The following is a 45,035-nucleotide window of genomic DNA, read 5'->3' on the forward strand; positions in this document are numbered from 1 at the left end:
GCGGTGGCGGGCGTGCCGCCGGTGCGGGTGGCCAGGTCGCAGACGAAGTCGAAGCCGGTGAGCGGTTCGGTGCGGGGGATCTGGGCGGTGAGCTCGAGCGCGGCCTCGACAGGAAGCCGGGCGGCCAGGGCGACGCGTTCTTCGCCGATCAGCTGCTGACCGAGTCCGGCCAGCACATCACGGACGGCCTGCTCGGCCCGTTCGCGGGTTGGGTAGGCACCCTCGTAGCGTACGTGCTCGACCATCGCGTCGAACGTCATCGCCGTTGTAGGGAGGTCCGCTGGGCAGCACTGGGGAGGAGCGGGTGAAGGCCACACGCGACCGCCGCGCCGCCGACCGCACCGTCACTGCCTGGGCCCGCGACAACGCCGCCGACGTGCGCCGCCTGGCCGCTCTCGTCACGGGACTGGCCGACCTTCCTCCCGCGGCCCACTCCGCCGTTGCCGCTATCGACAGGGCCCTCGCCCACGACGACGCGGCTCGATTGATGGCCCCCCTTGCGGCCGCCCGCATCCATCTGCAGCCGCGGCATCCGGAGGTGGCTGCGCGCGTGGACGCTCTCATTCGGCACGCCGACCAGCTGCGCCAGGACAGCAACGACCAGCGACGCGACGCTTGACCCAGCGGAAAGGAATCGCAGCGGCCCAGCGACCCCGGGGCAGGGCCACACGGCAGGTCGGCGATCGATACAAACTACGGGTGTGGATCTGGGGAAGCCTTCCGTTTGACCAGGCCAACCGCCATCCAGAGAAGAGCCGCAGCCCCAAGGCCCTTCCTCGCCGGGCGGCGCTGCGCGCCCGTCACCAAAGATCAGGGCCGCCCCCGCCATTCGACCAGCTCCCCTTCCCAGAAGTCTCGGACCTGAGGCCTGAGACCAGCCCGCCGCAGCAAGACGCGGATTTCCCTGGGCCGTGGGCCGGGCCGAGGATGCGCACCGATGAAATGGCTGTCCACCCATTCGGCAGCACACCGCGCCTGCGGGCCGGGGCGCCCCTAGCATGCTGACTGTGCGACTCATCCTCCCGAAGGTCGAGGGCGGCGGCCGGGTACAGGGCCTCCTACAGCTCATCGAGGACGGCATCCACCTCGTCGTCGCGGCGCTCCTCGTACTGCTCGCGGGGCTCCTGACCGTCGGGGTCGTCCACGACGTCATCAAGTCGATCCAGGGGCCGTACCGCGAGGACACGGTCGTTCTCTCCACCCTGGACAACGGCCTTGTGCTGTTCATCGTGGCCGAGCTGCTCCACACCGTCCGCCTCACCATCAGGAACCAGACCCTCGACGCGGAGCCGTTCCTCGTCGTCGGCCTGATTGCCGGCATTCGTAAGGTGCTCATCGTGACGGCCGAGGCGGAGAAGTCCTTCCGGTGGAACGTCGAGGGGATCGAACTGCTCATCCTGGCGGGGCTAATCCTCGTGATGGCGACAGCGGGGTACGTGTGGCGGCGCTCGACGCGGCCGGGAGACTACTTCCCGCTTCAGGAGGCGCGGCGCTACCCGTCGCCGACGCCGTCACCGGCCCCGGTGAGCGGGTCCTGATCCGTCACCTTCCGCCGCCACAGCCGCCCGCACCCGCCGCTCCTCGCGTGCAGAGCCGACGTCCCGTTCCAGGGGTGTGCGGCTGACGGCCGTCGTGAGGTCCTCCAAGGCCCGTTTCTGCAGTTCCGCCCCGCGGCGCACCACCGTGCTCCGGTCCCCGGCGGCGGCGTCCTCCCACGCCTGGAGCGCCTCCTCCACGCGACCCCAGTCCGGAATCCGGTGCTCGCGCACGTCGTCTGCCGCCTGCGCGGTGTCCGCCTCCAAAGCCTCGGCGAACCGCTCCGCCTCGGGGATGAAACGGCTGTCGGCCCGCGGGACGTGGCTCTCCATGAGCATCGCCGCCCGGCCGAAACCCTTGAGCGCCTCCTGCGCCTCCTCCGCCTCGCGTGACGTCAGACCCCTGGGGCGGACCGGTTCCTGCCTTGCCCGGTCGTAGGCCTCCTGCCAGGCGGCTCGTGCCTCCCTGCTCGCCAGCAGTGCCCTGCGCATGTCGGCCCGATGTTCCCGAGTCGGTTCGGCGTAGCTGCGCAGCACCGCGGCCGCGTAGCGGCCGTTCGCAGCGAGCCAGTCCGCAAGCCGGCCCGGCAGCCGGGGCGTCTCCCATGCGGGGAACACCACGTACGCCAGCATGGCCAGGGCCCCGCCGAGCAGGGTGAGCACCACCCGCTCCGGGACTGTCTGCTCCCATGCCTGGCCGCCCATGCCGAGCAGGAAGACGACGTACGCGGCAGTGAAGCACTGGGAGTATGCGTAGCCGGTACGGATCAGCGCGTACGACAGGCCCGCCGAGACCACCGCCAGCGCGCCGAGCACCTTGGCGTCCGGGCCGATGGTCTGCACCATCCCGGTGGCGAGCGCGACCCCGGCCAGGGTCCCGGCAAGACGGGCCACCGCACGCGCGTACGTCCGGTGGAAGTCCGGCCGCATCACCATCACCGAGGCGATGGGTGCCCAGTAGCCGTGGTGCAGGGGTAGCCAGGCGGCGATCAGATAGCCGAGCGTGGCCACCGCCGCCAGGCGGATGGCGTGCCGCAACACGGGCGAGTCCCGGCGGAGCTCACGGCGGACCGCCCGGACGACGACCGGGAGCAGCCGGAACATTGTCGGACGCACCAGAAACTGGGCGCTCGCGGTGCCGGGCGGCGTGGGCGTCTTCCCGCGCGCGCCGCTCCCGGCGATCTCCAACGCCTCGCCGAGTAGTTCCACGAGCCGCTCGGCGGCCTGCCGGGCGGGCCCCTCCAGCACCTCGTGCTCGTCGTCGACACGCAGGACGTCCGAGCTCCCGGGCGGCACCTCGGCGGGAGTGCCGCGGCGGATCGACCGGGCGGCCGCGTCAAGGACGTCGGCGGCCGCATTGAGCAACTCCCGCGCGCGGTCCCGCCCGGGTCCCTCCGTGGGGGCGCCGACGTCCGGGTCGGCGAGGGCGGCGACGACCGGCCGAACGCGCTCGGCCAGGCCCCGGGGGCCGTGGAGGGCTGGGGGACGGGTGCGTGCCTGTGATGGCGTCACGGCGGCCGCGTCCCGGGCCGTCATCAACGGCTCCGGGTCGAACGGGGCGGTCGGGTCGTGCCGCAGCCGGCGGGCGTAGTCCGCCACGGCGGCCAGGGCGTCGGCGAGCGCGTCACGATGCGCCCCCCACCGGCGGATCGGGAACAGCAAGATCAGCACGGCCTGTGCCACGCCTCCGAGCGCGATGATCCCGGCGTGCTCCAGGGCTCGCCCAACGCTCGTGGGCAGGGTGATGGTCACCAGCATGCTGCCGACGGTCGTGGCTGCGACGATCCCAGCGGTCGATCCGACGGCCCACGCCATCCCCGCGAGAAAGGCCCATACGGCCAGCAGTGGGAGGAACGTCACGAGTCGCCCCGCTGCCAGGTAGCCCACGAAGGTACTGAGCGCCAAGCCCGCGCCCGCGCCGAGCGCGATCACCTTGCGTGGACGCCAGGTGCGCTGGAAGGTGGCCCCACCCGCGGAGTAGGCACCGAGGGCGGCGGACGCGGCGTACGCAGGGGAAACCAGCCACAGCGCCGGCCCGACGACGATCGCAACCCCGGCAGCCGTGCGCAGCGCGAGCAGGGGCTCCAGCCGCGTCTCCTCGATCGTGAGCCCGGATCGCACGACCTCCCCGAAGGCCCGCAGCCACGTCACGGGTGTGAGCCTAGCCGGAACGCCCTGCCGGGTCGCGTCGGCCTGGTTGAGCAGCGGCCGCCGTCAGGCAAGGAAGCCTCCCGCACGGGCCCAGGAACAGGGCGGCCGCAGCCGCTGGGACGGGGTGCTGCCACTGCGGACACTGCTGGACGTCCACCGTCCGTCCCACCGGGCCGGAGAGCGGGCGATCGCTGCTGGCTCAGAGCGCAGGCGATCGTCGCCCGTCCAGCCCCGGCCGGAGCCAGGGCGATCGCCACCCGACGGCCGGACCGGCCCGGGGGAAGGGCTGGGACGGCGGCCCCGGGTCCCTTACCCCTTGTGGCCGTTGCCGTGTCCGTTCGGATGCAGGACCACCTTGGTCCAGCCCTCGTCACGGGCGTCGAAGTGCTCATAGGCGGTGGATGCCTCGTCCAGGCTGAGCTCGTGGGAGACGACGAAGCTCGGCTTTGCCTTCCCGCCGGCGATCAGATCCCGCAGCGCCCGGTTGTACTTCTTCACCGGCGCTTGCCCCGTGCCCATGTGCTGGCCCTTGAACCACATCATGCCGAAGTCGATCGGGACCTTGCCCTGCGCCTCCAACTCCCCCTGGGCCTTGGCACCGCCGGGGTCCTGGGGTAGGAACACGCCCACCACGCCGATGTCGCCCGTGAACCTGACCGAGTCGATCAGTCCGTTGAGCGTGAGGCTGGCGTCCTCGTGTCCCTTGGGATCGTGTGCCTGGTAGCCGACCCGGCGCTCCGGCGGCGTATCGTCCGAGTCCCCGTCGGCCCACGACGCGAAATAGCCACCGCACCGATCGACCGGCGGAATCTTCAGATCCAGACGACCACCAGCAAACGACGCATCTCCAATTCAGGTTACCAGCTAGTCACCACGGTCGTCCTGGAGCATGTGGCGACGTTCCTGTTCGCGCTTGGAGTAGGCGGCTGCCCGGATCGCCTCGTCGCTCTCCAAACCTGATCCGAGCGCGCCGCCCACGGTGGCGACCGAAGCGACGAACCATGACAACGTCAAGTATTCCGCGGCGTGCAGCGGGGTTCGTGTCACGGAAGCGAACACTTGGCCGTTGATGATGAACAGAGCCCACACCAGGTTGATGACGATCAAACCGACGTAGCAGACGAGCACCCCGATACCCACGGTCATGACCGTCGAGGCGTTGTAGAGCCTCGCCCTCTGCCTCGCCTCCGGCGACACCTCTGTTGATCGATGCCACAGCTGTGCGTCGATGATCAGCCAGCCGATCATGAGCCCGACAGACCCGACCATGGCGATCACGAGGCGTGGCGCGCCCAGGTACTCAGCCAGGCTCCAGATGGTGGAGTTCACGGTGGCGGCTGCGCCCGTGGCGAGTGCGGCCGCCAGGGCTTTCGATAAGCCCGGCACCAACCGCCACGGCCGGTTGGCGCGGACCATACCGAGCAGCACCCTCAGGTAACCGCGCGGCCCGCTGACGACGTACCGAAGATCAGCGGTCTCCTCCTCTTCTACCGCGCCCAGGTGAATAGGCGCGAGACGACTGACGAAGGGCCCGAGCAGCGGCTGACTTTGCGGAGGTCCTCCAGCCCCGGTGGCCCACGGACCAGCCAAGCCAAGCACGGCTTCTTCCACAGCCCGCAGGGCCCTCGTCTGCAGACGCAAACCCCCCAACGGAGGAAGAGACAGCAGCGCCAAGCCGTGTTCGTGACTCAGATCCACAACGAGCTTGCGCCCGTGTGAGTGGAGCGGAAGGTCGGTGAGGGCCACGACGATGTCCCAATTCTCCGCTCTTCCGCGGTCCATGATCCGGCGCATCAAGGTGGGCGGGTCCTCGGTCCCTGCAGTGAAGGGCTCACTGACCACCTCGACGTCGAAACGTCGGCCCTGGCCCGACTTGTCGGCGAGCCGAGTGGGAAGTACCTGGGCCATGCGCTGCGCGATCTCCGTCGGCGCATCCGGATCCGCCAGGAGAGCCACGACCGTAACGCCCTGAGGCGACACCCGCATGACTGGGCCCTTCTCGTCGGCTGCCCCGCGATCGCAAGTGCCCACAGGATGCCCCCGAGGTAACGTCGACGCCGCGTGACACGCTGGCCCCCACCAGCAGGTGCAGGAGGTACGGCCAGATCTCCTCCACCTTGCTCATCGGCATCACCTGCCTCCCCGCCACGCTGTTCGTGCTCGTTGAGTCACCGCGGCGTTCCTGCTCACACCGGAGTCGTTGCGCCCGCTCGCCGGGCACCAGCCCGATGTCGGGTTCTACCTCTCCCTCGCCCGGTTCATCCCGCCCATGGGAACCGTCGGCGCTGGACGCAGGCTGGCAAGACGCCCGGGGGGGGTGCGCGGGGCCGCCTACGGGTCGTGGGGGAGAGAGCCAGCCCCAGGACACGGACCGGCCCGCCTCCGCCCGACGCCCCTAAGGGCCAGCGGAGCGGACCAGATTTCCCGTCTTTCCCCGGTGCTCGTGCACGAGGCGGATCGCCATGGCACCCTCACCGGTCGCCGAGGCCACCCGCTTGACCGAGCCGCTCCTGACGTCGCCGGCGGCGAAGACCCCGGGAAGGGTGGTCTCCAGCAGCAACGGACCCCGGCCGAGCGAGTCCCACCGGGTCGGGTCGGCCGCCGCCTGGGCGTCGGCGCCGGTGAGGACGAAGCCCTTCTCGTCCAGGGCCAGCACGCCCTTGAGCCACTCCGTGTGCGGCCGGGCCCCGATGAACACGAACAGCGCCGCGACCCGCAGCTCCCGGCCCTCACCACTTGCGTTGTCCTCCACCATCAGCGACTCCAGCTTCTCCTCCCCAGAGGCACGCCGGACTTCGGTGTGGAGCAGCACCTCGATCTTCGGGTGCCGTTCCACCTGGTCCACCAGGTAGCGCGACATGTCCGCGTTGAGGTCACCGCCCCGGACGAGGAGGTGGACCTTGGACGCGTGGTTCGCGAGGAACAGCGCCGCCTGCCCGGCGGAGTTCCCGCCGCCGACCACGGCGACCGGATCCGCCTGGCAGAGGCTGGCCTCGTGGACCGTCGCGGCGTAGTAGACGCTGATGCCCTCCAGGCGGTCGATGCCGGGCACCTCGAGCCGGCGGTACCAGACGCCCGAGGCGAGCACCACGGCGCCTGCCCGGGCCCGGGACCCGTCTGTGAAGGTGACGACGTACTCGTCGTCCTGCGGGGTGAGCCCGCTGACCTGGGCCGGCACCATAAGGCGGGCACCGAACTTGTGGGCCTGGAGCACCGCGCGTTCGATGAGTTCGCCCCCGGAGATGCCCGACGGGAAGCCAAGGTAGTTCTCGATGCGAGACGAGGTACCGGCCTGGCCTCCGGTGGCCACGGCATCGACTGTGACCGTGGTGAGACCGTCGGAGGCACCGTACACGGCGGCGGCGAGTCCCGCGGGGCCCGCACCGACCACCATCACGTCACACCGCCCGGCCTCCGGCAAGGGGGCGGGAAGCCCGATGAGCCGGGCGAGTTCGGCGTTGCTCGGATTGCGCAGCACCCGCTCGCCCTTCCAGATGACCACCGGAGTCTCCTCGGGGCGGATGGAGAACCGGCGCAGCAGCGCCTCCGCCTCCTTGTCCTTCTCCAGATCCACCCAACGGTGGGGCAGCCGGTTGCGGGCGGCGAACTCACGCAGCCGCAGCGTGTCCGGTGAATAGCACGACCCCAGAATCCGGAAGCCGGCGCCGAGGCCGATGAGCAGATACCGGCGGCCCAGGTAAGCGCGGAGGATCAGGTCGCCGAGGACGGGGTCGCGGCCGACCAGGGATCGTTGCCGCTCCACCGGCACGGCCAGGACCTCGCCCGCCTCGCGCACCACGGCGGTGTTGAACGCCGTCTGGCCCTCCAGCAACCCGAGTTCACCCAGGAATCTGCCGGGTCCGTGTACGGCCACCGTGCGCTCGTCGGGCCCGCCGAGGTCGTGGAGTATCTCGACGGTCCCGCTGAGGATCGCGAGGAACTCCCGGAAAGGCTCGCCCTCGCGGTACAGCACTTGGCCTTCGGCGGTCCTTCGGCGCTCACCGTGCCCCGCCAAATCCTCGAGCTGCTCCGGTGTCAGGCGCGGGAACGCCCCGTATCGGTCTGGTGTCTCGTGGACCGCACTCTGCTTGTGCTCGGCCGCGCTCATCAGACCAGGGCCTCGTGGACGTAGCACCAGCGCCAGTCCTCTCCCGGCTGGAAGGACTGCACGATAGGGTGACCGGCGCTGCCAGCGTGCCGCCTGGCGTGCTTGAGGGGCGAGGAGTCGCAGCAGCCGACGTGTCCGCAGGTGAGGCAGAGCCGCAGGTGCACCCACGGGGAACGCTCCTTGAGGCACTCCTCGCAGCCCTCCGGCGTACGTGGCATCACTGGGCGCACCATCGCCAGGTGCGGGTCGGGAATCGTGGCCATCAGGGTTCTCCTTCCGTGGGTGGGACTGCTCAGCCGCGGCCCGCGATGCTCTCCTTCACCCAGCGGGGCAGCGCCGGGGCGGCGGCACCAGCCCGGCGGGCATCGCCGCTCCTGTGTCGAGCAGGACCAGGGCGGGTCGATGCTGCTCTCCACTTGTCGGCGGGGGTGCCGTCCGGCGCCGGTCGAAGCCCTTGCCGCAGGGGGGTGGTACGGCTGCCCGCGGAGTCGGGGTTGACCGCGGCCTCCCCGCCCTGCCACGCGGCGACCGCGGAATTGGTCGTGCCGAGGTCGATTCCGACTGCCTTGGCCATAGGAGTCTTCATTCCTCGACGCTCCTGGAATGTTGGGGTGGGCCCGCAGAGCCGTGTGCGGCAGCAAGAGCCAACCGGGCACCAGTCCGAAGCAGGACGCGTCGAGACGCGCTTCCCGGGCCTTTGGGCGCTCCAACCGGTCCAGCCTCGCGGCGCCAGGGCTTTGTGCGCTAAGCGCACCCATCCAGGCTGCGGACTCTCGCCTCGCAGGGGCGCCCATCGCCGACGAGATCAGGGCAGGCCGACGCAAGCGGTCTCGTGGATGAGTTCGACGTGGACACGGCGCTGCAGCGGGCTCAGGACCGACTGTGCTTCCGGCGGGGTCGCAGACCGCTCTTGGCGCACCCTGGACGTGGATGAGGCGATCGCCACTCACAGCAGGAGGTCGAAGACTGCTCGGGCCTCGTCCCAGTGCTGGGTCTGGGGGTTCTTCAGGTCGGGGTGGAGGATCTTGAAGCTCTGGGCAAGGGCCAGGCTGAGTCCGCCGACGATGTCCGGGTAAGCCGCCTCGGTCTCCTCGTCGGGCGTCCGGTCCAGCGCGGGGTGGGTGGCGAGCTGTTCTAGAATCGGCTTGATTTCTACTTCCTGGTCGATCTTCTGGAAGTGGTGAATGCTCTCCTGCAGGCCTTTCGTGATCGGCAGGTCACAGGTCCGGATGATGTCGCGCCCGTTGGCCTTGGCAGTGGCCTGGGCAACAGTCAGCAGATCGTAGAGCTTGGCGTCGACGAAGTCGCTGTAACGCTTGAGATCGTTCTTGTCGACGTCCAGCCCCGCGGCTGCGCGGAAGAACCTTTCGAACCTGGCGATGGACATCACGGTCATGACGGCAACCTCCGGCTGCGGGCGCCGGGGTAGCTCCCGGCCCCTGGGCTTCCCCCGCCAGCCTGGCCGACGGGGCACGTGAACGCATGCGCTTGTCGGGACCAATCAGCCTCCCTGAATCGCCCTGCCAGGCCCAGGCGTCCGACTGCCCGAGTGCGGGCGAGCGTGCGAGTCGATCCAGACGTACCTGCGGGGGGCCCCATTTTTGCTACGGGAATACGCTCCGTACAATCCGGAGTCCCGGGGACCGCGGTTCCGTCGGGCTTCCGCGGTGGTCGGCCCATCGTGTTCACTTTCCTGCAGTGGTCTGCCGTCCCTTCATTGCCTGCTCGACCCACGAGCGCAGGACGTGCGCGGGTGCCGCGCCGGCCTGCCGGGCGACCGTCTCGCCCTGATCCAGGACGAGCAGGGTCGGCACCGCCTGTACCTCGAACCGCTGGCTGAGCTGCGGGTTCTTGTCGACGTCGACCTTGACGAGCTTGATCCGTCCGGCGAGGTCGCGGGCGACCTGTTCGAGGGCGGGGCTGACCATGCGGCAGGGGCCGCACCAGGTGGCCCAGAGGTCGACGAGGACGGGCTGGGCGGCGTTGTCGGCGACCTCGGCGAAGTCGTCGTCGCCCGCGTCGACGATCCAGGGCAGGGGCTGCTTGCAGTGGCCGCAGTTGGGGCGTCCCTCGGCGGCTACAGGAATCCGGTTGTCGCGCCCGCAGTTCGGGCAGGTCACGGTCGTCGTCCGGGTGGTGTTCACGCCGCCCTCGTTTCCCGCTCCGCCTGCTGCTCGTAGGTGACCACCAGTTCGCCGTGCTCGGCGTCTACGCGGACCGTCGCGCCGTCCTGGACGTCGCCGCGCAGCAGGGCGCGCCCGACCAGTGTCTCGACCTCGTGGGAAATGTAACGCCGCAGCGGCCGGGCCCCGTACACCGGGTCGTAGCCCTGGTGGGCGATGACCTCCCGAGCCGCGTCGGTGAGTTCGACGGTGATGCGGCGTTCGGCCAGCCGCTTCCGCAGCTCGTCGAACTGCAGCTCGACGATCCGCTCGATCTGCCGCTCGCCGAGCGGCTTGAACAGCACGATGTCGTCGACGCGGTTGAGGAACTCCGGGCGGAACTGCCCGCGCAGCTCACCCATCACCAGGGCGCGGGCGTCAGGCTTGATCTCACCCTCGGCCGTGGCGCCGTCGAGGAGGTGCTCGGAGCCGATGTTGGACGTCATGATGATCACGGTGTTGCGGAAGTCGACGGTGCGGCCCTGCGCATCGGTGATGCGGCCGTCATCGAGGATCTGCAGCAGGGTGTTGAAGACATCAGTGTGCGCCTTCTCGATCTCGTCGAACAGCACTACCGAGTACGGCTTGCGGCGTACGGCCTCGGTGAGCTGGCCGCCTTCCTCGTAGCCAATGTATCCGGGCGGTGCGCCCATGAGCCGGCTGACGGTGTGCCGCTCCTGGTACTCACTCATGTCCAGGCGGACCATGTTCTCCTCGGAGTCGAACAGGGTCCGGGCGAGGGTCTTGGCCAGCTCGGTCTTCCCGACACCGGTGGGGCCGAGGAAGATGAACGAGCCGATAGGGCGGCGAGGGTCGCGGATGCCGGAGCGGGCACGGATGATGGCGTCGGCGACGAGCTTGACGGCCTCGTCCTGGCCGATGACGCGCTCGCGCAGGATCTCGTCGAGGCGCAGCAGTTTCTCGCGTTCGCCCTCCTGGAGGCGGGCCACGGGGATGCCGGTCCAGGCGGCGACGATCTCGGCGATTTCCTCCTCGGTGACGACCTCGCGCAGCAGCCGGTTCTGCCCCTGTTTGGCGGCCAGTTGCTCCTCCTCTGCGGCGAGTCGGCGCTCCAGGTCCTGGAGGCGGCCGTAGCGGAGTTCGGCGGCGCGGTTGAGGTCATAGGCGCGTTCGGCCTCCTCCGCCTCGTGGCGGACCTGTTCCAGTTCCTGGCGCAGTTCCTGCACGCGGCGGATCGCCTGCCGTTCGGCCTCCCACTGGGCGTGTTTGGCGTCGGCCTCACCGCGCAGGTTGGCCAGTTCACTGCGCAGCTCCTCCAGGCGGGCTTTGCTGGCAGAGTCGGTCTCCTTGGACAGGGCCGCCTCCTCGATCTCCAGGCGGGTGACGCGGCGTGTGATCTCGTCGAGCTCGGCAGGCATCGAGTCGATCTCGGTACGCAGCCGGGCGCACGCCTCGTCGACGAGGTCGATGGCCTTGTCGGGCAGGAACCGGTCCGTGATGTAGCGGTGGCTGAGGGTGGCCGCAGAGACCAGCGCGGAGTCCTGGATCTTCACGCCGTGAAAAACCTCCAGGCGTTCGCGCAGTCCGCGCAGGATGGAGATGGTGTCCTCCACGCTCGGCTCGTCAACCAGGACCTGCTGGAAGCGGCGTTCGAGGGCGGCATCCTTCTCGATGTGCTTGCGGTACTCGTCCAGGGTGGTGGCGCCGATCATGTGGAGTTCGCCACGGGCGAGCATCGGCTTGAGCATGTTGCCCGCGTCCATGGCCCCTTCGGCAGCGCCCGCGCCGACGACGGTGTGCAGTTCGTCGACGAAGAGCAAGATGCGCCCCTGGGCGGCCTTGACCTCGCTGAGCACAGCCTTGAGGCGTTCCTCGAACTCACCGCGGTACTTGGCTCCGGCGACCAGCGAACCCATGTCGAGGGCGAACACGATCTTGTCGCGGAGCCCTTCGGGCACGTCGCCGCGGACGATGCGCTGGGCGAGGCCCTCGACGATCGCGGTCTTGCCGACGCCGGGGTCGCCGATGAGGACGGGGTTGTTCTTGGATTTGCGGCTGAGGATCTGGGTGACGCGGCGGATCTCCGCGTCCCGGCCGATGACCGGGTCGAGCCTGCCGTCCCTGGCCTCGGCGACGAGATCACGGCCATATTTCTCCAGAGCCTCGTAGGCCACTTCGGGGTTGGCGGAGGTGACGCGCTGGTTGCCGCGGACCTGGGTGAGCGCGTTCAGGAACGAGTCCCTTGTAATGCCGGCCTGCTTGAGCAGTCGCCCGGCGGCGGTCGAAGAGCCCTCCTCAACAAGGGCGAGCATGAGGTGCTCCACGGACACGTATTCGTCCTTGAGGCGTTTGGCTTCCCGTTCGGCGGCATCTAGGAGGCGGGCGAGGCGCTGAGTGACGAAGACCTGGCCGGGTGCCGCGCCGGGGCCAGTGACCTTCGGGCGGCGGGAGAGGTCCCCGCTCACGGCCGCGTGCAGTTCCTTCGGGTCGGTGCCGGCCCGTTGCAGCAACCGCGGGATCAGACCGTCCTCCTGATCGAGAAGTGCGAGCAGCAGGTGTTCCCCGTCGACCTCGGTCTGGCCCATGCGGACGGCCGCGGTCTGGGCCTCCTGAAGGGCATCCTGGGACTTCTGGGTGAGACGGTTCATGTCCATGGGGGTGTTTCACTCCTCGTGCCGCGGCCGCGCAGGGCGGCTTCGAGCAGGCTGATGCGGTCGAGCAGGTCGAGCACCAGGCCGATGGATGCGTAGTTGAGGCAGAGTCCGGAGCGCAGCCGCTGGATACGGGCGAGGACCGCCGGGGCCGTGGAGTCGAACACCAGGTGCCCCGCCGCGTCGCGCTCGGCGTCGACCAGGCCGAGGGCGACGAACCGGCGGATCAGATCGGGGTGGAGGCCCGAGCGACTGGCCACGACGTTCAAGGAGAGCCTGGGGGCGGGCACGAGCGCGTACCGGACAGCCGTCGAGGCTGTGATGTCGGCGCCCGTTCGTACCGGAGGATGGCCCACACCGGCCCGGCCGATGCCTGCTGCTCCCGCGGGTCGGTCCTTCATCGTGTCCTCCTGGGGTCGAACGACGAGGTGGCGGCGAGCTCCTCGAACAGTTCACGCTCCCGATCGCCGAGGGTGGGCGGCACCACGACGCGGAGTTCGGCAAACAGGTCGCCGTTCGCGCCGCGCGGGTTGGGCATGCCTTCGCCGCGCAGCCGCAGCCGCCGACCGCTGGACGAGCCCGCAGGCACCGTGACCTTGGCCGTGCCGCCGCCGGGGGTGGGCACCGGCACGGTCGCACCCAGGGCCGCCTCCCAGGGGGCGACCGGGATCTGAATGTGCACGTCCCGGCCGTCCAGCCGAAACTGAGGGTGGGGCTGGATACGCACCCGCAGGTACAGGTCGCCCGCGGGGGCGTCACCACTGCCCTGGCCGCCCTCGCCCACCAGCCGGATGCGCTGCCCGTCGGTGACGCCCGGCGGTACGTCGACCTCGTACCGCCGCGGCTGCCCGGTGGGACCGGCGAGCGTGACGGTGCGACGGCCTCCCTTGTACGCCTCTTCGACGGTGAGGGGCAGTTCGGCCTCCTGGTCCGCTCCGGGGACGCCGCCTCTGGCGGCGCCGGCCCCGAACATGGAGCCGAGCAGGTCCTCGATGTCGATGCCCTCCGCTCCGAAGCCGCTGGCGTACCGGACGCGTGGACCGCCCGCGCCCGCGGTCCTCGCGTCCCGGAAGCCGGCGCCCGCTCCGGCCGCGACCCGTTCGTCGAAGTCTTCGGGGATCTTGCGGAAGTCCTCGCCGAAGCGGTCATAACGGGCCCGGGTCTTCGGGTCCGACAGGACGCTGTAGGCCTCGTTGAGTTCCTTGAAGCGTTCCTCCGCCGCGGGGTCCTTGTTGACGTCGGGGTGGTACCTGCGGGCGAGCTTGCGATATGCCTGCTGGATCTCGTCCTGGCTCGCGGTCCGTGACACGCCCAGCACCTCGTAATAGTCCCGTGCCATCGCCGGTCACTCCCGCTTTGCGACGGTCACCGCAGCTGGTCTGAGCTGCCGCTCGCCGTCCCCGTAGCCGGGGCGCAGCACCTGAACGACCGTGCCCGGCTCCACGTCGGGGTCCTGGACGACGCCGACCACCTCGTGCCGGGCCGGGTCGAAGGCGACGCCGGTCTCCGCGTGTCGCGGGTAGCCGAGCAGTTCGATGACGTTTACTGCCTGGTCGCGAACAGCCCGGATGCCCTCCACGAGCGCGCCCGAATCGGCGCCCGCGTGGTTAAGAGCGAGTTCGAGGTTGTCGATGATGGGCAGGAAGGCGGCCGCCGTGCGGGACCGCTCGACCGCCCGCTCCCGCTCCAGTTCCCTGGCGTGACGCTTGCGCAGGTTGTCGAGGTCGGCGAGCGCGCGCCGCCAGCGGTCCTCCAGTTCCTGGATCGCGGTCGTGTACTCGTCTTCGGCACGCGCGGGGCCGGCGGCGTCGGGTCCCGGTTCGCCGTTCGCCGCTTCCGGCCGGGGCGGCGGGCCCGGTTGCGGCAAGTCCCCGCGAGGAGGGCGTACGGCGCCTTCCGGGACCGGTTCGACCGGATCCGACGCAGCCTGGTGGGGTTCCTGGGAGCGGCTGGGCATGGCGCGCCTCAGTCCTTGTCGAACTCGGCGTCGATGACATCGTCGCCACCGCCGCTCGTGGGACCACCGGTGGCGGTGTCTTGGTCGGGACCGCCTGTGGTAGCCGCGTCCTGATGGGCTGCCAGCCCGGCGAGCACCTGCTGGAGTTCGGAGGTCAGGGGCCTCACCCGCTCCACGCCCGCCACTTCCTTGACCGCCGCCCGGGCGTCGGACACGAGCATCTCGGCGCGCGCCTTCTCGTGCGCCGGCGCTGCGTCGCCCAGTTCGGCGAGGCGCTTCTCGACCTGGTACGCGACGGCGTCGAGCTCATTGCGGGCGTCGACGGCCTCGCGGAGTGCTTGGTCCTGGCCCCGGTTGCGCTCGGCCTCCTGGACCATGCGTTCGACCTCACTGCGGTCGAGGTTGGAGCTCTCGCTGATGGTGATGCCCTGTTCCTTGCCGGTGTCCCGGTCGCGGGCCTTGACGTTGAGGATGCCGTTGGCGTCGATGTCGAAGGTGACCTCGATCTGTGGTTCGCCCCGCGGTGCCGGTCGGATGTCGGTGAGCTGGAAGCGGCCGAGCACCCGGTTGTCGGCGGCCAGCTCGCGCTCGCCCTGGAGGACCACCACATCGACGGCCGGCTGGTTGTCCTCGGCGGTGGAGAACGTCTCGCTGCGGCGCACCGGGATGGTGGTGTTCCGCTCGATGATCTTCGTCATGACTCCGCCGCGCGTCTCTACGCCTAGCGACAACGGTGTGACGTCGAGTAGCAGGACGTCCTTGACCTCGCCCTTCAGTACCCCGGCCTGGATCGCGGCGCCCAGGGCCACGACCTCGTCGGGGTTGACGCTCATGTTGGGTTCCTTGCCGCCGGTCAGCCGGCGCACCAGGGCCTGGACTGCCGGGATACGCGTGGAGCCGCCGACGAGGATGACCTCGTCGATGTCGCTCTCGCCGACTTTGGCGTCGGCCATTGCCTGCTGGACCGGTCCCAGGCAACGCTCCACCAGGTCGCCGGTGATCTGCTCGAACGTGGACCGCATGATCGAGTCGGTGAGGTGCTTGGGTCCCGAGGCGTCGGCGGTGATGAACGGCAGGCTGACCTGCGTCTGAGTCACCGAACTGAGTTCGGTCTTGGCCTTCTCCGCGGCCTCGAAAAGTCGTTGCAGCGCCTGCGGGTCCTTGCGCAGGTCGATGCCGTTCTCCTTCTGGAAGTCGTCCGCGAGGTAATCCACCAGACGCCGGTCGAAGTCGTCGCCGCCCAGGTGGCTGTCGCCGGCGGTGGAGCGCACCTCCACCACGCCGTCGCCGACGTCGAGGATGCTCACGTCGAAGGTGCCGCCGCCCAGGTCGAAGACGAGGACGGTCTCGTGCTGCTTCTTGTCCATGCCGTACGCGAGGGCAGCCGCCGTCGGCTCGTTGATGATCCGCAGCACCTCCAGTCCCGCGATCCGTCCGGCGTCCTTGGTGGCGGTGCGCTGAGCGTCATTGAAGTAGGCGGGCACCGTGATGACCGCCTCCGTGACCCGCTCCCCGAGCTGCTTGGAGGCGTCGTCGGCGAGTTTGCGCAGCACCTGTGCGCTGATCTCCTCAGGCGCGTAAAGCTTGTCGCGCACCCTGAAGCGGGCCGCCCCGCCGTCACCCTCGACGACGTCGTACGCCACCGCCCTGGCCTCGTCGGAGATCTCGTCGAAATGCCGGCCGATGAACCGCTTGGCCGAGTAGATGGTGCCCTTGGGATTGAGGATCGCCTGGCGCCGGGCCAGCTGGCCCACCAGGCGTTCGCCGGTGTCAGTGAAGGCCACCACCGACGGTGTCGTGCGGTTGCCCTCGCTATTGGGCACGACGGACGGCTCACCGCCCTCCCACACGGCGATGACCGAGTTCGTGGTGCCCAGGTCGATGCCCACTGCCTTGGCCATGAGGAACTCCTCCCGGTGCGGCGGCATGCGCCGGCACTGCGGATCTGATCGTTCAGGTATGGGTCACGACCGCTCCAAAAATCAGGCCGTAGAGAGCGTCGAGCAGGGCGGCGACGAGGTGGGCCACCCGGTCGCCGAGGCCGCAAAGCCAGCTGATCAGCGCACGGGGAAGGGCCCCGCTCGCCGCTCCATGTCAGACGGCCCTGCCGTAGTCCATACGGCCGATGACATGCTCGACGAGGCGGACGTCATGACCGATGATGACCACCCTCTCTACGAAAAACCCCTGGTCCGAGACGTGGTCGAGGGCGCGTTCGGCTTTCTGGTACGCCTCGTACGTGACAATCGGTCTACGTGGGTGCTCGGTCATCGCCCAGTCCTTCCTGCCGGGGCGTACGGCAGCCCCCGACAGACCCAGACTCGCGAACCGAGCAGCTCCACGCCTGCACCCGGCAAGTCAAAGAACAGCAGAGTCCGTCACCCCGTGAGCACAGGCCGAGGACTCCGGACATCTCGGGTAAGTTGGGTTGGGGGGCGTACGGGAAGGGTCGGTCGCCGTCATTTCTCGGCAGGCTCGGGGGAAGGGAGTAATCCCATGGCCGGCTGCTGGGCCCGGAACGTGTACCGCCCGCTCGGGAGAACGGAGTGATCCCATGGCCGGCAGCCGGGCGCACAACCTGCGCCGCCACTCCGACCGGGAGAGCAGCCCCACGCGATGTAGCGGGCGGTACCCCACGACCGCGCGGAGAGGATCTCGCCCACGCGTTCCAACCCCAGCTGAGCATGCCCCCCACGAACTGATGGCGCTCTCCCGCGCCCTATTCGACACTCGGGACGAAGGCGAGATCCTGCGCTTGGCCATGGACCGCATAGCCGCCGCAGGGCCGTATAGCGCCGAGGCCGGATACCTCAGGGTGGACGGTGACCTAGTCCCCAGCCCGAGGGGCGGGCAGATCCATGCCTTGGCCGTGGACGGGAAGGTGCGGGAGCTGGCCGGGCAAGACGGCCCTGTGGCTGTACCCGGCTGGCCCTGGGGCCGGGCGCTGGGGCTGCGCGGACTTGAGGGACTCCTCGGTTATCTCGTGGTGACGTCCCGCTCCCGGCCCACCGAGGCCGAGCGGTGCCTGCTCGCCACGCTCGTCCGGCACACCGCTGCCGCTTTGTCCATCGCCTTCGCACACCGCTGCCACCGCGAGGACGCGCTGGAGCTTCACCGACTGAGGGATGAACGGACGGCCCTCCAGCAGCAGCTGACTTCCGTCGTGGCTGAGCTGGGGTGGCAGCGGGCCGTTCACGCGATCATGGCCGAGGTCGCTGCCTCGGGTGGCGGCGAGGAAGCCATCACCCGCGCACTTCACGGGCTCACTGGACTTCCCGCGCTGGTCGAGGACCGCTTCGGTCGGCTGAGGTCGTGGACCGGCCCCAGCCGCCCCGATCCCTATCCGGAACCGGACCCCGTGCGCCAAGACGAAATGCTGCACGCCGTCGCCCGGGAGGCCGGGCCGGTGCGGATCAAGGACCGGCTGATCACCCTGGTCCGCCAGCACGGAGAGATCCTGGGCGTGCTGGCGCTGGTCGATGCCCGGGACGAGGCAGATGAGCACATCGTGCTCGCGCTGGAACACGCTGCCACGTCGCTCGCCCTGGAGCTGGCGCACCTGCGTCATCTGGCCGAAGTGGAGCTGAGGCTGCACCGCGAGCTGGCCGATGACCTCCTGGCCGGCACAGACGAGGCGAGCGCCTACGCCCGGTCCGAGGCAGTAGGGCACGACCTGCACCGCAGCCAGTACATCGTCGTGGTGCAGTGGTCGAACCGGACTGCGGACGATTCCTTCGCGCAGACCGTAGGCCGGGCGGCCTCTGCCGCGGGCATGCGCTCGCTGCTGACCCGACGTTCCGACCACGTGGTCCTAGTCGCCGACGACAGACCGCACGCCCACGCTTTGTACGAGGCGCTCGCCCGGGAGACCGGGACACGCTCGGGGACGATCGGGGTGAGTTCCCCTTGCAACGCCCCGGACGGCATCCCCCACCGCTACCAGGAGGCGCAGCGCGCCCTGGAAGTGCGCCGTCACTCCCGCGAGCGTTACGGCACGACGTTCTTCGACGAGCTTGGCCTCTACCGCATCCTGGGACCTGGCAACGATTACCAGGAGCTAGAGACGTTCGTCCACGAGTGGCTCGGGCAGCTCATCGACTACGACTCCCAGCACCACGCAGCCATGGTGGAGACCCTGACCCGATACTTCGACTGCGGGGGCAACTACGACGAGACCGCCGAATCCCTCGCGATCCACCGCAGCACGCTACGCTATCGGCTCCAGCGCATCCACGACATTAGCGGCAACAACCTCGCGAACGTCGAGGACCGCCTCAACCTCCAGGTGGCGACCCGAGTGTGGAAGATCGTGCTAGGCGGAGTCGAGCGGTCCCACTAGCACTGATGTGTCGATGTCAGCGGCAGTTTGTCGGGCTGCGGTGTACAGCCCGTCCGGTTACGTGGTGAGTGCAGGGCGGGCGTCCTATGCCGCCCCGCCGGCCACACAGCCTCGCGTACGGTGGGGCCGCTCGGCTCCGGTGGCGGGCGAGCCGGCTACTCGCCGGCGTAGTCGTCGCCGTACGCCGCCTTCCGGATATCCCTGCCCAGCTCATACGAGCTGTGGTCCGCCTCAAGGCCGGATTCCTCGATCGCGGCCCGGAACTCCGCCGCGACCTGCACCCACTTCGCCTGCAACGCGGCACTCTCCGCCCGCTGCTCCTCCGACCACTCCAGTGCCGGAGTCTTCGTAGCTCGGTGGTGAGCTTCGATCGCCTTTCGGGCTGCGTCGTACTGCCGCCGCAGGTCAGCGAGTGATTCAGGTACGTCCATGGCGCGGATGCTAACCCCGGGCACTGACAGCGCCCGGGGTTACGGCGCGGGGACGCGGTCAGGGCGCGGGCCAAACGCTCTCGTGCATCGCGGGTGGGAGATGGGCCACGCCGCGGCCTCCTCGACCGTGCGGAGCGTGCCTGTGGCCTTGTCGGGGTCCTTGTGGCTGGTCCAGCCACACCCGGCGCCGTCGAAGACCTGCATCCACTGCACGCCTCCCTCACGCGCCCGGTTGAGGGTTCCCGCGTTGTAGGCCACGGCGCTCTTGGCGAGCGTCGCCGCCTCCGCCCACGCCTGCACCGGCATCCGCGCCCCGTTGCGGTAGATCACGGTCGTCAGCTGGTGCTCGGCGGCCAGGCGGTCAGCCAGGGCCTTCGCGGCCTGGAGGGCCGTGGTGTGTCCGGCGGCGAGCAGGGGCACCTCGCGGCGTGCGGCGTCCCGTACAGCCCGGTAGAACGCGCCGGCCATGCGCTGCTCCTCCTGGGAGCGGCGCAGGAAGTCGACGTAGGAGTCGGAGGCCAGCGACTGCAGGGCTTCGCGGTGGATGAGCGTCCACGAGAAGTGCCCGCCGACCGCCCGGGCCGCGGCCCGTGCCCCCTCCTCGTACAGGTGCGGTAGCTGCACGGACACGAACGCCCGTGCTTCGCTGTCGACGCGCTGCTGGAAGTCGGTGATGGCGGCCTGGAACTGGGCGAGCCGGGCGGCGACCTCCCGGGACCGTTCGTTGTTGCCGATCGCCGCGATAACGGCGGCCTGTTGGTCGGCGAGGCGCTGCCAGGCGTCCTGCAGCACTGCGGCGACCCTGGCAGCCACGGTGTCGGCGTCGCCGGGTGTCAGCGGCGGGAAGTCGTACGCCACTACCGGCACCAGGGGTCGATGTACCGGCGGCGGGCGGGCTGCAGTGGGGCAATAACCAGGGTGTCGCCGCCGGCCGGGTCGTCGGGAGCGGCAGCGTCTTGCAGGGCTTCGATCTGCCGCTCCAGGCCGGTGAGGTTGCCGGACTGGTCGACGGTGGCGACACCGTTCACGGTGAGCTGCAGCGGCTCGGCCAGCAGCTTCGCACGCCGCTCGGCCAGCACTTCCAGAGCGACCGCCCTTGCGCTGCCCAAGCGGCCGTAGCGGGTCTGCAGGTCGCTCTGCTCGGTGGCGGGGCCGAGCTGCGACAGGAGCCAGGCCAGAACGGCGGGGTCCACGGGCGGTCCTTCCGGGTAGAGACGCGGCCCGGCACCCCGCAGTGGGTGCCGGGCCGGGCCTGGCTGGGTTACTTCTCGTCGGCTGGCTTGCGCGTCCGGGTCCGGGGCTTCGCCTCGGGCGCGGGCTCCGCCTGCGGCGTGGGTTCGGGTACAGGCTCGGGCTCCGGGGCCGGTTCCGGCTCGGGCTCGGGCTCGGGCTCGAGGGCGGGGTCGGGCTTCGCGGTCCTGTCGGGGTCGTCGAACGTGGGCGCGGCCGGCTCGTCGCCGATCAGCTCCGGGTCGTCGATCGTCGGCGCCTCCGGCAGCCACGCGTCCGGGTTGGTGATGGCCTCGGCCACCACCTGGTCGATGTCTTCCCCGGGCAGCAGGATCAGCAGCTCGTGTGTCTCGGGGTGCTCCACGTGCACCGCCGCGGCCAGGCGCCGCATCACAGCACCTTCGCCACGATGTGGCAGTCCGGCGTGAACAGCACCGGCATGGCCACGGCCGCGCCCTTGGACCACACCTGCGGCGGGTCGTCCTGCGTGCCCTTGGTGATGATCAGGCCCGGCGCGTCCTCGCGGGCGATCTCCGGGTTGGAGCCGCGGGACAGCACCAGGGACTCTGCCGTGGTGCCGTACATGGTCTGGCCCCACTTCGAGCGGTCCGGCGGCACCATCACCCACCGGTCGTCGGGCAGCGGCCGCACGTTCGCGCCGTCGACCCGCACCTGCCCCTTGTACAGCTGGATCGGCGGCAGGTTGTAGTTGCCGCGCACCACGTTGACTTGCTGCGGGGTGAGCGTCGCCGTCGGCGTGTTCGACGGGTTCACCGACCCGTAGTAGGCGGCCCGGTAGGCGTTGTTCTTCCCCAGGTACGAGGTCGCGCGGCGGCTGGTCAGGACCAGCTCGGGGTACGGGGCGCTGATCGAGTCGAGGTAGTCCAGCCACCCCAGCTCGTCCTTGATCGGGTCCGACGTCGGGTCGGACCACGCGACCGGCGCGGTCGGCATGTTCGCCGCCGGCACCTGGAAGTCGACGTCCATGGTGAGCTGGTTCTCCGCCGACAGGGAGAACTTGCCGTCGGTGAGGACGTCACCGGCCGCGAGTTCCAGGCGGGAGTTGACGGCCTCGACGTGCCGCTCGACGTCGTCGTACAGCAGCTCGATCAGGCGGTCCTGGTCCGCGCCGCGGGAGGCCTCCTGCAGCAGGATCTCCATCTCGCCGACGAGCAGCTTCTGGCCCAGGGCGGGCAGCATGCCCTGCGTGCTGGTCGTCCACGCTTGGCGGTCCGCGAACGGCACGGACGCGTCGTAGCTGCGGTACTTCGCCGCGTTCACGTACCGGCCAGAGTTCTTGATCCGCCACATCACGTCGGAGACCTTCACCTTCGGGAAGATCGTCTGCGTGAGCAGGAAGTCCGCCGGGGTGGGGATGGCGCGGGCGAACGTGGTCAGGTCCTTGACGGTGACGCCCTTGATCAGGTCCTGGATGGTCATGGCTTTGGGCCTCCTTCCTTACACGAAGCGGATCTGGGTGGTCGCGGACGGGGCGACCGGGGCGACGACGACCGGGAGCTTGGCGGTCTTCACCGAGCCGTGCCACAGCAGCGCGGCCCCGAGCTTGGTCTGGCCGGGCGCGAACAGCACCTCGGCGAAGACGAACCCGGCCAGGTTCTGCCGGCCGTCGGCGGCGCCCGTGGCGTACAGCCCGTACAGGCCACTGGCGGTGATCTTGCCGACGGGGATGCCGGACAGGAACCGGCTGTAGGGGATGGTCGTGTCGGTCGACGGCACGTAGTGGGTGCCGGACACGAACGTGGACAGGTCGAGGGTGATCGAGTCGACGTCGCGGGTCCCGTGAAGGCTGGCAAGCCAGGACCGGTCGGCCGTCAGGGTCTGGGTGGTGGTGACCGGCTGAACGGTCATGAGTCCTCCCGTGGACGATCAGACGAGTGGGGCAGTTCGTCCGCTCACCTGCTGGTGGCGTCGTCCACGGAAGGGGTGGGGCGTGGTCCCCGTAGGTCCGGCCTTGACCCGCCGGTGGGAAGTTCAGGTGGTGACGTAGCCGCGCCGGCGGGCCATCTCCTCGCCGTGCGCCCCGGGCTTGGGCACGTTGGCGCCGCGCGGCGGGGGGCCGCCCGCGGGGGAGCCACCGGGCGCGGCCGGCGGCACCACCTCCGGGTCGACGGTGGTGAACAGCTCGGGCCTGCGCGTCTTCAGCGAGGTTGCGGCCTCGGCGACCGCGTCCTCGTCGGCGTCGTCCTCGACGACCAGGAGCAGTTCGGCGTCCTTCAGGTCGTCGCCGGTCGCACCGAGCGCCACAAGGGCGGCGCGCCGGATCGCGGCACGCTCACGGACGATGGCCCGCGCCTCACGCTGCTCTGCGGCGGTCGTGGCATCGGCGGCGGCCTGCTCGCGGCGCTCGATCTCGGACAGCTGCGCGGCCTGCGCGTCACGCTGCGCCTGCACGAACGCCGTCAGGTCGTCGGTCTTGGTGAAGCCCAGCTGCTCCACGAGCTTGCGGACCGCGGCGCGTTCGCCCTGCTGCTTCTCGCGGGCCAGCAGCCGGTTCAGGGTCTCCTGGTCCGGCAGTTGCGTCGGCGACCCGGACGGGTCCGTCGTGCCAGACGGCAGCTGCTGGTTGGACGGGTCGGTGGGGTCGGCGCCCAGGATCGGGAAGACGGGGCGGCCGTCACGCCGGTACCCGACGGGCCTACGGGGGTGGGGCAGCAGCCTGACCATGCAGATCCAGTCCTCCAGCAGCAGCGCCCCCGCGCCGACGATCAGTGTAGCCACAGGCGTAGCCCGCCAACCGTGCAGTGACCGCTCGCTACTGGGTCTGCTGCGCCGGTACCGTGGGGTCCGCCTGAGCCGCACGTCGTCCTCGCCGCGGCTTAGGGGTGGCCTCTGCCGCGCTCACGCCCGTCGCGGAGCGATGCATCTCCTTACCGCTCTCCAGCACATCAGCTACGACGCGCTCCAAGACCTCGTACTTGCGGGACTCAGGTAGGCCATCCGCGATGCGTTCAGCCGTGAGAAAGTAGCCGTTCAGCACCGGCTGGTTGAAGTACTGGTTGAGCTGCTGCAGGGCGCGCTCGTACGTCTTCATGTAAGTGCGGCTCAGGTAGGCCGTGAAGGCGGTGCCCACTGCTGCCACTGAGCCCACAAATAGACGGTCACCCTGGGCGTTGTAGCGCCACCCGGCAACGAATGCGACGACCAAGATGCCCAGACCCACGTGCATGGCGAGGCGGCTACTGCGATACGCCTTCGATGCCTGGTCAGTGGCAATGCCGTGATACCTGTTCAGCAGGACTCGGTTGAAGTCGACGAGGGCCCACAGCGCCATCTTCTCCCGCAGCCGATCAGCAGCCGACTCCAGTGCCTCCCGCTCCCGCTCGGCCTCCAGCAACTTGATTCTCTTCGAGACCAAGTACAGCCCCACGCTAGCGGCGATCAATACGCCCAGCGTGAGCGCCGTTACGGGCCACACCCACTCCGGTAGGGGTTGGACCGAGGCCTGAGCTTGACCCTGATCAGGCTGGGAGAGTGCCCACGTGACGAGGGGGGCCACAATCGTGCCCGACAAGCCGAGAAACGCGATGAGGATGGCCACCTTGCCAGCTTCCGACAGCGCGTTGAAGCGCATCGAAACGCTCATCGACTTGCCACTGGGCGAACTCTCAGACATTGCTCGTCTCCATGCATCTCTGTCGGAGCGTCAGATGCTAGCGTCTTCGTTCGGACGTAACCGCGCGATCAGCGGGCGTCGACGGCAACGGCACTGTGGGCACGGGGTCGGCTTCGGGCAGGCCCAGGTACTCGCGCACTGCGGCGTTGTCGCCGGTGGCGTCCGCGAGACGGGCGGCCTGGTCGAAGGCCCGCTTCTGGATGCGCTCGATCTCCTTGGTGACGTCCTCGATCGGGTAGCCCGCTTCCTGCAGCATCCGTACCGCGGTGTCGAGGGAGAACACGCCCTTCTCGTAGCCGGCCGTGACGTCGTTGAGGACGGTGGTGCGGTCGGCGGGGGTGTGCGCGCCCCACGCGAGGCGGGCGGGCAGCGACTCGCCGGCGGGCCACGCCTGCCCGGCCTGGTGCAGGCGCTGCACCATGCGCAGCAGCAGCTGGTACTTGTGGTTGCGGGCCAGGCGCATCGCGGAGACCAGGGAGTCCAGCGGGCCAATCGCCAGCTGCAACGCATACCCGGACGGCACCTTGGCCACGTCGAGGGTGCCGAGCCCGGCCGTCGTCAGCCGCGTGTTCGACGCCAGCCGGTCCAGGAGGTGATCGGTGCGCTCGCGGAGCTCGGCGAGCTGCGCCGAGGTGTCGAGGGTGTCCATACGCCCCGAGTCCGACAGCTGCCACACCGTCCCGGCCTCCACGCGCACCGGCATGGGCTGGCCTGTGGCGCGGTCGATGGGCAGCCGCGCCCCGGCCAGCGCCACGATCGGTGTGCCGGTGGTCGCCGACGCGGACGCGCTGTCGGTGTCGGTGGCGGCCAGCTCGTCCAGCAGCTGCAGCACGGTCGCCAGCGACGACTTCCCCCAGTGCTCGCCGACGTCGGGGATGGTATTCGGGATGTGCACCACGGGGATGAAGTCGTGCATCAGGTCGAGGTGGTCCAGGACTTGCCCGTCGGACCGCACCCGGTACGCGGCCTTGTCCGGCGGCAGGGAGAACACGTCGTGGGCCAGGCCCAGGTCCTCCAACAGCCATTCGGCGTCGGTCAGGTAGCACGTCGTCCCCGACGGCTTGCCCGGCGCCCACGGGTACACGCGGGTCAGCGTGCCGGTCAGTGGGTCGAGGGTGTCGCCTACGGTCAGCACCGGGTCGCCGTCGGCGCCGGCGACGTGCTCGCGGATGGCCCGCCCGTCCTCGGTGCTCCCGGACGCGGTCGACGGCCCGATCGGGCCAAGCTCGTACGTGATGCGCCGCACCCGGGCCTTGAGGCCGCGGGCCGGGTCTGCGGCCAGCTCCCACGCGAAGTGCACCCGTGACGGGTACTCCTGCGCGTCCTGCTCGCCCTCGTCCCACTCGGGGAAGTAGAACCCGGGGTCGTAGGTGCGCAGCAGGGCCCGCTGCTTGGCGGGCTCCCACGCCAGGGTGTACACGCCGTCGCCGCACCGCACCGCGCACCGTTCGGCCTGCTGGATGCGCAGCGGCAGCAGCTCCTTGTCGGCCCAGGCGCGCAGCTTGTCCTGCAGGTCGGCGGCGGCCAGGTCCTCGGTAGTCGGCTCGTCCTGCTCGGCGTGGTCGGCGCCGGGCACCGCGATGGTCTGCTGCGCGCCCAGCAGGTAGCCCAGGGTGGTGTCGATCAGCTTGGACGGGTCGCCGAGCTCGCGGCGCTCAACGCCGTGCTGGTCGCCGGTGACGGCGGCGAGCTGCCCAGCCTGGTTGGAGTCGTAGGCGGCGAGGAACTTGTACGCGGACAGGCGGCGCAGCTCCTCGCCGGGCACCCACGAGGTGTTCAGCTCGGGGAACGCGCTCTGGCCCGGCCGGGTCGGGTCGGCCATGGCCTGCTTGTAGTTCAGCCACGACCAGGCGTCGATGAGCAGTTCGCGCAGCCCCACGGGTGCCCTCCAGGCATGCAAGGCCCCGCGCCCGCGCCGACCAGGATACGGGCAGGGCCTGCCCGCCCTGCATCGGGCCGAGGACCCCCTGCCGAGCTAAGGCTAGGGAATCTGGCGCGGGCAAGAGCTTGACGCTTTGCAACTTCGGTTCGTAGGCGAGCTTCCCGGCTGGCCACTGGCGCACTTGCCTCTGCGGTATCTTGCGGCGGTGACCCAGGACCGACCCTCGCTCCCCTCGGCACTGCATCGCGCAGTGCTGGAAGAAGCTGGCTATGCCTGCGCAATCCCCACTTGCCGCATGACGCCGGTAGAGGTCGCCCACATCGAACCGTGGTCGAAGGTGAAGGAGCACGCCTTCGACAACCTCATCGCGCTCTGCCCGAACCATCACACGCGGTTCGACCTGGAGCGACGTATTCCGAAGTCCTCGATGCTGAAGTACAAAGCGAACCTTGCCGTCCTAAACGGTCGGTACAGCACCCTAGAGCGGCGGCTCATCGAGGATGGCGCAACGATGCCGCCGGGACAGGAGATCCCTGTCCACATTGGCGTCCGGATCTTGATCCGGAACCTGCTGGAAGACGGCCTGCTCGAAGAAGCCAACGATCCTCAATACCTGCTCACGGGCTACGACCTGGGCGGCGTCAAGACCACCGAGTTGTACCATTTTACGGAGAAGGGCCGAGCGTTCATCGAGCGATGGAAGGACGCAGAGCCGCTCTTCGACGAGTGACCCGGGGCCAGCTGCCTCCCCGCTGGACTCTTGATTGCGCCGCCATACACCGGGCGCTCGCTTCGCTCGAGCCGGACAACGGCTCCGCGTCGCACTCGCACAAGCCAGGCAATGCAGAACCAGCCGGGACGGGACGCGATCCGCGAGACCTGGCCTCATGACGGCTGGCGGAATCCGTGGCCGTCTGAGCAAGGTGGAGATCCTCGTAATACCCCACGAGGCGTCATCAGTATTGCGAGAATGGGCAGCCTCAGGACGGGGTGGCGGCGAGGAGACATAGCGTGGGGGAACAGCGCATCAGTGGCCGATTCCTGCTGCTGGGAGACGGGCCACGCGACGGCGGCATGTCGACGGTCCACCGGGCGATCGATTTGCGGTCTCCTACCGGGGAGTCCGTGGCTGTCAAGCTGCTCCACAAGCGGGCTGGGCTGCTCTCAAACGAGTTCCTCGACCGCGAGCAGGAGTCCCTGAGGCGACTGGGCAAGGCCGACCATCCGAACATCGTGCGCCTGATCGAAGCCGGATGGTCGGAGGAGCTGGACCGGGCCTACCTCGTGCTGGAGTGGATCGAAAACAGCCTCAAGCAGAAGATGGACCATGGCGAGGCGATGAGCTGGCGTCGGTTCTACACCGACGTCGGTGCCCCGCTGCTTTCGGCGCTGGCGTGTGCTCACCTGAGCGAGATCGAGCATCGCGACCTCAAGCCGGGGAACGTGCTGCTCACCGCTGATGGGCTGGTCAAGCTCGCCGATTTCGGGATCGCAAAGATTCGCGACAACTTCTCGTCCGTTGCGACTGTCGCTGGATACCGGTCGGGGCTCTACTCTCCACCGGACGTCTCCAGCCCCCCGTACACACGCGACGTTTTCAGCTGGGGCGTTCTTGCTGTCCAGGCCCTCTCCGGTAGCGCCGCCAAGGAATACGCGGATCTGCAGACTGTTTTGGAGGGTCTTGACCTTGAGGACGAGGTCCGCAGCATCCTGCGTTCCTGCGTGAACCTACAGGCAGCCGAACGCCCCAGCAACGCGAGTGTCCTTGAGCAGAAGCTGGCCCGGGTAGAGCAGCGGTTCGATAACAGTGCGGCGCAGCGAGCCTGCCATCTGTGGCTTGGGTTGACCAGGCGGGCCGCCAACGTCGTCCTCGGCCGACCGGCGGGCAGCCAGGAAGCGGTTGTCCGCGACGAGTGGAAGCGCGCGGAGTCGCTGCTGTTGGAGGACCTCGCAGGGGCTGTGCACGCGGACTTCGGCACTGACAGGGAAAGCGGGAAGGTCAATGACCACGACGTAATCCTTGTCGGCCAGGCCTTCCAGATAACCATCGTGCCGGATAACCGCAGCGATGACGACCGGGCGGTCATCGTGAAGGTGCAGAAGGTACAGCCGGAACAACGAGCCCGGTGGTGCGAATCTCGGGTCAACGTCGGTGCCGTCCTGACGTTCACGTTCACCAACCCAGGGGAAAGGGCTGCTGCGCAGGGCTGGGATGAGATGGTCGCTCAGCTGGATCGGCAGGCTGAGGACCGCGAGCGTGCGAAGCAGGTTGGGACTACCGCCGTGTCGGCGGACCTGTTCGAGGGGTGGGGGCGGCTCCTGGCGGCTCGGGATGACCTTGCCGCTGGAGGCCGAACCCCAGTGGCATATACGCGGGCCGTACCGGACCCCGATGGCCGCACATGGCGGCTGTACCTGTCCCAGGGCTCTGTGGCGGAGACCGGGGAAGAATGGTCGGTCGCCGAACACGAACGTGGTAGGCCTGTTGAGCGTGGTGACATCGTCGCTGTCGACCGGGAAGACGACGTGATCACCCTGCGCTGCCCACGGGGAGCCCATCTGCCCGATCGGGGGGTTCTAGTCCCGTACCTCGGCGCGTCTCGGGTTTCTCTCAATCGGCAACGCGATGCTTTGGCCGCACTAATGACCGGCGGCGACGCACTCGCGAACCCTGATCTGCAAGCGATCCTCCTCGAACCCGGCTGCGCTCCCGCCGGCGAACCGGTGGAGATCAACACTTGGCTCCGGCCCGACCTCGACGACAGCAAACGGGATGTGGTGCGGCACGCACTCGGTAACCAGCCACTGTTGGTCGTGGAAGGGCCCCCAGGGACGGGCAAGACTACGGTGATCGCCGAAGTCGTCGAGCAGAATCTCCGGCGCTCGCCCGGCATGAAGATCCTTATCGTCAGCCAGACCCACATTGCTGTCGACAACGCCCTTCGTAGACTCGAAGAGGCAGGAGTCACCGGCATCGTGCGTCTTGGGCGCCCGGACGACCCCAGCGTCGGCGCCGACGCTCGACACCTTCTGCTAGACCCGCAAATGAAGAAGTGGGTCCAGCAAGTTCGCCGCAGCGCCCAGCAGCACATGGAGGACATGGCCTCCCGTCTTGGGCAGAAGCCTCGGTACCTGCGCGGAGCCCTGCACCTGCAGCAGTTGGCGTCTGTGGCCGCCGACCTCGAACACGTCGAACGCCGACTGGCCCGGCTGGAACAAGGCGATAGCGACTTCACCACCAGCGAGCAGGCCCGCGGTGATGCCATCGTCTCGACGCGTCAGCGTCGAGACGACCTTCTGGCTCTTCGTGCGGAGGTCTTTGCCGAGGTCCAGCGCGAGATCGGTGAAGATCTCACCCTCAGTGAGACGCAGCCCCCGCAGGACTCCAGGGACGCTGTCGCTGTGCTCCTTGGCGACAGTGAAGAAGCGCGGGCGCTGATGAGTGTCATCACCGTCCAGGGTGACTGGCTACAACGCATGGGCAACGACCGCGAGATCGTTGCCGAGTACCTGCGCACCAGAAACGTCGTTGGCGGCACTGCCATCGGCTTCCTGGGCCACCCTGCTGCCCGGAACCTCGAATTCGATCTCTGTATTTTTGACGAGGCATCCAAGGCGAGCGCCCCCGAAGCCATCGTCTCTCTGGTCCGAGCCAAGCGGTGGATCCTCGTCGGTGATCCGAACCAACTCCCGCCCTTGGACGAGGACCTCCTGCGGAATAGAGCTGTCATGCGGGATTACCAGCTCACCCCCGGCCTGGTGACGACGACCCTGTTCGATCACGTTCTGCGGCAGACCGCCAGCCCTGTACATCAAAAACTTCGGCAGCAGTACCGTATGACGCCCGCAATCGGAAACCTAATCAGTGAGTGCTTCTATCAGGGGGATCTTGAGTCGCCGGGCAGCCAACGCCTCGAGGGATACGCCACACTCGGCAAACCCGTCCTGTGGATCGACACTGGCGCCCTAGGGGCTGCTCGGCGCGAGTCCAGCCGCGCAACCGGCGAGACCAGTGTCGTCAACCGCGCCGAGGCCACGCAAGTCATGCACCGGTTGACCACGGTCGACAAAGCCGTCGCGAAGAACCACGTCCGCCCCCCTAGAGGCCGGACTCTGGAAGTCCTCGTAATCACGCCCTACAGCCGCCAAGTCGACGAGCTGCGTCGGCGGCTGGCTGCTACCCGCCTTCCTCACCTTCACGTCGAAGTGCTTTCTGTCGATGCTGTACAGGGCCGTGAATGCGACCTCGCCGTCGTCAGCGTCACCCGCAGCAACGACCAAGGACAATTCGGGTTCATCGGCCAGCACTACTGGCGACGCGTAAACGTGGCCCTCTCTCGGGCTCGCTATGGAATAACCATAGTTGGCGACGCAAGATTCTGTCGCAGCAAACCAGGCCCCCTGCGCGACGTCCTCCAGTACATGGACCGCCATCGAGAGGACTGCGAGATCCGTGATGCCCACCACTAATCACGCCATCCTGGCCGATCAGTTCGCCGACGCCCGCGACGGGCTGACCCTCGTAGCCATCGTCCCCGCCGGCATTCCAGTCACCACGCTCAAAGTCGATGTCGACGCACAGCAGGAGAAAGAACTGCCCCTGCTCACCGAGAGCATGCTGCGTCTGATCGGAGCCGGAGTCACCGCCCCCACTGACCTCAGTGGCCTGCTCGGCTTCCCTGTCGACCCGGTCCGGCGAACCCTTAGCGAAGGCATGTTCAGAGGGCACATTCGCCTTGACCCGAACTCATCGGACGGCGACGAGCGCGTACGACTAACACCGCTGGGGCAACAGGTCGCTGTGGAACACGCCGCCATCCGTCCCGTCCGGGAGCGTATGACGTTCTACTACGACGGAACCCTCGGCGACATCCAGCCCTACGACCCTGGCCTGCTTGTCCAGGCCCGAAAGGCCGCCGACGAGGACCTGCTCAAGCTTCCCGCTGTCACGACTAACCCCGTCCATGCCGACGACGTTACCCCCGAGAAACTCAACAGCCTTCTGCGTGCAGATGCCGACAATCGCTACACCGTCCTGTGCGTGCGAGACGTCCGCCACCCTCCCACACCCCGATACCTCCCAGCGGACTTGCTGGTCTACTCTGATCCTGACCGCAAGGACATCGAAGTTGCCGTCGTTATTGACGGAAAGATCTCGACTGCGCACGAACTTGCACTGATCAGCCGCGGCGGAGCAAACGCTCTCGGAATCCGAGTCGATCCTCCTGCCGAACGACCTCGACTCAATGACGAACTCGAACTCATTCGGGTTCCCATCGCCACAAGCCGCGAAAAGACCTCATCTCACGCCATGCCCGGGGCCGACCCAGGCGAGCAAGGGAAGGTCGTAGGGGTCAGTGTCTTCGACCACCCCCGTCTACTCGAAGACGCCATCACTCAGGCGCGTGACCGCCTTCTCATCATGTCTCCATGGATCAAGAAGTCCGTTGTCAATAATGCCTTTATTGCCAAGCTCGAAGGACGAGTTCGCCGCGGCGTCCGAGTGGACATCGCCTATGGCTTCTCCCGCCATGACACCAAGTGCGACCCAGAAGCGGTTGGGCTCCTCGAAGACCTAGCCAAAAGCTATCCCGAAAGCTTTACCTTCAGCCGCCTAAATAGTACTCACGCCAAAGTCCTCATTTACGACAACACCTGTGTCACCACGTCGTTTAACTGGCTTTCCTTCCAGGGGGCCCGCGACCGTACATATCGCATGGAGGAAGGCAATCTGGTTACGATCCGCTCCTTCACTGACACTCAATATGCGTACTTCCTCAGCCGTATCGCCGATGAACGCATGGCCTGACTGAGGTAGGGAGCTCGTGGACGAAGGACTGGCCGCGCTCTACGGAGCGGGCATCGGTGCCGTGTTCGGTGGGGGAACCGCTATCGCAGCCGCGTGGCTAGGCCGGGCCGGGATGCGTATGCAGGCCGATGCCGCCATTGCACAGGCCGAGCGGCAGGCTGACGCCCAGCTGGAGCAGTGGAAGCTGACGACGCGCAGGGAGGCGACGGTGGCGTTCCTCATGACTGGCCACGAATTCGCCGCAGCGGCGCGGGCGCACTGGCTTACAGACACAGACCGGCGGTGGGGGGACGTCCCCCGGGAGCTGCTTGCCGAGAAGGAGGCAGCGTTTGACGAGGCGCACCGCGTGCTGGAGCGGACCGGCGTGATGCTGTACCTCGAAGCGCCGCCGGAGCTGGCTTGGGAAGTTAAGCGTATCCGTGATCTGGCCCATGGAACTCATGTCGTCTGCCGCGGCCACGTCGACACGGATGGGCCCGCAGCCGAGGTGGAAGCCGAATTTGACGCTTTGTGGGACAGAATTGTGGAGGTTGACGAGGCGTTCGCGCGGTTCGCTGACTTTGCCCGCCCACACCTGATGACGCTGGGTACCGCAGACTGGACTGAGCACCCCGTGCGGAGGCGGTAGCCCGGAACTGCTACGGCGATGGGGCGGTGGCGCAGCCGACCATCCACATCGAGAGGTCCATGCCCTTTTGCTCCTCGGGCAGCTTGTTGTCCCATGCGGCCTGGCACGTTTCGTCGCCGGGATTCTGACCCGTAGCCCGCAGGTTCGCCCGCCAGTAGCGCCCGTCTTCGACCGAGGCGTCCAGGCGGGCCTGTGCGGAGGCTTTGATCTGGTCCGACGTGGGTGCTGCGGGCGTCGAGCTGCAGCCGGGCAATAGCAGGACCACGCTGGCGATGGCGGTCGCAGCCGCCACTTTCCCCCTGATCGACATGGGCCGGAGGCTAGCAGTCGGGACGGGTTTTGGCGCCCCGGCTGGGCCGTTGGCCTTATGGGGCCGTTTCCGGGGTCTATCGGCGTCCTCCGAGGCGGTCGTCGTGGATGTGGCCGGCGACGGCGTCGAGCTGGTCGGGGTCGGCGAGCTCGGTCAGTCCGTGGACGGCCGCGTCCATGCGGTCGGGGCTGTCCATGCCGACGACCCAGGTGACCATCTGGTCCTCCAGGGCGACGTGGGCGCCGACGTGGTGGACCAGGCCCTGCTCGTACAGCTGGGCGATGGGTTCGGCGCGCAGGCGTTTGCCGACCTTGGCGGTGACCTCCAAGACGCGGGGCATGAGCTGGCCCTTGGTGGTGCCTTCGCGGCGCAGCTGCTCCCACGCCTGGGAGAGGACCTGGCGGGCCATGTCCCCGCCGTAGTTGGACTCGACGACGATCGCGTCGGCTTTGAGGGCGAGCGCCAGGTGGCAGGCGGCGCGTCCCCAGTCGTTGGCGCCCATGCTGCCGGAGTGGTCTTCGAGGATGTACAGGTGGCCGTCGTAGCCGCGGGCGGCGCCGATGATGCCGGTCTCGTCGCCGATGGCGGACTCTCCGCCGGCGGGGTCGACGGCGACGATGACCCGGGCCATGTCGAGGCCGCCGAACTCGATGGTGGTGAGCCGGTGGTTGGTGATCCAGGCGCGCTGCCACACACCGCCCTCGGGGGGCCTGGGCTTCTGCTGGTACAGCGCGGCCCATACGCGTTCGCCGACGCGGCGTCGGGTGGTGGCGTGGTGCTCGGCGTCGAAGCGTTCGGGCCACAGGGGCTCGCCGAGCTTGCGGCCGAGGGGGTCGGTGTCGCTGTCGGCGAGCGCGGGCAGGTCGATGATCTTCCACTCGTTGGCCTGCGCGTCGGCGAGGATGCGGCCGGCGAGGTCGTCTTCGTTCCATCGGGTCTGGATGACGCAGATCGCCCCGTCGGGTTCGAGGCGGGTCTGCAGGACGGACTGCCACCACTCCCAGGTCTTGCGGCGCATGCTGGGCGAGTCGGCGGAGGCCATGTCCTGCACGGGGTCGTCGACGAGGGCGATGGTGGCGCCCTTGCCGGTGAGGCTGCCGCCGATGCCCGCGGCGACGAGGCCGCCTTGGTGGCCGGCGATGTCGAAGCGCATCGCGGCCCGGCTGGAGGGGTTGAGGTGGATGCCGAGGTCGTCGCCCCAGGTCTCGATGGCGTCGCGGATCCAGCGGGAGTGCTCCTCGGCCAGGTCGCCCGAGTAGGAGGCGATCATGATGCGGCGGTCGGGGTGCTGGCGCAGGTACCACAGGGGAGCCCAACGCGAGGCCCTGCGGCTCTTACCGTGACGCGGGGGCATGGTGATCATGACGCGGTCGGCGCGGCCCTCGGCCATGTCGATCCACGCCTGGTCGATCAGGTGGAGGTGGCGGGCCTGCATCTCGCGGCGCACGGTGAGGACGGCAGCCATCGCTCCGGGCGAGGCGTCCATGGCAATGCCGCGTTCGATGCGGGCGAGCTGGACGCGCAGCTCCGGGGAGGCCTTCGCAGCCAGGGCGCGGCGCTGCGCCGGCGGCCGGGTTCGGTAGGCGGCCAGCAGCTTGGTCTCGCGCTCGCTGCTAGTCATCGGAGCCATGTGCGGCATCCTCCGAGATGCCGATGAGGGCTTCGAGTTCGTCGAGGGCCACGGCGGTCAGCTCGCTGCCGGTGGCGGCCGGGGTGGCGAGCTCGGTCTTGTTGGGCTTGTCGAGGCCGTTCATGCGGGCGCGGCGCTCCATGATCCGCAGGGCCCGGTCGATGGCGGGCAGGTCGCCGTCCTTGACGGCCTGCCGGTAGGCGACGAAGAACAGCCGGTCCAGACGCAGGTTCTCCACGGCGCGCAGCTCGTCGGCGCTCTTGTCCTGCTCGGTGGTGCGCTCCTTGAGCGCCTGGCGGACGTCCTTGCAGGCGGCGTTGATGAGCTGGTCGTCGCCCGGCGGCTCCAGGCCCTTGCGGTATCGCTCGATGCCGTAGCCCTGCGGGTAGGCGATCCGGTCGGAGTTGACCGCGGGGTCGGCGGCGAGCTTGCGGCCTACGGTGAGCCAGTCGACGCCGGCCAGGCGTAGGTCGATGGCGTCCGCTCGCCGCTGTGCGATGGCGGCGCGCGCGGCCTTGTCGGGGCGTCCCACCGGCAGGAATCCTTCCGCTGCTGCGCGCCCCCGCGCCGAGAATCATGATGGCACCACGGCCGGGCGACGTTGCCTGTCGCCGAGCCGTGGTCCCTGGTCGAGCTACATGAAGGTCAGCTGCTTGGGCGCGTCGGGATCGTCGGGCGGTGTCCAGGTGGAGGGCGGTGCGTCGGGGGCGCCCCGGTTGGTGCGCAGCCACCACGCGAACTGCCAGTTGCGGCAGGTCCGGTACTTCCACTGGCCCCGCCGGTGGGCGTCGGCGGGGATCGAGTGCTCGCCCCATCCGAGGATGGGGCGGGCGTTTTCGAGGGTCACGTGCAGGCCGCGCACGAGGGCTGGCCCTTCCCACTGGTAGCCCTCGGCGTACTCGAAGGCCAGATGGGCGTTCTGCGACCAGTCCCACGGGTGGGGAAGCGCGCACAGGTACCAGGCCAGCGGCCGGTGTTCGGCTCGCAGGACGACGTGCTGACTGGGCGCCTTCGGGTTGACCGGGTGGCGGTCAGACCAGCCGAACGTTTCCAGGCAGTGCCGGTCGAGGTTCACGTGGCGGACCCCGGCCAGCCACATGATCAGGTACGGTGCGGCGGCTTTGATACCGACCCTGACGGGCGGTTGTGGCATGCGCGTAATTCCCCTTCGATAACGGGCCGTGGTTTATTCGGCCCGGTCATTCCTTTCTTTAACCAATTTTATCAAAATTTCCACGAGTTGCTTATGGCGCCCGTGCCGGAAGTCGTTGGGGTAAGGCATGTTGAATTCCTCGTCGAGAGCTTTCTCGTAATCGAGGCCTGAAAGCGGCAGGGGGTCCTTGCATATGGCCCTGAGTGTGGCGTTGGATCGGCCGGCGACCTTCACGGAGCCGAAGTACGCGCCCAGCAGATCGGCCAGTGACTCGGGCGTGTGGTAGCGAATCCGCATCCACTTGCCCTGCATGAATCGCATGTCGACGTTCTCGGAGTCCAGGAACGACAGCCGGGTGGAATCGTTGGCGCTGGTGGTGTGCTGCTTGGCCTCAAAGGCCTGCTCGACCAGCAGGTTGCGGGTGCCGATGCACACCGTGCCGTCGGCGGCGCACAGTGCGTTGACGGTCGTCAACACCCAGTGCTGGTAATCCAGCGACGTGGTGGCGTTGATGACGGAGTCGAGCACGACCATCTCGTACAGGCCGTGCGCGGCCAGCCGCTTCTCGACCGTGCGGATCATCGAGACGACACCCCGGATGTCCACGGCGTACTTGCCCGGCGTGGTGCGGTACGGCTCGTAGTCGTCGATGCTGTAGCCCTCGGGCCGCAGCTTCTTCGCGTAGTCGCCGTGGCCGGCGCCGAAGTCGACCACCCGCGTCTCGGGGCGGTCGCGGAGCCGGGGCAGGGCCAGCTTCTCCCACACCTCGCTCTTGTAGGCGAGCTTCCCCTGCTTCTTCAGCGAGGTGTACTGGCGCAGCCGCTTGGGCTGCACGATGTGCTGGTTGTAGACCGGCGCCTGGTCCTCCAGGCCTGACCAGTCGTACACGCCGTACTCGCCGGTGAGGTCGGCGACCAGCTGCGCCGCGTCCATGGACGTGCAGGTCCAGGCGAGGACGTCGAAGTGGTTCGCAGCGGCGACGACCGCGTACTCGGCGTTCAGCGCGATCTGGCCCTGGTCGTCGATGACGACGCTGCCCCACGCGCCGTGCCCGCCGGTCATGTGGGAGATGGCCTGCTGGAACGGCTTGTTGCGGGAGACGGCCACCTCGATGGTCTGCCACGGGATCCACGACCACTCGCCGATGGGGCCGGGCTGGGCGTACACGATCGACGCCTCGGTCTCGACGCGGTTGTGCAGGAGGTTGAACTGGATCTCGTCGGTCAGGCGGACGACCTGGCCGAGCATCACCGCGGGTGTGTGCGTCATCCCGAGCGCGGTCATGGCCTTGGTTCTCTGGTGGCCTGCGACCAGGGTCCCGTTGGCGTTGAGGATGACCGGCTTGACGATGCCGTGGCGGCCGATGGACCCCTGGAGTCGCTCGAAGGCCTCTTCGGACAGGTGTCGCGGGTTGTAGTCGGCCGGCCGCAGGTCCTTAAGCGGGTACGCCTCGTAGAAGGTCGTGGCGGGGCCGCTGCTGTTGGGGGCGGGGATGCCGCCCGGGACGTCGCTCATGCGTCGACGTCCTCGTCGTCCTCGTCCGCGACGTCGTCGGCCTCTTCGTCGCCGGCGGGCTCGTCCTGGTCGCCGGAGGCGTCCTCGCCAGGTGCTTCAGCGGTGTCGGTGTGGGCCTCCTGCAGCAGGTGCCAGCCGAAGCCGAGGTCGGTGCGGGACTCCTTGAGGAAACGCTCGTAGATGCCGTTGAGGGTTTCCACCTCGGCCGCGGTGATCTGCACGCGGGTGGTGGACCACTGCAGGTAGCCCCACTGCAGGTACTCCAGCTTGGCCATGGCGCCGGTGCCCTGCCCGTCGGAGGGCAGGTCGATCGTGGCCGGCAGGGCCCGGCTGTCGAGCAGCTTGTCCAGGGCAGTCTGGTCGTAACCGGTGCCGTCGAGGTCCGGAAGTTCCTCGAGGATGTCGGCCAGCAGCTCGCTGTCGTACCCGGCGAGGTCGGAGGTGCGGTTGTCGACGACGACGATGCGGGCCGCGTCCTCGTCGGAGACGTCGACCCAGGTCGCGGCGATCTGCTCCCAGCCGAGCTGCTTGGCGGCGGTCCAGGTGTGGTTACCGGCCAGGATCTCGTTGGGGCGGCTGGTGTGGGTACCGCGGTTGACGACGATGGCCTTGTACTGGCCGTTGACGCGCAGTGACTCGGCGATGGCGTCGACGTCGCCGGTGCGCGGGTTGCGGTGGAACACCACCAAGTCGTCGATCGGCACCGCCAGCGGCAGCAGCGACTCGGGAATGCGGGCGGGCGCAGCACTCACTCAAGTGTCCTTCGGTGTAGGAGGCGTTTCCCCGCGCCCTACCCGGTCCACCCTACGGGATCAGTGATGAGATGCTCCTTGGCTTACGGAACCCGCCGGTTACTCCAGGTTGCGCCTACGTGCATAGCGCGGAGCGGCGGCCATTGGGGGATGCGCTGGAGGCTTGTAGAGGTCCCGACCCGGGAACGGTTCGTCGGGAAGGTACGGACGCGATGCCGATGTGCCGTCCTCACTTTCGCCTACCCGGAGCGGGGACCCTGGCAAAGCAAGGGGTCTAGCGTGTCGCTCGCAGGCGTCTGTCGTGCGTCACGGTCGTCTTCCAGTCTGGCGACCGGCATCGCCGAGAGCCTGCCCAAGTAACGCCGATGCTGTGACGTTGACGCGGCGAGCCGGGCTACCTGCTGGGCTTCTGGGCTTCCTTTCGAACCTGATCGAAAGATCTACCGCGCGTGACCTGCACCTGTCAGCATGTGATCGCTGCCGGCCGGTCTAGCGCACGCTGCACCCCGGCGGGGGATCACTCACGATCAGACGGAGGAGAAATGGCTGTGGGACGGCTCGGCAAGTGGGGCATACGGTCAGCGGCGCTCGCTCTCGCGATACCTCTCATGAGTATCGGGTTGAGCACGCCTGCATCGGCTGGCACCTGTACGACTTCGGGCTGCGGTGGTGAGGTCAGCAACAATGCGCGCATGTCGGTCCGGATCGCCAACTGTTGGTCGGGAACTTCCAGCACGTACTCCGGCGACAAGCTCCCCTGCGTGACGCACGTCAACGTCTGGGGCAGCTATTACGCTGACGTTGAGCTTCCGGCGGGGGACGAGTCGAAGTTCCACTACAACTACTACGACACCGATGCCGTTCGGTTCTACAAAAACTGTGTCACCAAGTGGCACTACTGGGGTGGCTGGACCAACACCGAGGACCGGCGGGGCAAGACCAGCCTGTGGAAGAAGTTCACCGACCTGGACCACGTCTACATCGAAAGCATCACCTGCTAGCACTCCGGCGGAGCCGAGGGGCGGCGGCGCGCGGCGCTGTGAGCAATGACGGCTCCGTGAGCGCCGCGCTCCGTGGCTGCTGCGGATAGCGGCTTGCGTCTAGCGGTTGTTGCAGCGACACACGCCTTGGGTCGTGCACCAGGAGTCACGATGGCGTCCCTCGTGATGGTGTAGCCGATCAACATTGAGTAGTGCGCCGGTGTGCTCCGACTGGTGGCGTCCGCTCCCTGCGCACGGGGTGGGCCACCGTGCAACTCTTCCTGATAAACGCCCAGTTCATCGAGGAGAGGAGGTGCACGGTGGCCCTGTCTCAGTCTGAACTGATACGCCTGCTGGAGTCACTACGTTCGTCCGACGGAATCGAGCTCGTTCGCAGCGTCGCCGAGCGGATGCTGCAGGAGCTGATCGACGCCGAGACCGCGGCGAAGATCGGCGCCGAGTGGAACGAGCACACCGACACCCGTACCAACTACCGCAACGGGCATCGGGACAAGAGGCTCACCACGCAGGCCGGCGACCTCGACCTGGCCATTCCCAAACTGCGGGCCGGCAGCTTCTTCCCCAGCCTGCTGGAGCGGCGCCGCCGCATCGACCAGGCCCTGTACGCGGTCATCATGGAGGCATACGTGCACGGGGTGTCCACCCGGTCGGTCGACGACCTGGTCGTGGCCCTGGGGGCGGACACCGGTATCTCCAAGAGCGAGGTCTCGCGGATCTGCGCCGCCCTGGACGAGCAGCTGACCGCCTTCCGTACCAGGCCGCTGGACCACACTCGCTTTCCCTACATCTACCTCGACGCCACCTACTGCAAGGCCCGGGTCAACCACCAGATCGCCTCCCGGGCCGTGGTGATCGCCACCGGCATCACCGAGGACGGCGGCCGGGAGGTCCTCGGCGTGATGGTCGGCGACAGCGAGACTGAGGCGTTTTGGACCGAGTTCATGCGCCACCTGCGCGAACGCGGCCTGAGCGGGGTCCGCCTGGTCCTCGCCGACCACCACACCGGCCTGGTCAACGCGATCCGCAAGGTCATGATCGGCGCCGCCTACCAAAGATGTCGTGTCCACTTCCTGCGCAACGTCTTCGGCGTGATCCCGAAGGACGCCGGTGAGATGGTCGCCGCGACTATCCGCACCATCTTCGCCCAGCCCGGCCAGAGCGCGGTCCGGGCCCAGGTCGACACCGTCGCCGACATGCTCGGAGGCCAGTTTCCCAAGGTGAAGCGGATGCTGCTGGAAGCCAAGGACGACCTGACCGCTTTCGCCGCCTTCCCGGAACGGCACTGGAAGAAGATCCAATCGACGAATCCACTGGAGCGGATCAACCGCGAGATCAAGCGCCGGACCGACGTCGTCCAGGTCTTTCCCAACGACGACGCACTCCTGCGGCTGGTCACCGCTGTGCTGTTCGAAATGCACGACGAATGGATCGCCTTCCCCCGCCGCTACCTGCCCGAAGGCAGCATGGACGAGATCTACCCCGACAAGCGCCCCGACAGCGCCCCCTCGCTCCCCAGCACTACCAACACGACGGCCGATTGATCGGCTACACCACCACGCGGGACGCCATCGGAGTCACAGGAGTTGCACCACGTCGCACCTCGAAGCGGCGGGGTGTTACGGGCCCTCTCGGCCACATGAGGCTGTTTCGTTCGGCGAGAACTACGGTCAGCGGCCCGTGACGTTCCCGCATGAGCCGTTCGTAGAGTTCGGGATCGGCGGCATGGTTGCTTCGGTAGGTCGTCACAGGGCGCCTCGCGGGGACCCGCCCAGCCTGGCGGGCTGGGCGGGTCCATTCACGGGTGCGTGGAGCGGCGTCCCCGTATGGCTTCACACGGGCGGAGCCGGCGTCTCGCGGGTAGGGCGCGGGGCATTGGCCACCCCCTGAGCCGATCTCATTCTGAAACAAGCAGGTGCGACACGAGGTCGCTCCAAGTAAGTCAGGACAGCCACATGAAGGAGATTTCAATTGGCTGAAGTTCGGGCCAGTGTCAAGGTTCGTACCCGCGTCTAGCGTTGGGTGGTCAGGTGTCGACGCCGTCGTCGGCGTTGCTGCCCGGCGTGCGCAGCACTGCTGTGTGGGTGCGGATGCGGCGGTATTTCTGCTCGAAGGTGTGGCCGTCCCACTGGGCTCGTGGGTCAGAGTCGGGCACGCGCAGAACGTGGTCGAAGAGGGACAGGTCGCCGGGCGAAATGTGCCAGCAGAACTGCCAGCCTCCTGCGCGCAGGAACAGCACGTGCCAGCCGTCGCCGACGTCGGCCGGTGCGGGAGCGACGACGCTGGGGTGCAGGGCTGCGAGCCACGCGGCGAGGTGGGCGCGTTCGCGGTAGGCGGCGCCCAGCAACTCGTTGAGGGGAACGACGGTGCTGATGTGCACGCTTCGCTGCCTGTGGTGGTCGCGGGTGCCGACGCCGGTGACGGCGGCCGCGAGGCGTTCGGTGTGCGAACCGGACAGGGGCGGCTCCAGGCGCGTGACGCACCCCGCTCCGGGGGGTGCCTGGCAGACGGGGCACTCGACGTCGAGGACGGCGCGGGCGCCGCCGGCGAGGCGGCGGGTGAGGTCGGCGACCTTTGCGGCCAGACCCGCCTGGCTGGCGACCAGGTGCTCCACGCCCGCGGAGCCGTTCGGACTCGACGGCGCTGAGGACCCGATGCCCGGCGTGACCGATCAGGTGCCGCAGCTGGTCCAGCGTCGGCCGTTCTTTAGGTGCCTGGGTCATCGGCTTGCCTCCAGGTCGGCCTTGTCCACCAACGCAGCAGGGAGCGACGCTGGCCGGGCGTGAGCCGCACGGCCCTGGCGTACACGGACACGACGCGAGCGGCGGGAGCGCACGAGGTGGGGAAGCGGTCCTTGGCGGAGGCCTCCAGCTCGCCGACGGGCTCGACGGTGTACAGGTCGCCGTACCGCTGGGCAGCCGTCGAGGGCGCGCGGCGGGTGCGGGGTGATGAGGTCCCCGGGCCGCAGCCCGGGACACCACCGTGGAAGTAGCACAACGCTGAGTCGCCTACCGGTCGTTGCAGCGACACATGCCCTGTGGTGTGCACCAGCCGTCGCAGGCGTTGCACCAGGTCGCGCCGGGTACCGGCGGGGTGCGCTCGTTGGGGGCGACGGCGCGGCGCGGTCGGCGGGCGTCGAGGTCCTGCTGGAGCTCGGCGAGGTGCGCGGCCGCGTCGGGATCGGGGGCGGGTCGGGGGTACATCAGGTGACTCCGGACATGATCGGGGGGACGCGGGACGGATCGCTCGGCCAGGACCTTGGGCAGTGGTCCGTAGCGTTCGCGCATGAGCCGTTCGAACAGCTCCGGGTCGGCGGCGTGGTCGCTGCGGTAGGTCGCGGTCACGACTTCGTCCCCGAGCAAGCGGGGACCCGCCCGGCCTGGCGGCTCGGGCGGGTCCGCACGCGGATGCGTGGGGCGGCGTCCCCATGTGGCGCCGCATGGGGCGGGGCCGGCGTCTGGCGGGTAGGGCGCGGGGGATTGCCACCCGCCAGACACCTTTGGGGGATGCCGCATGCCACGGCACTGCTGAGGAGCCGGTCCCGCGGCTGCAGCCGTTCCCCTTCAGCGTGAGGAACGTACCACGATCTAATGTTGTGGCACATCATTCGGGGCCTGTGGTCGTGACGCCCGCCAGGCCCGGAAGCGGATCGGGATCGTTCGGAGCCGCGGTGGCGGCCGAAGCGTCAAGGGTGCCGTCCCACAGGTCGACGCCGAACAGGGCCTCTGTGCCGCCGGCGTCGAGCTCGTCGGCGGAGAACAGGCCGCGCCCGGCCTGCAGGGCCCTGGGTCGGTGGCTGGTGAAGTCGCCGGGCTTCATGCTCCGCCAGTCGGGGCGGTCGGTCGTGTCGCTCATGGGGCTTCCCTTCGATGGTGGGGACGAGGCCCGGCCTGCCCCCGGGCTGGGGGCGGGCCGGTTCGGGTCAGACCGTGGCCGCGGCGGCGCGCTTGGCCGGGGCCTTACGACTCGCGGGGGCCTTGCGCTGCGCCGGGGCCTTCGGCTTGGCGGCGGTGGCCTTGGCCGGGGGCTTCGGCTTCGGCGTGGCGGCCGCGGCCGGAGCGGCGGGCTTGAGGCTTTCGTGCTCGGCGTCGGGGTTCAGGGCGATCGCGCGGGCCTCGGCGTGAGCCTTGGCCTGCCGCACGTTGAACCGCGCCTTTTGAACGGCGTCGGCAACGCGGTCCATCTGCTGCAGCCGCTTGCCGACCTCGCCCTCCAGGGCCAGGGCCAGCTTCATCGGGTCGGCCTTGGCCAGCTCCTCCAGCAGGCCGAGGATCTGCTCGATCTTGTCGATGCTGCTGCGGGTCTTGGTGCGCTCGCGCTGCCGCTCCTCGCGCTCTTCGGGGGTCATGTCTTCGACGAGCATCGCGACGACCTGGCCCTGTTGCTGTTTGAGCGCGTACGCGAAGTGGACCAGCTCGTTGTCGCCGGCGAAGGCGCCCTTGGCCCACTTGGCCATGACGGCGCGCTGGTTGCCGGGGGTCAGGGCCGCGATCTGGACGGCGGCCTGAGTGCCGATCGCTCCGGAGTTGACGTGCTGCTGCACCTCGTCGGTCAGGTCGAGGAGGGCGAGCCGCAGCGAGACGTACACCGAGGACTTTCCGAACTCCTGGGCCACGTCTTTGACTTCGATGCCCTCCTGGTCGTCGAGGATGCGGCGGAACGCCTTGGCCTCCTCGATCGGCGTCATGTCGGCCCGGTTGATGTTCTCGGCGACCGACCGCTTGAACCGCTCCAGTACAGTCAGGTCGTCGTCGGTGACAATGCACTTGATCTCGGTCAGGCCGGCGAGCTGGTGTGCGCGCCACCGGCGCTCACCCGCGACGATCTCGTAGCCGCCGACTTCGCGGTCGCGGCGGACCTCGATGGGCTGCATGAGCCCGAAGCGCGTTATGGAGTCGGCCAGTTCCTGCAGGGCCGCGGGCTCGAAGAACTCGCGGGGCTGGCGCGGGTTTCGGTGGATCTTTTCGACGGCGATCGTCCGGGTCGTCACAGCGGGCTCCAAGAGGTCGACGGGCGGGGGCTTTCCCTCTCACCACGCCTCTTATTTTACCTGCATATTAGAGCTAAGGCCAGAATTTTTTCGGCGTTTACACAGGTCAGGGCACATGTAAGGGCGGGCAACAGCCTTGCCCGCCCTTACCTGCGTGGCGCTTGTTCAGCTTGCCCGCACCAGCGCCGCCGCGTCACTGTGCTGCTGATCGTTCTGCGGCTCCTCGTCCATCACCACGGCCAGGACGCGCAGCGCCGCGCGCGCCTCCTGGGCACCCAGAGTGCTGCGGCCCGACCTCTCGGCCTCCAGCATCCGCGCCTGGATGCGTGCCGGATCGATTGCCACCTTGACCCTCCCCTACGGGGCGGTCCCCCCGCCCCCGCTGTCGCCGTGTACATCGCCGGTCCACGCGCATTGGGGACGCGCGGCCAGCTCCTTCCCACCCCCTGCTGGGTGCTCGGTATGGGGCCCGAGCGCCCGGCTAGCGACCGCCTGGGATCTACCAGGTGGTGTCGTTCGCCGTCTTCACGCGCAGGCTGCCGTCATGGGCGTCGACAACGATGTCCGCCGCCTGCACGGGAACGGCCCAGGTTGTATCCCCGGCACGAACGGCCCAGGTCGTGTCTTCCGTGCGAGCCGCACCAGGCTCCGACTGGAGAGACCCGGCCAGGATGAGCGCCACCACGGTGAGCACGGCAGCAGCACCGACGCGGGCAACGCGAGAAATGGACATAAGAACCCCCTGCGGATAGTCCCTTGCTGGCAGGTTGGTGTGCGCAGGAGCGGCAGCAACTACCGGCCGCCCGCCCAGGTCAAAGGTTCGTCATATGCCATACGCACACGCCAGGTGTGACAGCCTTGTACGCAGCGTGTGTAATGATCAAGAGGATTCAACGCAGGAATTTCACCAGACGGACAACTCAGGGGTTGTTAGGTGCCACAAGTACCCGACCTGCCCGATCTGTCGGACCAAGTGGTCACGGCCTACCAGCGCATACTCAACGGCGAGGCACTGAAACCGGGAACCCCCGGCCTCGCCGACTTGCTGACGGCAGGTCTCGCAGTTGACAGCTATTCAGGACTGAGCCCCGTCGATCCGCAGTACCCCGCCCTAGGTGTATTGCCCCGTGAGGTTAGGAACGCGGCTGGCGGGTGGTTGGCCCTTCAGCGCGGTGTGTCCGCGGTGGTGATTGTAGGTGTGCAGCCAGG

The 45,035-nt window shown here is 68.6% G+C and carries 43 protein-coding genes and 2 pseudogenes (1 of these 45 running past the window's edge); 9 read left to right on the forward strand and 36 right to left on the reverse strand.

Features of this window, described 5'->3' with window-relative positions:
• Positions 1-260, reverse strand: partial view of a DUF2267 domain-containing protein gene (locus PV342_RS12725; protein WP_500317081.1) — the 5' portion only. It extends 136 nt beyond the left edge of the window; the window shows 260 of its 396 coding nt (coding positions 1-260); it begins with the start codon at positions 258-260; its stop codon lies off the left edge, out of view.
• Between the two features lie 44 nt (positions 261-304).
• Between PV342_RS12725 and PV342_RS12730 the strand changes: the two genes are divergently transcribed.
• The gene (locus PV342_RS12730; protein WP_500317083.1) at positions 305-619 is read left to right on the forward strand and encodes a hypothetical protein; all 315 of its coding nucleotides are present in this window, start codon (positions 305-307) and stop codon (positions 617-619) included.
• A 379-nt stretch (positions 620-998) separates the two neighbouring features.
• Positions 999-1,538 carry a phosphate-starvation-inducible PsiE family protein gene (locus PV342_RS12735; RefSeq protein ID WP_500317084.1) on the forward strand — a complete coding sequence of 180 codons (540 nt, stop codon included), beginning with the start codon at positions 999-1,001 and terminating at the stop codon, positions 1,536-1,538.
• On the opposite strand, the gene PV342_RS12740 is transcribed toward PV342_RS12735, so the two are convergent.
• The 14 genes and pseudogenes from PV342_RS12740 to PV342_RS12805 all read right to left on the reverse strand — a co-directional run bounded on the left by PV342_RS12740 (position 1,512) and on the right by PV342_RS12805 (position 16,796).
• Positions 1,512-3,686: an FUSC family protein gene (locus tag PV342_RS12740; RefSeq protein ID WP_500317085.1), complete on the reverse strand. Its 2,175-nt coding sequence runs from the start codon at positions 3,684-3,686 to the stop codon at positions 1,512-1,514. The two genes, PV342_RS12735 and PV342_RS12740, sit on opposite strands and share 27 nt — an antisense overlap.
• Before the next feature lie 309 nt (positions 3,687-3,995).
• Positions 3,996-4,415 (reverse strand): annotated as a pseudogene (locus tag PV342_RS12745) (aldehyde dehydrogenase); the annotation flags it as partial.
• Positions 4,416-4,550: 135 nt separating this feature from the next.
• The gene (locus PV342_RS12750; protein WP_500317086.1) at positions 4,551-5,642 is read right to left on the reverse strand and encodes a hypothetical protein; all 1,092 of its coding nucleotides are present in this window, start codon (positions 5,640-5,642) and stop codon (positions 4,551-4,553) included.
• 439 nt (positions 5,643-6,081) lie between these two features.
• Positions 6,082-7,794, reverse strand: coding sequence for an FAD-dependent oxidoreductase (locus PV342_RS12755; RefSeq protein ID WP_500317087.1), 1,713 nt, complete (start codon positions 7,792-7,794; stop codon positions 6,082-6,084).
• Entirely contained in the window at positions 7,794-8,057 is a 264-nt protein-coding gene (locus PV342_RS12760; protein WP_500317088.1) for a UBP-type zinc finger domain-containing protein, read from the reverse strand. Before PV342_RS12760 ends, PV342_RS12755 begins: the two co-directional genes overlap by 1 nt.
• A gap of 200 nt (positions 8,058-8,257) precedes the next feature.
• Positions 8,258-8,368: pseudogene (locus PV342_RS12765) on the reverse strand (Hsp70 family protein); the annotation flags it as partial.
• 372 nt (positions 8,369-8,740) lie between these two features.
• Entirely contained in the window at positions 8,741-9,190 is a 450-nt protein-coding gene (locus tag PV342_RS12770) for a DUF1931 family protein (protein WP_500317089.1), read from the reverse strand.
• A 289-nt stretch (positions 9,191-9,479) separates the two neighbouring features.
• On the reverse strand, positions 9,480-9,938 hold the full coding sequence (gene trxA / locus PV342_RS12775) for a thioredoxin (protein WP_500317091.1): 459 nt from the start codon (positions 9,936-9,938) through the stop codon (positions 9,480-9,482).
• Positions 9,935-12,571 (reverse strand): ATP-dependent chaperone ClpB, encoded by a 2,637-nt coding sequence (gene clpB, locus PV342_RS12780; RefSeq protein WP_500317093.1) that lies wholly within the window; start codon positions 12,569-12,571, stop codon positions 9,935-9,937. Before clpB ends, trxA begins: the two co-directional genes overlap by 4 nt.
• Positions 12,562-12,969: a chaperone modulator CbpM gene (locus tag PV342_RS12785; protein ID WP_500317094.1), complete on the reverse strand. Its 408-nt coding sequence runs from the start codon at positions 12,967-12,969 to the stop codon at positions 12,562-12,564. Before PV342_RS12785 ends, clpB begins: the two co-directional genes overlap by 10 nt.
• Entirely contained in the window at positions 12,966-13,907 is a 942-nt protein-coding gene (locus tag PV342_RS12790) for a DnaJ C-terminal domain-containing protein (protein ID WP_500317096.1), read from the reverse strand. Before PV342_RS12790 ends, PV342_RS12785 begins: the two co-directional genes overlap by 4 nt.
• A 6-nt stretch (positions 13,908-13,913) precedes the next feature.
• A complete protein-coding gene (locus PV342_RS12795) occupies positions 13,914-14,525 on the reverse strand; it encodes a nucleotide exchange factor GrpE (protein WP_500317098.1) in 612 nt (203 codons plus the stop codon).
• Positions 14,526-14,533: 8 nt separating this feature from the next.
• Positions 14,534-16,426: a molecular chaperone DnaK gene (gene dnaK / locus PV342_RS12800; protein WP_500317100.1), complete on the reverse strand. Its 1,893-nt coding sequence runs from the start codon at positions 16,424-16,426 to the stop codon at positions 14,534-14,536.
• Positions 16,427-16,619: 193 nt separating this feature from the next.
• Positions 16,620-16,796 (reverse strand): general stress protein, encoded by a 177-nt coding sequence (locus tag PV342_RS12805; RefSeq protein WP_500317102.1) that lies wholly within the window; start codon positions 16,794-16,796, stop codon positions 16,620-16,622.
• Positions 16,797-17,079: 283 nt separating this feature from the next.
• Between PV342_RS12805 and PV342_RS12810 the strand changes: the two genes are divergently transcribed.
• Complete coding sequence (locus tag PV342_RS12810) at positions 17,080-18,864, forward strand: PucR family transcriptional regulator (RefSeq protein ID WP_500317104.1); 1,785 nt, start codon at positions 17,080-17,082, stop codon at positions 18,862-18,864.
• 155 nt (positions 18,865-19,019) lie between these two features.
• Here the strand turns inward: PV342_RS12810 and PV342_RS12815 are convergent, their stop codons facing one another.
• The 9 genes from PV342_RS12815 to PV342_RS12855 all read right to left on the reverse strand — a co-directional run bounded on the left by PV342_RS12815 (position 19,020) and on the right by PV342_RS12855 (position 26,038).
• Positions 19,020-19,295 carry a hypothetical protein gene (locus PV342_RS12815; RefSeq protein WP_500317105.1) on the reverse strand — a complete coding sequence of 92 codons (276 nt, stop codon included), beginning with the start codon at positions 19,293-19,295 and terminating at the stop codon, positions 19,020-19,022.
• A gap of 39 nt (positions 19,296-19,334) precedes the next feature.
• Entirely contained in the window at positions 19,335-20,162 is an 828-nt protein-coding gene (locus PV342_RS12820) for a hypothetical protein (protein ID WP_500317106.1), read from the reverse strand.
• Positions 20,153-20,488 (reverse strand): hypothetical protein, encoded by a 336-nt coding sequence (locus PV342_RS12825; RefSeq protein WP_500317107.1) that lies wholly within the window; start codon positions 20,486-20,488, stop codon positions 20,153-20,155. Before PV342_RS12825 ends, PV342_RS12820 begins: the two co-directional genes overlap by 10 nt.
• A gap of 68 nt (positions 20,489-20,556) precedes the next feature.
• On the reverse strand, positions 20,557-20,916 hold the full coding sequence (locus PV342_RS12830) for a hypothetical protein (protein ID WP_500317108.1): 360 nt from the start codon (positions 20,914-20,916) through the stop codon (positions 20,557-20,559).
• The gene (locus PV342_RS12835) at positions 20,916-21,965 is read right to left on the reverse strand and encodes a major capsid protein (protein WP_500317109.1); all 1,050 of its coding nucleotides are present in this window, start codon (positions 21,963-21,965) and stop codon (positions 20,916-20,918) included. The genes PV342_RS12830 and PV342_RS12835 overlap by 1 nt, the downstream gene beginning before the upstream one ends.
• A gap of 18 nt (positions 21,966-21,983) precedes the next feature.
• Positions 21,984-22,394 carry a head decoration protein gene (locus tag PV342_RS12840; RefSeq protein WP_500317111.1) on the reverse strand — a complete coding sequence of 137 codons (411 nt, stop codon included), beginning with the start codon at positions 22,392-22,394 and terminating at the stop codon, positions 21,984-21,986.
• 123 nt (positions 22,395-22,517) lie between these two features.
• On the reverse strand, positions 22,518-23,264 hold the full coding sequence (locus PV342_RS12845) for a hypothetical protein (RefSeq protein ID WP_500317113.1): 747 nt from the start codon (positions 23,262-23,264) through the stop codon (positions 22,518-22,520).
• A gap of 34 nt (positions 23,265-23,298) precedes the next feature.
• Positions 23,299-24,159 carry a hypothetical protein gene (locus PV342_RS12850; protein ID WP_500317115.1) on the reverse strand — a complete coding sequence of 287 codons (861 nt, stop codon included), beginning with the start codon at positions 24,157-24,159 and terminating at the stop codon, positions 23,299-23,301.
• Between the two features lie 37 nt (positions 24,160-24,196).
• Positions 24,197-26,038: a hypothetical protein gene (locus PV342_RS12855; protein WP_500317116.1), complete on the reverse strand. Its 1,842-nt coding sequence runs from the start codon at positions 26,036-26,038 to the stop codon at positions 24,197-24,199.
• A 208-nt stretch (positions 26,039-26,246) separates the two neighbouring features.
• Here PV342_RS12855 and PV342_RS12860 point away from each other — a divergent pair, with 208 nt between their 5' ends.
• The 4 genes from PV342_RS12860 to PV342_RS12875 all read left to right on the forward strand — a co-directional run bounded on the left by PV342_RS12860 (position 26,247) and on the right by PV342_RS12875 (position 32,478).
• Positions 26,247-26,771 (forward strand): HNH endonuclease, encoded by a 525-nt coding sequence (locus tag PV342_RS12860; protein ID WP_361799856.1) that lies wholly within the window; start codon positions 26,247-26,249, stop codon positions 26,769-26,771.
• A 281-nt stretch (positions 26,772-27,052) separates the two neighbouring features.
• Positions 27,053-30,511 carry an AAA domain-containing protein gene (locus tag PV342_RS12865; RefSeq protein ID WP_500317118.1) on the forward strand — a complete coding sequence of 1,153 codons (3,459 nt, stop codon included), beginning with the start codon at positions 27,053-27,055 and terminating at the stop codon, positions 30,509-30,511.
• Positions 30,495-31,850 (forward strand): phospholipase D-like domain-containing protein, encoded by a 1,356-nt coding sequence (locus tag PV342_RS12870; RefSeq protein WP_500317120.1) that lies wholly within the window; start codon positions 30,495-30,497, stop codon positions 31,848-31,850. Before PV342_RS12865 ends, PV342_RS12870 begins: the two co-directional genes overlap by 17 nt.
• 16 nt (positions 31,851-31,866) lie before the next feature.
• Positions 31,867-32,478: a hypothetical protein gene (locus PV342_RS12875; protein WP_500317122.1), complete on the forward strand. Its 612-nt coding sequence runs from the start codon at positions 31,867-31,869 to the stop codon at positions 32,476-32,478.
• 10 nt (positions 32,479-32,488) lie between these two features.
• Here the strand turns inward: PV342_RS12875 and PV342_RS12880 are convergent, their stop codons facing one another.
• From PV342_RS12880 to PV342_RS12905, 6 genes are all read right to left on the reverse strand, one after another.
• Positions 32,489-32,788 (reverse strand): hypothetical protein, encoded by a 300-nt coding sequence (locus tag PV342_RS12880; protein ID WP_500317123.1) that lies wholly within the window; start codon positions 32,786-32,788, stop codon positions 32,489-32,491.
• 76 nt (positions 32,789-32,864) lie between these two features.
• The gene (locus tag PV342_RS12885; RefSeq protein ID WP_500317124.1) at positions 32,865-34,418 is read right to left on the reverse strand and encodes a terminase large subunit domain-containing protein; all 1,554 of its coding nucleotides are present in this window, start codon (positions 34,416-34,418) and stop codon (positions 32,865-32,867) included.
• Complete coding sequence (locus tag PV342_RS12890) at positions 34,402-34,950, reverse strand: hypothetical protein (protein WP_500317125.1); 549 nt, start codon at positions 34,948-34,950, stop codon at positions 34,402-34,404. The genes PV342_RS12885 and PV342_RS12890 overlap by 17 nt, the downstream gene beginning before the upstream one ends.
• 102 nt (positions 34,951-35,052) lie before the next feature.
• Positions 35,053-35,571, reverse strand: a complete 519-nt coding sequence (locus PV342_RS12895) for a hypothetical protein (RefSeq protein ID WP_500317127.1) — start codon at positions 35,569-35,571, stop codon at positions 35,053-35,055.
• 33 nt (positions 35,572-35,604) lie between these two features.
• Positions 35,605-37,086, reverse strand: coding sequence for a ParB N-terminal domain-containing protein (locus tag PV342_RS12900; RefSeq protein WP_500317129.1), 1,482 nt, complete (start codon positions 37,084-37,086; stop codon positions 35,605-35,607).
• Complete coding sequence (locus tag PV342_RS12905; protein ID WP_500317131.1) at positions 37,083-37,838, reverse strand: ParB N-terminal domain-containing protein; 756 nt, start codon at positions 37,836-37,838, stop codon at positions 37,083-37,085. Before PV342_RS12905 ends, PV342_RS12900 begins: the two co-directional genes overlap by 4 nt.
• Positions 37,839-38,446: 608 nt before the next feature.
• Here PV342_RS12905 and PV342_RS12910 point away from each other — a divergent pair.
• Entirely contained in the window at positions 38,447-38,839 is a 393-nt protein-coding gene (locus tag PV342_RS12910; RefSeq protein ID WP_500317133.1) for a hypothetical protein, read from the forward strand.
• A gap of 299 nt (positions 38,840-39,138) precedes the next feature.
• Positions 39,139-40,380 (forward strand): IS256 family transposase, encoded by a 1,242-nt coding sequence (locus PV342_RS12915; protein WP_500317135.1) that lies wholly within the window; start codon positions 39,139-39,141, stop codon positions 40,378-40,380.
• Between the two features lie 482 nt (positions 40,381-40,862).
• Here PV342_RS12915 and PV342_RS12920 read toward each other — a convergent pair whose 3' ends face one another.
• The 6 genes from PV342_RS12920 to PV342_RS12945 all read right to left on the reverse strand — a co-directional run bounded on the left by PV342_RS12920 (position 40,863) and on the right by PV342_RS12945 (position 44,559).
• Complete coding sequence (locus tag PV342_RS12920) at positions 40,863-41,450, reverse strand: WDGH domain-containing protein (RefSeq protein ID WP_500317137.1); 588 nt, start codon at positions 41,448-41,450, stop codon at positions 40,863-40,865.
• 394 nt (positions 41,451-41,844) lie between these two features.
• On the reverse strand, positions 41,845-42,180 hold the full coding sequence (locus tag PV342_RS12925; RefSeq protein ID WP_500317138.1) for a hypothetical protein: 336 nt from the start codon (positions 42,178-42,180) through the stop codon (positions 41,845-41,847).
• Positions 42,181-42,439: 259 nt separating this feature from the next.
• Positions 42,440-42,691, reverse strand: coding sequence for a hypothetical protein (locus tag PV342_RS12930; protein WP_500317140.1), 252 nt, complete (start codon positions 42,689-42,691; stop codon positions 42,440-42,442).
• Between the two features lie 67 nt (positions 42,692-42,758).
• Entirely contained in the window at positions 42,759-43,826 is a 1,068-nt protein-coding gene (locus PV342_RS12935; protein ID WP_500317141.1) for a ParB/RepB/Spo0J family partition protein, read from the reverse strand.
• 165 nt (positions 43,827-43,991) lie between these two features.
• Positions 43,992-44,171 (reverse strand): hypothetical protein, encoded by a 180-nt coding sequence (locus PV342_RS12940; RefSeq protein WP_500317143.1) that lies wholly within the window; start codon positions 44,169-44,171, stop codon positions 43,992-43,994.
• A 154-nt stretch (positions 44,172-44,325) separates the two neighbouring features.
• The gene (locus tag PV342_RS12945; RefSeq protein WP_500317145.1) at positions 44,326-44,559 is read right to left on the reverse strand and encodes a hypothetical protein; all 234 of its coding nucleotides are present in this window, start codon (positions 44,557-44,559) and stop codon (positions 44,326-44,328) included.
• Positions 44,560-45,035 lie beyond the last annotated feature (476 nt).

Source organism: Streptomyces sp. PA03-3a (assembly GCF_033792735.1).
In the GTDB taxonomy this organism is placed as follows: Bacteria; Actinomycetota; Actinomycetes; order Streptomycetales; family Streptomycetaceae; genus Actinacidiphila.

Excerpts from the sequence above, each read along its gene's own strand:
- PV342_RS12840 (WP_500317111.1), bottom strand. The coding sequence starts at position 22,394 with ATGACCGTTCAGCCGGTCACCACCACCCAGACCCTGACGGCCGACCGG.
- PV342_RS12795 (WP_500317098.1), bottom strand. The coding sequence starts at position 14,525 with ATGCCCAGCCGCTCCCAGGAACCCCACCAGGCTGCGTCGGATCCGGTC.
- PV342_RS12895 (WP_500317127.1), bottom strand. The coding sequence starts at position 35,571 with ATGCCACAACCGCCCGTCAGGGTCGGTATCAAAGCCGCCGCACCGTAC.
- PV342_RS12790 (WP_500317096.1), bottom strand. The coding sequence starts at position 13,907 with ATGGCACGGGACTATTACGAGGTGCTGGGCGTGTCACGGACCGCGAGC.
- PV342_RS12810 (WP_500317104.1), top strand. The coding sequence starts at position 17,080 with ATGGCCGGCAGCCGGGCGCACAACCTGCGCCGCCACTCCGACCGGGAG.
- clpB (WP_500317093.1), bottom strand. The coding sequence starts at position 12,571 with ATGGACATGAACCGTCTCACCCAGAAGTCCCAGGATGCCCTTCAGGAG.
- PV342_RS12755 (WP_500317087.1), bottom strand. The coding sequence starts at position 7,794 with ATGAGCGCGGCCGAGCACAAGCAGAGTGCGGTCCACGAGACACCAGAC.
- PV342_RS12770 (WP_500317089.1), bottom strand. The coding sequence starts at position 9,190 with ATGACCGTGATGTCCATCGCCAGGTTCGAAAGGTTCTTCCGCGCAGCC.
- PV342_RS12930 (WP_500317140.1), bottom strand. The coding sequence starts at position 42,691 with ATGAGCGACACGACCGACCGCCCCGACTGGCGGAGCATGAAGCCCGGC.
- PV342_RS12910 (WP_500317133.1), top strand. The coding sequence starts at position 38,447 with ATGAGTATCGGGTTGAGCACGCCTGCATCGGCTGGCACCTGTACGACT.
- PV342_RS12785 (WP_500317094.1), bottom strand. The coding sequence starts at position 12,969 with ATGAAGGACCGACCCGCGGGAGCAGCAGGCATCGGCCGGGCCGGTGTG.
- PV342_RS12805 (WP_500317102.1), bottom strand. The coding sequence starts at position 16,796 with ATGACCGAGCACCCACGTAGACCGATTGTCACGTACGAGGCGTACCAG.
- PV342_RS12945 (WP_500317145.1), bottom strand. The coding sequence starts at position 44,559 with ATGTCCATTTCTCGCGTTGCCCGCGTCGGTGCTGCTGCCGTGCTCACC.
- dnaK (WP_500317100.1), bottom strand. The coding sequence starts at position 16,426 with ATGGCCAAGGCAGTGGGCATCGACCTGGGCACCACGAACTCGGTCATC.
- PV342_RS12735 (WP_500317084.1), top strand. The coding sequence starts at position 999 with ATGCTGACTGTGCGACTCATCCTCCCGAAGGTCGAGGGCGGCGGCCGG.
- PV342_RS12880 (WP_500317123.1), bottom strand. The coding sequence starts at position 32,788 with ATGTCGATCAGGGGGAAAGTGGCGGCTGCGACCGCCATCGCCAGCGTG.
- PV342_RS12885 (WP_500317124.1), bottom strand. The coding sequence starts at position 34,418 with ATGGCTCCGATGACTAGCAGCGAGCGCGAGACCAAGCTGCTGGCCGCC.
- PV342_RS12835 (WP_500317109.1), bottom strand. The coding sequence starts at position 21,965 with ATGACCATCCAGGACCTGATCAAGGGCGTCACCGTCAAGGACCTGACC.
- PV342_RS12830 (WP_500317108.1), bottom strand. The coding sequence starts at position 20,916 with ATGCGGCGCCTGGCCGCGGCGGTGCACGTGGAGCACCCCGAGACACAC.
- PV342_RS12900 (WP_500317129.1), bottom strand. The coding sequence starts at position 37,086 with ATGAGCGACGTCCCGGGCGGCATCCCCGCCCCCAACAGCAGCGGCCCC.
- PV342_RS12850 (WP_500317115.1), bottom strand. The coding sequence starts at position 24,159 with ATGTCTGAGAGTTCGCCCAGTGGCAAGTCGATGAGCGTTTCGATGCGC.
- PV342_RS12760 (WP_500317088.1), bottom strand. The coding sequence starts at position 8,057 with ATGGCCACGATTCCCGACCCGCACCTGGCGATGGTGCGCCCAGTGATG.
- PV342_RS12815 (WP_500317105.1), bottom strand. The coding sequence starts at position 19,295 with ATGGACGTACCTGAATCACTCGCTGACCTGCGGCGGCAGTACGACGCA.